45 protein-coding genes are annotated in these 48,353 nt (G+C 47.9%); 27 read left to right on the forward strand and 18 right to left on the reverse strand.

From position 1 onward, the window contains the following. From Q0438_RS01475 to Q0438_RS01570, 20 genes are all read left to right on the forward strand, one after another. Nucleotides 1-1,121: acyl-CoA dehydratase activase (locus tag Q0438_RS01475; protein WP_299186517.1), on the forward strand; the 1,121-nt coding region annotated here is incomplete at its 5' end. Continuing rightward, on the forward strand, nucleotides 1,118-2,146 hold the full coding sequence (locus Q0438_RS01480) for a c-type cytochrome (RefSeq protein ID WP_299186521.1): 1,029 nt from the start codon (nucleotides 1,118-1,120) through the stop codon (nucleotides 2,144-2,146). The genes Q0438_RS01475 and Q0438_RS01480, both read left to right, overlap by 4 nt. A gap of 467 nt (nucleotides 2,147-2,613) precedes the next feature. Continuing rightward, nucleotides 2,614-4,083 (forward strand): hypothetical protein, encoded by a 1,470-nt coding sequence (locus Q0438_RS01485; protein WP_299186524.1) that lies wholly within the window; start codon nucleotides 2,614-2,616, stop codon nucleotides 4,081-4,083. A gap of 93 nt (nucleotides 4,084-4,176) precedes the next feature. Beyond that, complete coding sequence (locus tag Q0438_RS01490; RefSeq protein WP_299186526.1) at nucleotides 4,177-5,667, forward strand: hypothetical protein; 1,491 nt, start codon at nucleotides 4,177-4,179, stop codon at nucleotides 5,665-5,667. 432 nt (nucleotides 5,668-6,099) lie between these two features. Continuing rightward, the gene (locus Q0438_RS01495; RefSeq protein WP_299186528.1) at nucleotides 6,100-6,876 is read left to right on the forward strand and encodes an acyl-CoA dehydratase activase; all 777 of its coding nucleotides are present in this window, start codon (nucleotides 6,100-6,102) and stop codon (nucleotides 6,874-6,876) included. After that, nucleotides 6,873-7,982 (forward strand): double-cubane-cluster-containing anaerobic reductase, encoded by a 1,110-nt coding sequence (locus tag Q0438_RS01500; protein ID WP_299186530.1) that lies wholly within the window; start codon nucleotides 6,873-6,875, stop codon nucleotides 7,980-7,982. The genes Q0438_RS01495 and Q0438_RS01500 overlap by 4 nt, the downstream gene beginning before the upstream one ends. Before the next feature lie 69 nt (nucleotides 7,983-8,051). Then, nucleotides 8,052-8,909, forward strand: coding sequence for a substrate-binding domain-containing protein (locus Q0438_RS01505; RefSeq protein WP_299186531.1), 858 nt, complete (start codon nucleotides 8,052-8,054; stop codon nucleotides 8,907-8,909). After that, nucleotides 8,902-9,678: a 4Fe-4S binding protein gene (locus Q0438_RS01510; RefSeq protein ID WP_299186532.1), complete on the forward strand. Its 777-nt coding sequence runs from the start codon at nucleotides 8,902-8,904 to the stop codon at nucleotides 9,676-9,678. Before Q0438_RS01505 ends, Q0438_RS01510 begins: the two co-directional genes overlap by 8 nt. Continuing rightward, entirely contained in the window at nucleotides 9,678-10,505 is an 828-nt protein-coding gene (locus tag Q0438_RS01515; RefSeq protein WP_299186603.1) for a radical SAM protein, read from the forward strand. The genes Q0438_RS01510 and Q0438_RS01515 overlap by 1 nt, the downstream gene beginning before the upstream one ends. Before the next feature lie 264 nt (nucleotides 10,506-10,769). Beyond that, complete coding sequence (locus tag Q0438_RS01520) at nucleotides 10,770-12,320, forward strand: flavocytochrome c (RefSeq protein WP_299186534.1); 1,551 nt, start codon at nucleotides 10,770-10,772, stop codon at nucleotides 12,318-12,320. A gap of 244 nt (nucleotides 12,321-12,564) precedes the next feature. Then, nucleotides 12,565-13,005 carry a cytochrome c3 family protein gene (locus Q0438_RS01525; RefSeq protein WP_002947156.1) on the forward strand — a complete coding sequence of 147 codons (441 nt, stop codon included), beginning with the start codon at nucleotides 12,565-12,567 and terminating at the stop codon, nucleotides 13,003-13,005. Continuing rightward, nucleotides 13,002-13,673, forward strand: coding sequence for a NapC/NirT family cytochrome c (locus Q0438_RS01530; protein ID WP_299186606.1), 672 nt, complete (start codon nucleotides 13,002-13,004; stop codon nucleotides 13,671-13,673). The genes Q0438_RS01525 and Q0438_RS01530 overlap by 4 nt, the downstream gene beginning before the upstream one ends. 349 nt (nucleotides 13,674-14,022) lie before the next feature. Continuing rightward, nucleotides 14,023-15,144 (forward strand): glutamate 5-kinase, encoded by a 1,122-nt coding sequence (gene proB, locus Q0438_RS01535; RefSeq protein ID WP_299186538.1) that lies wholly within the window; start codon nucleotides 14,023-14,025, stop codon nucleotides 15,142-15,144. A 47-nt stretch (nucleotides 15,145-15,191) separates the two neighbouring features. Next, nucleotides 15,192-15,524 carry a hypothetical protein gene (locus Q0438_RS01540; protein ID WP_299186541.1) on the forward strand — a complete coding sequence of 111 codons (333 nt, stop codon included), beginning with the start codon at nucleotides 15,192-15,194 and terminating at the stop codon, nucleotides 15,522-15,524. A gap of 294 nt (nucleotides 15,525-15,818) precedes the next feature. Next, nucleotides 15,819-16,574: a CAAX protease gene (locus Q0438_RS01545; protein ID WP_299186544.1), complete on the forward strand. Its 756-nt coding sequence runs from the start codon at nucleotides 15,819-15,821 to the stop codon at nucleotides 16,572-16,574. A gap of 9 nt (nucleotides 16,575-16,583) precedes the next feature. Then, a complete protein-coding gene (locus tag Q0438_RS01550) occupies nucleotides 16,584-17,843 on the forward strand; it encodes a glutamate-5-semialdehyde dehydrogenase (RefSeq protein WP_299186546.1) in 1,260 nt (419 codons plus the stop codon). A gap of 367 nt (nucleotides 17,844-18,210) precedes the next feature. Beyond that, nucleotides 18,211-18,810, forward strand: a complete 600-nt coding sequence (locus tag Q0438_RS01555) for a hypothetical protein (RefSeq protein WP_299186547.1) — start codon at nucleotides 18,211-18,213, stop codon at nucleotides 18,808-18,810. Between the two features lie 48 nt (nucleotides 18,811-18,858). Then, complete coding sequence (locus Q0438_RS01560) at nucleotides 18,859-19,467, forward strand: DNA-3-methyladenine glycosylase I (RefSeq protein ID WP_299186550.1); 609 nt, start codon at nucleotides 18,859-18,861, stop codon at nucleotides 19,465-19,467. Then, entirely contained in the window at nucleotides 19,464-19,823 is a 360-nt protein-coding gene (locus Q0438_RS01565; RefSeq protein WP_299186553.1) for an MmcQ/YjbR family DNA-binding protein, read from the forward strand. Before Q0438_RS01560 ends, Q0438_RS01565 begins: the two co-directional genes overlap by 4 nt. Before the next feature lie 306 nt (nucleotides 19,824-20,129). Continuing rightward, the gene (locus Q0438_RS01570; RefSeq protein ID WP_298783251.1) at nucleotides 20,130-21,266 is read left to right on the forward strand and encodes a PLP-dependent aspartate aminotransferase family protein; all 1,137 of its coding nucleotides are present in this window, start codon (nucleotides 20,130-20,132) and stop codon (nucleotides 21,264-21,266) included. A gap of 428 nt (nucleotides 21,267-21,694) precedes the next feature. Here the strand turns inward: Q0438_RS01570 and polA are convergent, their stop codons facing one another. Beyond that, nucleotides 21,695-24,511, reverse strand: a complete 2,817-nt coding sequence (gene polA / locus Q0438_RS01575) for a DNA polymerase I (RefSeq protein ID WP_299186556.1) — start codon at nucleotides 24,509-24,511, stop codon at nucleotides 21,695-21,697. A 144-nt stretch (nucleotides 24,512-24,655) separates the two neighbouring features. On the opposite strand from polA, the gene Q0438_RS01580 reads away from it, so the two are divergent. From Q0438_RS01580 to Q0438_RS01590, 3 genes are read left to right on the forward strand one after another with little or no spacing between them, the layout of a single operon-like run. Further along, the gene (locus Q0438_RS01580; RefSeq protein ID WP_297904777.1) at nucleotides 24,656-25,000 is read left to right on the forward strand and encodes a hypothetical protein; all 345 of its coding nucleotides are present in this window, start codon (nucleotides 24,656-24,658) and stop codon (nucleotides 24,998-25,000) included. A gap of 17 nt (nucleotides 25,001-25,017) precedes the next feature. Then, a complete protein-coding gene (locus Q0438_RS01585; RefSeq protein WP_299186562.1) occupies nucleotides 25,018-26,193 on the forward strand; it encodes a peptidase M50 in 1,176 nt (391 codons plus the stop codon). Beyond that, nucleotides 26,190-26,495: a metal-sulfur cluster assembly factor gene (locus tag Q0438_RS01590; RefSeq protein ID WP_299186565.1), complete on the forward strand. Its 306-nt coding sequence runs from the start codon at nucleotides 26,190-26,192 to the stop codon at nucleotides 26,493-26,495. The genes Q0438_RS01585 and Q0438_RS01590 overlap by 4 nt, the downstream gene beginning before the upstream one ends. Before the next feature lie 730 nt (nucleotides 26,496-27,225). On the opposite strand, the gene Q0438_RS01595 is transcribed toward Q0438_RS01590, so the two are convergent. From Q0438_RS01595 to Q0438_RS01625, 7 genes are all read right to left on the reverse strand, one after another. Next, nucleotides 27,226-28,668, reverse strand: a complete 1,443-nt coding sequence (locus Q0438_RS01595) for a Ppx/GppA phosphatase family protein (RefSeq protein ID WP_299186567.1) — start codon at nucleotides 28,666-28,668, stop codon at nucleotides 27,226-27,228. Beyond that, entirely contained in the window at nucleotides 28,669-28,914 is a 246-nt protein-coding gene (locus Q0438_RS01600) for a YfhL family 4Fe-4S dicluster ferredoxin (RefSeq protein WP_299186569.1), read from the reverse strand. A 51-nt stretch (nucleotides 28,915-28,965) separates the two neighbouring features. Next, entirely contained in the window at nucleotides 28,966-30,213 is a 1,248-nt protein-coding gene (locus tag Q0438_RS01605; protein ID WP_299186609.1) for a HAMP domain-containing sensor histidine kinase, read from the reverse strand. A gap of 38 nt (nucleotides 30,214-30,251) precedes the next feature. Beyond that, entirely contained in the window at nucleotides 30,252-30,923 is a 672-nt protein-coding gene (hsrA, locus tag Q0438_RS01610) for a homeostatic response regulator transcription factor HsrA (RefSeq protein ID WP_299186572.1), read from the reverse strand. Between the two features lie 76 nt (nucleotides 30,924-30,999). Next, a complete protein-coding gene (locus Q0438_RS01615; RefSeq protein WP_299186574.1) occupies nucleotides 31,000-31,317 on the reverse strand; it encodes a dihydroneopterin aldolase in 318 nt (105 codons plus the stop codon). Continuing rightward, nucleotides 31,314-31,970 (reverse strand): glycerol-3-phosphate 1-O-acyltransferase PlsY, encoded by a 657-nt coding sequence (gene plsY, locus Q0438_RS01620; RefSeq protein ID WP_299186576.1) that lies wholly within the window; start codon nucleotides 31,968-31,970, stop codon nucleotides 31,314-31,316. Before plsY ends, Q0438_RS01615 begins: the two co-directional genes overlap by 4 nt. Before the next feature lie 9 nt (nucleotides 31,971-31,979). Further along, nucleotides 31,980-34,271, reverse strand: a complete 2,292-nt coding sequence (locus Q0438_RS01625; RefSeq protein ID WP_299186578.1) for a DUF87 domain-containing protein — start codon at nucleotides 34,269-34,271, stop codon at nucleotides 31,980-31,982. Nucleotides 34,272-34,366: 95 nt separating this feature from the next. On the opposite strand from Q0438_RS01625, the gene Q0438_RS01630 reads away from it, so the two are divergent. Continuing rightward, nucleotides 34,367-35,272 (forward strand): methylenetetrahydrofolate reductase, encoded by a 906-nt coding sequence (locus Q0438_RS01630; RefSeq protein WP_299186580.1) that lies wholly within the window; start codon nucleotides 34,367-34,369, stop codon nucleotides 35,270-35,272. 788 nt (nucleotides 35,273-36,060) lie between these two features. On the opposite strand, the gene Q0438_RS01635 is transcribed toward Q0438_RS01630, so the two are convergent. The 6 genes from Q0438_RS01635 to Q0438_RS01660 form a co-directional block, all read right to left on the reverse strand. Then, entirely contained in the window at nucleotides 36,061-37,059 is a 999-nt protein-coding gene (locus tag Q0438_RS01635) for a beta-ketoacyl-ACP synthase III (protein WP_299186583.1), read from the reverse strand. Continuing rightward, nucleotides 37,056-38,054, reverse strand: a complete 999-nt coding sequence (plsX, locus tag Q0438_RS01640) for a phosphate acyltransferase PlsX (protein ID WP_299186585.1) — start codon at nucleotides 38,052-38,054, stop codon at nucleotides 37,056-37,058. Before plsX ends, Q0438_RS01635 begins: the two co-directional genes overlap by 4 nt. Before the next feature lie 4 nt (nucleotides 38,055-38,058). Continuing rightward, nucleotides 38,059-38,205 carry a 50S ribosomal protein L32 gene (gene rpmF / locus Q0438_RS01645; RefSeq protein ID WP_005871250.1) on the reverse strand — a complete coding sequence of 49 codons (147 nt, stop codon included), beginning with the start codon at nucleotides 38,203-38,205 and terminating at the stop codon, nucleotides 38,059-38,061. A gap of 18 nt (nucleotides 38,206-38,223) precedes the next feature. After that, nucleotides 38,224-38,577: a hypothetical protein gene (locus Q0438_RS01650; protein WP_299186587.1), complete on the reverse strand. Its 354-nt coding sequence runs from the start codon at nucleotides 38,575-38,577 to the stop codon at nucleotides 38,224-38,226. A gap of 9 nt (nucleotides 38,578-38,586) precedes the next feature. Further along, nucleotides 38,587-39,000 carry a nucleoside-diphosphate kinase gene (gene ndk, locus Q0438_RS01655; protein ID WP_177388469.1) on the reverse strand — a complete coding sequence of 138 codons (414 nt, stop codon included), beginning with the start codon at nucleotides 38,998-39,000 and terminating at the stop codon, nucleotides 38,587-38,589. A 107-nt stretch (nucleotides 39,001-39,107) separates the two neighbouring features. Continuing rightward, a complete protein-coding gene (locus tag Q0438_RS01660) occupies nucleotides 39,108-39,392 on the reverse strand; it encodes a DUF362 domain-containing protein (RefSeq protein ID WP_005871245.1) in 285 nt (94 codons plus the stop codon). Nucleotides 39,393-39,573: 181 nt separating this feature from the next. Here Q0438_RS01660 and Q0438_RS01665 point away from each other — a divergent pair, with 181 nt between their 5' ends. The 3 genes from Q0438_RS01665 (at nucleotide 39,574) to Q0438_RS01675 (ending at nucleotide 44,118) form a co-directional block, all read left to right on the forward strand. Beyond that, on the forward strand, nucleotides 39,574-40,170 hold the full coding sequence (locus Q0438_RS01665; RefSeq protein WP_299186589.1) for a peroxiredoxin: 597 nt from the start codon (nucleotides 39,574-39,576) through the stop codon (nucleotides 40,168-40,170). Between the two features lie 241 nt (nucleotides 40,171-40,411). After that, nucleotides 40,412-43,150: a pitrilysin family protein gene (locus Q0438_RS01670; RefSeq protein ID WP_299186592.1), complete on the forward strand. Its 2,739-nt coding sequence runs from the start codon at nucleotides 40,412-40,414 to the stop codon at nucleotides 43,148-43,150. Next, nucleotides 43,150-44,118 carry a putative transporter gene (locus tag Q0438_RS01675; RefSeq protein WP_299186594.1) on the forward strand — a complete coding sequence of 323 codons (969 nt, stop codon included), beginning with the start codon at nucleotides 43,150-43,152 and terminating at the stop codon, nucleotides 44,116-44,118. Before Q0438_RS01670 ends, Q0438_RS01675 begins: the two co-directional genes overlap by 1 nt. Before the next feature lie 346 nt (nucleotides 44,119-44,464). Here the strand turns inward: Q0438_RS01675 and Q0438_RS01680 are convergent, their stop codons facing one another. The 4 genes from Q0438_RS01680 to Q0438_RS01695 all read right to left on the reverse strand — a co-directional run. Beyond that, nucleotides 44,465-45,571, reverse strand: coding sequence for a cytochrome d ubiquinol oxidase subunit II (locus Q0438_RS01680; RefSeq protein WP_299186597.1), 1,107 nt, complete (start codon nucleotides 45,569-45,571; stop codon nucleotides 44,465-44,467). A 1-nt stretch (nucleotide 45,572) separates the two neighbouring features. Continuing rightward, nucleotides 45,573-47,096, reverse strand: a complete 1,524-nt coding sequence (locus Q0438_RS01685; RefSeq protein ID WP_299186599.1) for a cytochrome ubiquinol oxidase subunit I — start codon at nucleotides 47,094-47,096, stop codon at nucleotides 45,573-45,575. A gap of 2 nt (nucleotides 47,097-47,098) precedes the next feature. Then, nucleotides 47,099-47,305, reverse strand: coding sequence for a DUF4492 domain-containing protein (locus Q0438_RS01690; protein ID WP_005871229.1), 207 nt, complete (start codon nucleotides 47,303-47,305; stop codon nucleotides 47,099-47,101). A 323-nt stretch (nucleotides 47,306-47,628) separates the two neighbouring features. After that, nucleotides 47,629-48,353, reverse strand: a 725-nt coding sequence (locus tag Q0438_RS01695; RefSeq protein ID WP_299186601.1) for a shikimate dehydrogenase, incomplete at its 5' end; no start/stop codon positions are given.

Raw genomic sequence — 48,353 nt, forward strand, 5'->3', positions numbered from 1 at the left:
TTATCGGTATCGACATCGGCGGGGCGTCGTCAAAGGTCGCCGTTATGGACGAGCACGGCAAATTTTGCGAGCTGTTTTTGCTGTCAAGCGGCTTTAGCGCAGTTAGAGTCGCTTGGCAGATCAAGCAAAATTTGGAGCAAAAAGGCTACGCGGGGGGCTTCGTGACGGCTACAGGCTACGGGCGCGTCAGCGTGGACTACGCGCGGCTTAGCATGAGCGAAATTTTATGCCACGGGCTTGGGGCACACTTTTTATTTGAGCAAGACTGCACCGTCATCGATGTGGGCGGGCAAGACACCAAAGCGATCAAAATAGAAAACGGCAAACCAGCGGATTTTATCATGAACGACAAATGCTCGGCCGGCACGGGTAAATTTTTAGAGATCAGCGCGGGCCGCTTGGGGCTTGAGCTTAGCGAAATTTACAAAACCGCCCGCAAAAATCCCGCGATTAAAATTAGCTCAACGTGCACTGTTTTTGCAGAAAGCGAGATCGTCTCGCTAAGCGCAAATGGCGTAGAAACGGGCGAAGAGATAGACTTTGATATCGAGGCTGAAAAATACCTAAGCGGCGATAAGAAAAATGCTAAAGTTATTCCGTTTTGGCCGGGATTTTTGGCAAAAGACTTTATGTACATCGGCTTTTTTATGATTTTCTTTTTCTATTTAGTCTGTTTCCATTTCAACTTTGCGATGGATCCGATAAATTTCGAGCCGGGCAACGCTCTAAAAACCCCTCCACACATCTATCCTGAGTGGTATTTCTTGTGGCAGTATGAGATTTTACGCGGATTTTTCTTCGACATTTTCGGCTTTAAAGCTTACAATATCTGCCTTATCGCGTTTGCGATCGCGGGCGTAGCTCTATTTTTCATGCCGCTTTACGACAGAAGCGACGTCGTGGCTCCGGCTCACGAGAGAAAGGGCTTTTTTGTATGGTTCTGGCTGCTAGTGGTCGATATGATCGTGCTTACGATCTTCGGTAAGCTACCTGCCGACGGCGTGACGCTTGGTATTTCAAACTCATGGATAGGATTTTACTCGACCATTACGTTTTTCGTTCTGCTTTTTGTCGTTTTACCTATCATAACGACTCTTGAGAAAAAAGGAGCGGTAAAATGAGAGAGTTAAAAATTTTCATAATCGTAGTTATTTTAACCGGCGTAACATACTGGGGTATCGAGCCTTACGCGCATAACGTCATGCATCCGCACGTCGGCGCGGCCGATTACGACTTTGGCGCCGAGGATATAAATCAAGCCAAATCCGTGGTAGAAGCTAGACAAAAAGCCCTTGATGCGACAAAAGCTCTGAATGACGAGAAAAAAGTCGCCAGAGCACAAAAAGATCTCGAAGAGGCACAAAAATCTCTCGAAGACTACACCGCGTTTTGGAACGATATAAAGGCTATAAATTTAGCCAAAGGCGACGCGACTAAAGGCGCAGAAACCTTTGCAAATGCTGGCTGCGCAGGCTGTCACGGCGTCGAGGCTGCGGGTATGCCGACAGCTATGAGCGCTGCTGAACTTAGCGAAGCGTACGGCGTAGTGCCGCCCGATCTTAGCAGCGCGGGAGCGATATACGACGAGCATTTCTTGGCAGCCCTTATCAAAGATCCGACCAAGGCGCTAAAACTAACGCATAAATTTAACGACGAAACTCCATATCCGATGCCTGCCTTTTTCGGGGCCGGCGGAGAGGATCCAAACGCCGAGATAGCTGATATGGTCGCATATCTAAAGTCTATTGCGCCTAAAGAAATCAGCGACGAGAAGGTATTTCTCGATGCGTGTCAGAGATGCCATGATATGAAATACGAAAACAAATACGTTCTAACTAACCGCGTAAATTTGGCTGCCTACATGGGCTCAAACCCTCCTGATTTATCGATGATGATCCGCTCAAAAGGCGATGATTATCTGCATAAATTTATAAACGACACGCAAAAAATGCTACCGGGCACCTCGATGCCTCGCGTAGGTCTAAATAAAGCTAGCGAGGACAAAGTCGTAGCCTATATGGCAAAAGCGGGCGACGCTAAAAAAGCCGAGCGCGAAAGCCTAGGCATAAACGCGATGATCTACTTCTTGATTTTCGGTATATTCGGATGGCTTTGGAAACGCAAAGTCTGGTCTGACCTACACTAAAATTTGAGCCCGACTCCGGGCTCAAATTTCTCTTTAAATTTACTCCTTAATTTCTAAAATTTATCTACCGATTTAGAAACCGTCGTAAAATTTATTCAGCACTCGCGATGCCTTGTCTAGGCTCAAATTTAACCGCAAACAAATACTAATTTCATGTGCCTATAGTTTAAATTTGGATACGTTTTGAGCGTAATAAAAACTATAAATATACATTTTACAGTATTTTTAAGAACGTGTTACTAACCCTGCTTTTTACGCCATGGACGAAGCAATACGGCAAGATCATTTGGATTTTCTTGGCGGCGGTGAGCTAAGTAGCGTGATTTATAGACGCATTTTTAAGTTAGAGCTCAGCTTGTTTTAGTTTTTTCATAATTTTTCTTGATTTAGGTCATCTTTAAATTTATTTCCCGATGTTAAAATCGGCTATCAATTTTGATTTACAAATTTTCAAAAAAAGGGTAAATATGAACGGTCTCAAATTTACAGTCAAGCTTTTTGCGACCATCGCGGCGCTTTGCCTCGGGTTAAATTTAAGCGCTAGCGAGCTGGAGGGTAGGTGGAGCATCGTCTCGGCAAACATAGACGGGCAGGAGGTGCAAACGGCGGGGCAGAAGTGCTTTGAGGATTCGTTTTTCGAGGTTAACGGCCGCGAGGCAAAGCTGGGCCTTAGCTCCGTAGGCGAGGACGGCGCGTGCAAAAGCGGCGCGGCAAGCTACGCCTTTAAAAGCATAGGTGCTGGCAAATACGCGCTGGGTCCTATCGGCGAGTTTTGGCTAGATAAAGATGCGCTAAAGGTAAAACAGTCCTTAGACGGCGGCAAATTTATCGTTTTTTCATTCAAAAAAGACGCGGCCGCAAACAAAGCCGCGGCAACGGCAACCGGCTCAAATTTGAGCACAGACGAGCTAGAGGGCAGATGGGAGATCGACTCGGTCGCAGCACAAGGGCAGACGTTTAAAACGGCGGGCCAAAAGTGCTTTGAGGATTCGTTTTTCCAGATCACAGGCGGCAAAGCGACTGTTAGCATCGTAGCGGCAAATCCGGACGGTTCGTGCAAGACGGGCGCAGGAGAAAGCGGCTACAAAAGCCTTGGCGCAGGCAGATACGCGCTAGATAACGATGCGGGCGAATTTAGGCTGAAAAACGGCTCGCTCGAATACGAACAAAGCGCGGGCGGCATCTTGTTTACCTTTAAAAAAAGCCGCGCGGCGCAGGCTAGCTCAAATCAGGCGCAAGCCAAATCAAGCTCAAATTTAGAGCCCGAAAAAGACCCTAGCGTCAAGCATAGCGACGCGGGAGCGAGCAAAAAAGGCACGGGCGTGTTTGCAGGCAAGTGGTTCTTCATAAACACCAATACCGACATATCCTTTTATCTGCGCGACGACGGCACTTACGCGAGCCGTTTAGAAAAGCCCGACTGGCGCACGCGCATCGACGGCACGTATAAAAAAGACGGCAAAAAAATCGTACGAACCGCCAACGACGGCGAGCAAAGCACATATAGCTGCGAGAATGCGGACTGCACGTTTTTGTGGAGCGACGGCGGATACCATCTCTTTAACGCTCAAATCTTAAATGAGGTGCCAAAGGGCAGCTACTCATTCACCGCCGTTGGCTCCATGTCCGTCTATAACGCCTCGGGCGGCACAGATATCGTGGGCGGCGGCGTGAGCGGGTACTATGACTTCGACGGCAAAGGCCGCTTCAAGGACGGCAGTTGGGCCTACTCCTCCGCCGCCATGAGCAATGTGGGCGGCGGCGGAACAAGATCTAGCAGTAGCGCGGGCTCATATACGCTAGACGCGGGCGAGCTCACGCTCAGATACGACGACGGACGGACGCAGCGTCATAGCTTTTTTTATATCCCACCTACTAGCGAAGGCAAGGCAGGTGGAGCGGTCATCGACGGCGTGATACATTTTTTGGACGAATAGCAACCCATCGGCGTAAAACCAGGGCAAATTTGAGAACAAAAAGCCGAAGGCAAAACCGCCGCAGATGGCTTAAAAATTTACGAAAGGAAAAATATGGCTAAATTTAAATTTTTTGCAATCCTCGCGGCGCTTTGCCTCGGATTAAATTTAAGCGCTAGCGAGATAGAGGGCAGATGGAGCATCGTTTCGGTTACGGCGCAGGGGCAAACGTTTAAAACGGCCGGACAAAAGTGCCTTGAAGACTCTTTTATCGAGGCTAGCGGCGATAACGCGCGCCTAAGCCTAAGTAGCGCGGACGGTAAATACTGCGAAAAAGCCGAACAAAACTTCGCTCTAAAAAACCTAGGCGGTGGTAGATACTCGCTTGGCGGCGCAGAGCTACGGCTAAATAACGGCTCGCTCGAATACAAACAAGGCACGGGCGGCAATGAAATCGTATTTACCTTTAAAAAAGACGAGGTAAATTTAGCTGGCATCGTAAACGGCGCCGTAAATCAAGCAAGCCCCGGCGGGTCAAATTTAAGCGAGATCGAGGGCAGATGGGAACTAGTCTCGCTAAAGGCGCAGGGGCAGAGCTTTAAAGTCGCGGGGCAAAAGTGCTTCGGCGACTCGTTTTTTGAGATCGGCGGCGATGAAGTGACGGTAGGCATCGTGGGCGCAAATCCGGACGGTTCGTGCAACAATAGTGCGGGTAAAAGCGGCTACGAAAGTCTAGGCGGCGGCAAATACGCGCTTAGCGCTAAAGGGCTGGGCGAGTTTTGGCTAAAAGACGGCATGCTCGAATACAAACAAGTCGCAGACGGGCAAGAGGCCTTGTTTATCTTTAAAAAAAGCGCAATTAGCGCGCAGGCAAAAGCAAACAAATCAAGCTCAAATTCAGCCGAGTCCGCAAAACCCGCAAAGGACTCTAGCGTCAAACATAGTAGCGCCGGGGCGAGCAAAAAAGGCTCGGGAGTATTTGGCGGTACGAAATTTAACATGCTTTTAAACACGAGCGAGGATTATTCCTTTTACCTACGCGACGACGGCACCTACGCGAGCCGCCTAGAAAAGCCCGACTGGCGCACGCGCATCGACGGCACGTATAAGGTCAAAGATGGCATCCTAACGATAACCAGCAACGACGGCTACGATACGAGCTACTACTGCGAGAACGACGACTGCACCTTTTTGTGGAACTCAATCGGCACGGGGTACTATATGTTTCAGGCACAAATCCCAAGCCAAATGCCAAAAGAGTGCTTCTCGTTTCGCAAGGACAGCTCGTCGTCCCTGTACGGCTGGTCGGGCGGCAGCGATACCGTAAGCGTAGGCGTGAGCGGATACTACTGCTTTGACGGCAAAGGGCGCTTTAGCTCGGGCGGATCGTCGTATGCTATGGCAACCTCGGGTACCCCAGGCGGCAGCATAGACGGGGGTAGCTCAAAATCGCGCAGCGACGAGGGCTCATACACGCTCGATCAAGGCGAACTAACGCTCAAATACGACGACGGCACGGTTGTTCGTCACAGCTTTTTCTACACTCCGCCGCGCAGTAAAGACAACAAAGCCATGGCGATAATCGACGGCGAGGTTTATCGGTAGGCTGGCTCTTTTTGGTTAGTAGGATTTAGCATTTTAGCCCATTTTTGATCGGGCTAAATTTACATACTGCGCCAGCCAAATTTGATAGTCTGCTCTCGCCCTCTCACGACCATCAAATTTGCTTACCGCCCGGTTCAAAACCTACCTTAAATTTGACGCCGTACGTTAAAATTCCGTCGTCAAATTTACCCTCATTCGCCGCATCGAAAATCTCAAATTTAATGCGCTAAATAATATTTTTTCAAATTTCCCTCGCTTTTTACGCCTGATTTTGGCTATAATTTCAACCAAAGCAGATCGCGGTCGCGATTTACGTTTGCATAAATTTATCTTCATTTGTAGTTTCTGCAAATTTACACGAACCTGAGCACAAATTTGCGCTCAAATTTGACGAAGTTCCGCGTGTCGGAAAGATTTTTTACGGATCAGAGTATGCATTTTATCGGTATCGACATCGGCGGGGCGTCGTCAAAGGTCGCCGTTATGGACGAGCAAGGCAAATTTTGCGAGCTGTTTTTGCTACCAAGCGGCTTTAGCGCGGTCAAAGTCGCGCGGCAGATCAAGCAAAATTTAGAGCAAAAAGGCTACGCAGGGGGCTTCGTAACGGCTACGGGCTACGGACGCGTCAGCGTAGAGTACGCGCAGCTTAGCATGAGCGAAATTTTATGCCATGGCCTTGGGGCGCACTTTTTGTTCGAGAAAGACTGCACCGTCATCGACGTGGGCGGGCAGGACACCAAGGCTATCAAAATAGAAGGTGGCAAGCCTACGGACTTCATCATGAACGACAAATGCTCGGCCGGCACGGGCAAATTTTTAGAGATCAGCGCGGGCCGCCTGGGGCTAGAGCTAAGCGAAATTTACAAAACCGCCCGCAAAAATCCCGCGATCAAACTAAGCTCGACCTGCACTGTTTTTGCCGAGAGCGAGATCGTCTCGCTAAGCGCAAACGGCGTAGAAACGAGCGAGATTGCCTACGCCATCGTGGACTCCTCGGCGCACAAGGTCGCCTCTCTCATCAAACGGCTGGAAAATCAAATTTATTTTTTAAGCGGCGGACTTAGCAACGTGCCGCTCTTTAAACGGCTTCTAGGCGAGCATCTGGGGGCTGAAATTTTTACTCACGAAAACGCAATCTACTGCGGCGCGATGGGCGCTTCGCTTATCGGCGCACGCAAAACAAACGAAATTTCAAAGGAGACGAGATGAAGATGGATTTTGACGCGCTTAAAAAGCGCAACGCAATGGCTCTGCACGATCTAAAAGAGCAAGGCAAACACGTAGTGGGAATGTTTTGCACCTATTCGCCAAAGGAGCTCATTTACGCCGCGGGCGCCGTGCCGGTTGGGCTTTGTGCCTATGACGAGAGCCCGATAGACGCCGCTCACGCGGAGCTTCCGCGTAATCTTTGCCCGCTAATTAAAGCAAGCTACGGCTACGCAGTTACTAAAAAATGCCCCTATATGAACGCCAGCGATCTCGTCATAGGCGAAACGACCTGCGACGGCAAGAAAAAGATGTATGAGCTGCTGGCAAAGCACAAGGACGTCCACGTGTTGCAACTGCCAAATATGACCGGTGGCAAGAGCTTGGAGCTTTTTACCGACGAGCTTAGGGAATTTCGCAAAGTTTTAGAGCAAAAATTTGATACGAAAATCACCGATGAAGCGCTGCTCGATGCGGTGCAAATTTACAACGAAGAGCGCAAGGTGATGTTGGAGCTTTTAGAGCTTGGCAAACTAAATCCGATGCCGGTAGCGGGCAGCGAAATTCATCAAATTTCATTTGCGAGCGACTTCATATACGACAAGCAGGAGAAGCTTAAAATGATACGCGCCTACATAGCCGCCGCAAAGGAGATGACGCCGCCGAAAACTCGCAAAAAGCGGATCATTATCACCGGCTGTCCAAGCGGAGGCGTGTATGAAAAGGTTATCAAGCAGATCGAAGATCTTGGCGCGGACGTGGTGGCCTTTGAAAACTGCTCCGGCACCAAAGGCTATCAAAACCAAGTAGAAACAAGCGGCGATCTAGTCGCAAATATCGCCGAGCGCTACCTTAAAATTCCATGTTCGGTGATGTATCAAAACGACGCCAGAGGCGATATTATCAAGGAATTTATCCGCGAGTATCAAGCCCACGGCGTCGTTGATGTCGTGCTAAGTGGCTGTCACACCTACGCGATCGAGACAAATAAAATAAAGAAGGCAAGCAAAGAAGCGGGAGCAAACTATATGAGCTTGGAGACGGATTATTCCAAACAAGACGTGGGGCAAATTCGCACGCGTTTAGAGGCGTTTATAGAGCTGCTTTAAGCGAGGTCGCTCTAAATTTTAAACTAAAGAGCTTTGTAAATTTAACAATCCAAAGAAAGGAGAGATTGCATGAAATTTAAAGAGATAGACGAATCTCGTCGCGGCTTTTTAAAAGGAGCTTTGGCAGCGGCAGCCATCGCCGGACCCGAATCGATGCTCGCCGGCTTCACGCCGTTTAAGCCTGATTCGCTGCAGGTTTGGTCGTGCGGAGGTTTATCTGAGGCTTTTGCGCAGATAAATCAGGCGTACGAGTCTAAAACGGGGCATAATATCCAGTACACCGGAGCCTTTGCGGGGGCGCTCGGAAAGTCGCTACTGGCCTTGCAGGGCAAGACGGAGGTTTTCGGCGCTCGCGTTTTGGAGCTCTCTCAAAAACTACGCAAGGCTGGCCTTAGCCTTCGCTTTAGACCGCTGTGTTTTACCGACTACGTCTTAGTGGTGCCGAAAGGAAATCCCGCGGGCATTCGCGATCTGAAGGATCTAGCAGAACCCGGCGTGCGGGTGATGTTGCCGCTAAGGGCTTCGCCTCCGGGTAGCGGACCGGTAAAGGGAATTTTGAAAAATTCAGGTCTCACAGGGCCCGTTATGAAAAATATGATCGCCAACGGTTCATGCGTCATCCAGATGATGTGCGATCTGGTAGAGGGCAAGGGTGATGCGTCCATCATCGAAAAGCGCCTAACGACGCACGATAGATTTAAAGACAAAATCGAATACATGCCTATCGACGAGAAACTCATCCCGCCGGGGCCGCTTACCTTTACGCTAAATATCATGAAATACGTAAAAGACGAGAAGCTTGCCGATGACTTTGCGGACTTCGTCTGCTCGGACGGGCAGGAAATTTTCGAGCGACACGGCTTTACCTCCATCCATTCGGCGCGCGGGCTTGAACTCATAGAAAGGTTTGGTGTAAAAGATGTTTAGTATCGTAAATATGGCAAAGATGAAAAAAGTCTCTAGGCTAACTAAAATTCGTCGCTTGGTGCAGCTGATTTTTATCGGCGTGATCGGGCAATGGGCGTATTACGGGATTTTTAGATGCCCTTTTATTGTGCCTTTTGTAAACTGCCAATCCTGTCCGATCGTTACGTGCTGGGGGCGGATCGCGACCGTGTTTTTCGGCTTTTGGCTGTTTATCCCCGTGCTGGTTATTTTCCTCGGGCGCGCCTTTTGCGGCTGGCTTTGCCCGGGCGGATTCGTCAATCAAATGCTGGGCAAATTTGCCGCCTTTAAGCTCAAACTAAAAAACAATAAGAAGTTACGATATGCGCAAATAGGCATGGTTCTAGCCGTTTTGCTTAGCGCGGGCGTATATTTTATCTACGGCAACCCTCGCGTTATGATCCCTATCCGCACCAGCGACGAGTATCTCAACGCCGTTATCATGTCCTTTAAATTTTCCGACTGGTACTGGGCGGTTCGCACTGCCGTCGTCGTGGCCCTCATCGCCGCATCCTTGATCGTCGCAAATTTATGGTGCCGCTTCGCCTGTCCTAGCGGCGGTATAATGGAGCTGCTGCGTAAAATTTCAATATTTCGCGTTTATAAAACGGATGCCTGCGATAACTGCAACGCCTGTTTGCGCAAATGCGAAATGGGCACGAGACCGGACGAGATGAACTGCACGAACTGCGGCGATTGTATGGATGTTTGCCACGTGGACGCCATCAAATTCGGAAGGAAAAAAGATTGATGAATTTTTTCGCCAAACCCTCCTTCGACAACCATCCGTGCTTTAGCAAAAAAGCGTCCGCCGCCTACGGGCGCGTGCACCTTCCCGTAGCGCCGCATTGCAATATCCAATGCAATTTTTGCAACCGCATCTACGACTGCGCCAACGAAAATCGTCCCGGCGTAACGGGGAGGGTGCAAAGCCCGGACGAGGCCGCGCTATACGTGGAAAATCTATTTAAATTTAGACAGGATATCTCTGTCATCGGTATCGCAGGGCCCGGAGATCCTATGTGCGATGCCGACAAGACCCTAGCGACTTTTGAAAAATGCAAAGCCCGCTTCCCTCACGCCCTACTTTGCCTATCCACAAACGGCCTGTCCCTGCCCGAGCACGTGGATGATATCGTGCGAATCGGCGTGAGCCACGTGACGGTGACCGTTAATGCCGTAACGCCGGGCGTAGGCGGCAAAATTTATGCGTGGGTGCGCCACAAAAATAAAATTTATCAAGGTGAGGATGGCGCTAAAATTCTTGCGGAGCGCCAAGAGGAAGGGATTCGCAAACTAAAAGAAGCCCGCATGATCGTTAAGATCAATACGGTCGTAATCCCCGGCATCAATATGGATCACGTCCCACGTATCGCGAAAAAGGCGAAAGAGTGGCAGGCCGATATCATGAACTGCATGGCGATGATCCCCGTGCAGGGCACCCCTTTTGCAAATATCAAATCGCCCTCAAACGAAGAAATTCGCAGCATGCGAAAGCTCATCGGCGGCTCCATTCATCAAATGACTCACTGCAGCAGATGCCGCGCCGACGCATGCGGCAAGCTTTGCGAGAAATAAAGACCTGCTTTTGCGGGTCTTTTATCCGGCGCAGGATACACGCTCTCATAGCGCACAAAATTTTATGTAGAGATTTAAATTTAAAATTTGTCTAAATTTAGAGCTAGTAGCCAGCCGATAAGCGGCTTTTTAGCGGCGGCAGTTTTTTAAAATTTAAAAACAATTTTTAAATAATATTATTTTGCTTTTATTTAACTTTTGGTACAATAACTCCAAAATTAGGCATCTAAAAAAACCGTATAACGGTAAAATAAAGGAGACATCATGGAAAACGTTTCAAGACGTGATCTGCTCAAAATGAGCCTAGTTGGCGCGGGTGCTTTAGCGCTCGGCTCCGTAAACGCAAATGCTGCGGTAAACGCTAAAGACGTCAAATTTGACGAAGAGTGGGACGTAGTTATCGTCGGTTCCGGTTTTGCAGGACTTGCAGCTGGTATCACCGCAGCCGAAAAGGGCAATAAAGTCCTAATCCTAGAAAAAATGGGACGCGTCGGCGGTAACTCCGTAATTAACGGCGGAATTTTTGCCGTTCCAAACAGCGACAAACAAAAAGCCGAAGGCATCAAAGATAGCAACGAGCTATTTATCAAAGACTGCCTAAAAGCCGGCCGCGGACTAAATCACGTAGATCTCATCGACACCATCGCTACTCGCGCGCAAGACGCATATAAACTAACTCTAAAATGCGGCGCTAAATACATAGATAAAGTTACTCACGCAGGCGGACACAGCGTACCTAGATCGCTTCAAACAGCTAACGGCTCGGGCTCAGGTATCGTTCAGCCGATGGTAGAATACTTTAAAAACCTACAAGGCTGCGAGCTAAGACAAAGAGCTAAATTTGACGAATTCGTCCTAGGCGAAGACGGCGGCGTAGACGGCGTGATCATCAGAGAGGATTATAAATTTGATCCAAAGAGCCAAAAAGACGACGCCGAAAATACTACCGGAACTAAAAAGACTATAAAAGCTAAAAAAGGCGTAGTACTAGCTGCGGGCGGATTCTGCCGCGACGTATTCTTTAGACAGGTCCAAGATCCATCTATCCTACCTAGCACAGATAGCACCAACCACCCTGGCGCAACCGCAGGCGCTATGAAAGAGGCATTTAGGATCGGCGCAACTCCAGTACAACTAAGCTGGATACAGTTTGGTCCATGGGCGTGCCCTGATGAAAAAGGCTTTGGCGTTGGCTCTATGTTTAACGTAAACGGAAGCTTCCGCTACGGAATTTCAGTCGATCCAAGAACTGGCAAACGCTATATGAACGAGCTAGCAGACCGCCGCACTCGCTCTCAAGCTATGTTTAAAGTAATCGACGCAAAAGCCGATATCTATCCGATCAACTTCTGCGACTCTGAAGGCGTAAAAAATATGGTCATACCTGAGCACTACACTAAACCGCTAGAATCAGGCGTACTAAAGAAATTTGAAACCCTAGACGAACTAGCTGCATTTTATAAAATCCCTGCTGCAGAGCTAAAAAAGACAGTCGAGAGATATAATAGCTTCGTTAAATCGGGTAAAGACGAGGACTTTGGCAAACCGATGGATAAAACCACTACAAACGGCGTAGATATCTCTAAACCGCCATTCTACGCTATGCGCGGTACGCCAAAACTCCACCACACTATGGGCGGTATCGACATCAATACCAAAGCTCAGGTTATCTCGCTACAAACAGAGATGCCTATTCCAAGATTATTTGCCGCAGGCGAGATCACGGGCGGCGTACACGGAGCTAGCCGCTTAGGTAGCGTGGCGATCGCGGACTGCCTCACATTCGGTATGATTGCGGGAGAGAATATAGGCTAATTAGTGGCGTCTTTCAGACGCTTTTTGCGGAGCTTGCTAAAATTTTGCTTGACAGACTATTTTGTCTAGCCTGCGCAAAATTTTAGCCGCGCAACCCCAAAAATCGCCTCGAAATACTTGCAAATTTTATTTTAATCGCAGGCTGAATTTAAAGTTAAATTTGAAAATTCAGCTTGCGGTACTTTTAAATTTAAAGCCGAATTTGCAGTTAAATTTGTAAATTTGACATCCGAAAGGAATTCGCATGAAACATAAAGCGTTTCTCGCCTTGTGCGCATCTATGCTACTATGCTCTTTTGCATTTAGCGCAGGCGCCCCAAGCGCAAAGATAACGTCTTTAGTAGATCTTAACGTCACCGACGAGCTGCGAGCCAAACACCCTTTAAAGCCTCATCACGAAAAGCTAAGCTTCACCTGTCTTGATTGTCACGAAGGACAAGGAAACGACGCTAGTAAATTTAAATCCATAGGCGATAAAGGCTGTTTGTCCTGTCACGGCGACAAGAAAAAGATAGCTAAAAGACTAGAATACATGGATCTGCTAAAAGCAAATCCCCACAACTCGGTTCACGACGGCCCTACGCTATACTGCGACGAGTGCCACAACGAGCATAAAAAATCAACCAATATGTGCACGGAGTGCCACGAACACGAAGTTCCGCAATGGATGGGGGTAACGCCATGAAAATTTCAAAGAAAGTACTAGCGCTTATTATATTAGTAAGCGGCATTATAGGGTTTTTAGTGGTACTTCCCGTGCATTACGCCCTAGAAGAAACTAGCGGAGAGAAGTTTTGCGTAGTATGCCACGAGATGGATCCTATGGTTATAGCTTATAGTAACGACGTACATAGCGGCAAAGGCAAAAGCGGAGTAAGGGCTAAATGCGTAGACTGCCACATACCTCATGACAACCTAGCCAAATACGTCCTAGTTAAAGCCAAAAATGGATTGATGGAGGGATATATTCATTTCTTTAAAGATCCGGAGGCTATAGACTGGCATAAAAATAGAGAGAAAAGAGAGCACTTCGTATTTGACAACGGTTGCGTTAGCTGTCATACAAATTTGGTAGATAATAAACTAACAAGCCAACAAGCTCAAAAGATGCACGCTCACTATAAGAGTCTGCTAAATACCGATAAGCAACTAACCTGCGCTAGCTGTCACGCCGAGGTAGGTCACAGCGGGCTAAACAACATGCTAAACTACTGGAAACCTGAATACAAAATCTACGAAAAGAAAGCCGCAATCAAAAAAGAAGAGATAAAGAAGGCATATTTCGGGGAGGATTATGTAGCACCTAAAGAGGTGAAGACTGAAGATAAAGAAGGCAATGCCACCAAAAAGTAGGCTAAAATGAAGAAAATTTTGCTCGTTAGCGACGACGTCGAGATGCAACTAAACCTCAACGCCGCGCTTTAGCAAGGATCCGGTAAATTTTAAGTCAGTAAATTTCGCGCGATAACGGGAGCTAAACTCCCGTTACGATCTTCGTAAACAGACTATCTCTACGCTTTATAAAAAAATTTTATACTAACAATCGAGCTTTTTATCTGAAGAATTTTATTTCTCGTATTTAGAAGCCGCGGAATTTTACTCAGGAATAAATTTGAACCAAAAGCTCGCATCTACTTAGCTCAAAACATAAAATTTAAATAAGCCGTTTTCGATATAATTTTCAAAAATTTCGGAGCGGAAAATGGATAGAAAAGAGCTTCTGGGCGGCGCAAAACGTATCATCGTAAAAATCGGTACCTCAACGCTTACCAATGCGGACGGTTCGCTAAATGAGCGGCTCATCAAAAGTCTAGTCGCGCAAATTTGCAAGCTAAAAGATGCGGGCTTTTGCGTGGCTTTGGTAAGCTCGGGCGCCGTGGGCGCGGGCATGGGGCTGCTAGGCATCGCGCAAAGACCTAAAATTTTAAGCCGCAAGCAGGCTCTAGCGGCGGTCGGACAGGTCGCGCTGATGCATCTTTACGAGCGGCTGTTTTGGGCGCATGACCGCATTATCGCGCAGCTGCTGTTAAGCCGAGGCGATTTTAGCGACAGGTCGCGCTATCTTAGCGTGCGAAATGTCTGTGCGGAGCTGCTCTCGCGCGGCATCGTGCCGATCATAAACGAAAACGACCCCGTCGTAGCAGATGAACTTAAAGTGGGCGATAACGATACGCTAAGCGCGCTCGTTGCGGGGCTAATTGATGCTGATCTGCTCGTGATTTTAAGCGACATTGACGGGCTGTACGACAAAAATCCGAGCGAGCACGCAGACGCAAAACTTTTAAGCTTTATTGAAAAAATCGACGAACGTATCGTCAAAATGGCAGGCGGCGAGGGCGGTAAATTCGGCACGGGCGGCATGGCGACCAAGATCACGGCGGCGCAAATGGCAAATCAGATCGGCACGAGCCTGATCATCGCAAACGGGCGTACGGACGGAATTTTGCTTAAAATAGCGGCGGGCGACGAGGTCGGCACCCTCTTTAGCGCGGGCGCGGCGCGGCTTAGCTCGCGTAAATACTGGCTCGCATACGGCGCGATCAGCAAAGGTGCGGTGATTATCGACGCGGGCGCGGCAAAAGCGATAAAATCGGGCAAAAGCCTGCTTGCGGTCGGGATTACCGAGGTGCGCGGCGAGTTTGAGCGCGGCGAGATCGTAAGCCTCTGCGCGACCGACGGCAAGCTGCTGGCGCACGGCATTAGCAACTATTCAAGCTGCGAGCTTGCGCGCATAGCGGGCGCAAAAAGCGATGAGATAGAGCAGGCTTTAGGCTACAAAAGCGACGATGACGCGATACATGCGGATAATATCGCGCTACAATGAAATTTTAGCCGTGTTCGCGCGTTTAAAATTTCAAACGGAGGGCGTAGATGAAAAAGATTATATTTTTTGCGCTACTTTTGACGGGCGCGGCGTGGGCGTGCAAAGAGGCAAATCCCGCTAGAATTTTTATAGCGGCTAACGACGAGGATCAAGGCGGCACGCTAAACCGCGCCGAGTGGGAGAAAGCGGTAGCCCCAAAGAATATCAAGCTAAAATTTACGGCGCAAGACGCGGCGTGGACGGCGAAATTTGACGAACCGGACGCCGATAAAAACGGCGAGCTAGATGTTCTTGAGCTGCGCGGATATGAGCTGGTGGATTACGTAAAAGCGCCATGCGCAAATTGGAATGATAAAGTTGGATATAATGCCGAGAAATAGCTAAAGAAGGGATTTATGGCATGAGTTTGGCTGATAGTGAATTTACAGCATAGGGAGAAATCTTTGAGAAAATGAATAAAAGCATACTTTACAACACTGCCGCAAGTACGGCAGTGGCGATATTCTTTGCTAGACTAGCCCGCGTAGCTTGCGATTTTTTATAAGTCAAGGAAACAAAATGAGTGAAATTTTGAATGAAAATATAGAATTTGGAGTGTCTTTCCTTTCGGATACTCGCTTAATTCATAGCGATGAGACCTCCAAATTGGTACTATTATAACAAAAGATGATTAAATGTATCTTGAAAGTGTAATCTGTAAAAAACTATGTGAAAACTTAGACTGTGACGCAACGAAAATGCCGGGCTTCGGTAAACTTAAAAATTCTATTGCACTGCTTCACAATAAATATTTGTTGGGTGCTTGCAAAGAAGCTGCCGTCATTATTAAAAAATATGCCAAAAATAATGTTGACATCTTTGATTTAGTCATTTCAATCTATAATAAACGCATAAAATCGCACCACGAAATGTTTTTAATCATCCATATTTTTGAAACGGCATTGCGTTCTAAAGTTGCACTAGTACTATCTAAAATTTATAGTTCAAATTCTAAGGCCGACGACTGGTTTTTATACGGAAAAAATGCGAAGCTAATAAAACAAGCTGCCCACATAGCGCAGACCAAAAAGGTTAATCTAACAGAGCAAATGAATAGCTTTGAGGTGCTTGATTTATTTACGCTAGGTGATTTGCAAAACGTCATAGGCTCGAATTGGAGCGATTTCAGAGATATTTTTGCAAGCGTGTGCGAATACAAGGGGCAAAAGTTGCCAGAATACGGCACAAAAAATAGTCTTTTTAATGTATTTTCTATGATTCGTAAGGCACGCAATGATATCTTTCACAATAATCCGCCAAAAACCAAAGCAAAATCAATAACTGTAAATATTGAAATTTTGCTATTACGACTGGGGTTTAACCTAAATGATGCATTTAAAAATATATCAAATTTAAACCATATGGTAAACTTAAAATATAAATATGATTAAGGAGCAAAAATGAACGAAATTTTAGAGATCTGTAAGCGCGCAAAAGCCGCTTGCGGCGAGCTTTTGAGACTTGGTAGCAAGGCTAAATTTGAAATTTTAAACGCCGTGGCGGACGAGCTACTCGCGCAAAAGGATGCGATAAAAGCGGCAAACGCCAAAGATCTTGCAAACGGCGAGAGATCGGGGCTTAGTGCGGCATTGCTCGACCGTCTAAGACTAACCGACGCCCGTATCGAGGCTATGGCGCAGGGCGTGCGCGAGGTGGCGGGCTTCGCCGAGGTCGTGGGCGAAAATCTAGGCGGCTGGAGCCATCCAAACGGCATGCAAATCAGCCGCGTGCGCGTGCCGCTGGGGGTGCTGGGTATCATCTACGAGAGTCGCCCAAACGTCAGCATCGACGCGGCGGCTTTGGCGCTAAAAAGCGGTAACGCAGCGATCCTGCGAGGAAGCGCTAGCGCGCTAAATTCGAACATTTTTTTAGTAAATTTATTTAACAAAGCGGGAGCGAAATTTGGCTTACCAGCAGGCGCGGTGCAGCTCGTGGAGAGCGCCGAACGCGAAGTAGTGGCGCAAATGGCGAAAATGAGCGAGTATATCGACGTTTTGATACCACGCGGCGGCAAGAGCTTAAAAGATTTTATCGCGCAAAACGCGACCGTGCCGATCATCATGACCGGTGCTGGGGTGTGTCATATCTTCGTCGATGAGAGCGCAAATTTAAAGCAGGCCGCGAAGATAATCAAAAATGCCAAAACCCAGCGCCCAAGCGTCTGTAACGCCGTAGAGTGCGTGCTTTTACATGAGCGCGTGGCGGGCGAAATTTTGCCTGAGCTGCTGCGCGAGATGCCCGAAGTCGAGTTTCGCGTGAGCGAGCAGCTGATAGGCGAGTGCGAGGCGGAGCTGCGAGGCGCAAAAAACATCAAAACGGCTAGCGAAAGCGACTTTGGCGCCGAGTTTTTGGATCTCGTGCTAGCCGTGCGCGCGGTGCGAGATACGAACGAGGCGATCAGCTTTATAAACGCGCATTCTAGCGGGCATTCGGACGCGATTTTAAGCACTGATTACGCAAACATCGAGCGGTTTTTAAACGAAGTCGGCAGCGCGGTCGTCTACGCCAACGCCTCGACGCGTTTTAGCGACGGTAGCGAGTTTGGATTTGGCGGCGAGATCGGCATCAGCACGCAAAAGCTGCACGCCAGAGGGCCGATGGGGGTGAGGGAGCTTACGACCTATAAATATATCGTCCGCGGAGGCGGGCAAATTCGCTAGCGGCTCGTCTTTTTCAAAAGGCTTGCCTCGCGAGCGCTTTTGAGAGAAATTTTGCTTCTCTTGCGCTCGCAACTGCAAGCAGAAGAGAAATTTCGCCGAGGCTCGGTTGCGTATTATTTATACGCGCCGTCGCTCGGCTAATTTTCGCTTTGCCTAAATCTCACGATAATTTGCCTTAAATTTGCATTACGGCTTAAATTTAGACTTAATTTTAAAATTTTAATTCGCGATGTTTTGTTTTAAATTTCGCAGCCCGCTCATAAATACGCCGCCGTTTAAAGCTCGATTCCGCCACGTTTTCAATCAAAATTTAACTACGTTTTTATATAATTTCCCCAAAAAATAAAAACTTTTTTAAGGCTCAAAAATGCAAGAAAATATAACCGATCAGGGCAGAAAGCAGATCATCGAAAAGGCGAAAGCCGAAGGAATGAGTGCGGCGGCATTTATGCTCTTTACGATGCTACTACCTTATGCCTCGGACTTTTTTCCGCAGTTACAAAATAAAAGCAGCGGCCCGACGACGGCGCTAGTCGTAATTACGCTGATGTATTTTTACAGAGCGCTTAAAAAGCTTCAGCCCCTGTGCAGAGCACGTCTCATACTGTTTTTTACGCTCTATTGGACGAGCAGCATTGTGGTCGCGATATTTTTCGTGCTAGCTACAGTTTACGAAGCGGAACAATACATGTTTATTTTGTTTGTTATCGGCTTATTCGTTTCGTTGGTCTTTTGTATGGTCTGCTGGATGATTTTAAATTTTAAGCTTGCTAAAATCACGCAAAAACCGCTTTTTAAAATTTACGCTCTGTGTTTCGTCGCCTCTGTAATTTCTAGCATAGCAATAGTGGCATTGGGGGCTACAAAACACGACGCGATCTACTATGTCGATACCGCATTCAGCGTGATAACGGGAGCGCTTCTGATCGTCGCGTGGCATAGCATAGATAAAATAGAGGAGATGTAAATTTACATATCTTCTACAATTTTTAAAATTTAGCGCAAGGAGCGAAATTTGAAAAATTCTACTGCAAGCGCGCAAAAAATCCGCTGCGACTGGGCGGAGAAAAGCGAGCTAGAGCGCGTATATCACGACGAAGAGTGGGGCAAGCTCATAAAGGACGATGCGAAATTTTTCGAGCTCATCGTGCTGGAGGGCTTTCAGGCGGGCATCTCTTGGCATGCGGTGTTGCTTAAGCGCGAGGCGATGCGAGCGGCGTTTGACGGATTTGACGCGCACAAAATTTCGCTCTACGGCGAGGAGCAGACGGCGAAATTTATGCAAAACCCCGCGCTTATCAGAAACCGCCTAAAGCTAAACTCTCTCGCCGCAAACGCCCGCGCATTCCTCGCCGTCGTGGGCGAGTTTGGTAGCTTTTACGACTATCTTTGGGGTTATCTGCTACCTAAATTTGATCCCAAATTTGACGGCAAGCCCATCATAAATCACTACGAAAATCTAAAGCAGATCCCCGCTACCACGCCTCTTTCGGAGTTTATCTCAAAGGATATGAAAAAGCGCGGATTTAAATTTCTAGGACCCACGAGCGTATATGCGTTTTTGCAAAGCGCGGGCGTAGTGGACGATCATCTGGACGCCTGCTTTTGCAAAGGAGGCAGATGATGCTCGCACGGAAGCGGATTTTTAGCTACATTGAGGAGAAATTCGGCGCGCAGGGCGAGCGAGTATTTGACAAGCACCCCGAGTTTGCCGTGTTTCGCCACGCGAAAAACCGAAAATGGTTCGCCGTTTTTATGCGCGTGGACGGCGACAAACTGGGGCTTAAAAGCGTAGAGGAGCTAGAGATACTAAATCTAAAATGCAAGCCCGATCTGGCGGCGATTTTACGCGACGGAGATCAAATTTTGCCCGCCTATCATATGAATAAAAAACACTGGATCAGCGTAAATTTAAGCTCTAAAATCGCGCCCGAACAGGTGGAGGATCTGATCGATCTTAGCTTTGAGCTGACTTTATAGAAGCTGCGCAGCTTCGCTCACGTGATTACTCTTGAAAATAAAGCGCCGCTAAATGGCTAAATTTAAAGCTCTCGGCGCACAAGGCTAAATTTCACCGCATTGGGTTTTGCAAAACACAGCCTACGTAAATTTTAAAATCCGATAGACGCTCAAAAATAATAAAAGCCGCAAGGACGGATAGAATTTTTCGGCTCATGAGATCACTGCATCCGGCAAATTTTAACGAGCAAATCGACAATAAACAAATTGATAAACGTGATAAATTTTTAAAATTTTGGATATACTACCGATTTTTAAGGAGAAAAGATGAAAATAGATACCCTAATCGTAAAGGGCATAGAGGCCAAGTCCAACCCCCACAACGCAGTGATTCCGCCGATATATCTAGCCAGCACCTTCGTGCAAGAAAGCCTGGATGATTTCGGCAAATACGCCTATTCGCGCGGCGCAAATCCTACGCGCAACGCCTTTGAAGAGCTTTTTGCAAAATTTGAAGGTAGCAAATACGCCTTCGCGCTAGCCTCGGGTATGGCGGCTACGAGCGCAGCGTTTGCGCTGCTTAAAAGCGGCGATCGCGTGCTGCTAAATAACAACGTCTACGGCGGCACCTATCGATACGTAAGCGGGATTTTTAAAAATCAAGGGATCAATTACGACTTGGTGGATGATCTAAATTTGATCACCGAAATTCCAAGCGACGTCAAAATGGTCTTCATCGAGACGCCATCAAATCCGCTTTTGCGCGTAACAGACATTGAGCGCATCAGCGAGCTCGCGCACAAAAACGGCGCGCTTGTGGTTATGGATAATACCTTTTTGACCCCATATTATCAGCGCCCGCTAGAGCACGGCGCAGATGTCGTGGTTTATAGCGCGACCAAATACATAGGCGGGCATGCCGATCTGATCGCCGGCATCGTTACGACGAATGACGACGAGCTTGCCGCAAGAATTCAGTTTATGAAAAACACTCTGGGCGCGACGCTATCGCCTACCGACGCGTATTCGCTCATACGCGGGCTTAAAACGCTAAGCGTGCGCTTCGACCGTCAGAGCGAAAATACGCTAAAGATAATAGAATTTTTACGCGGCAATCCTGCGGTAGAGGCGGTCAATTTTGCAGGCTCGCATTCTGAGAGCGAGAAAAAGATACAAGATCGCCAAGCTAGTGGCATCGGAGCGGTTATCTCACTGGTGCTTAAGCCACAATACGACTATAAAACCTTTGCGCGCAGCCTTGAGCTATTTGATCTAGCCGTGAGCTTGGGCGGCGTAGAGAGCCTGATCTGCCATCCTGCATCGATGACGCACGAGAGCTATCCACGCGAGCTGCAAGAGCGCATCGGCATCAGTCAAAATTTGCTACGCCTAGCCATAGGCATCGAAAACGCGGACGATCTCATAGCAGACCTTGCCGCCGCGCTAGAAAAATCTAAAAAATAGGCGGCACGGAATTTGCGCAAGCTCGCGGAATTTCTATGTAGGCTTGTAAAATTTACGCGCGCAGAATTCATGCCAAAATTTAGTCCGAAATCCTTATAGCTTCGCTTGTGAGGCTATAAGGGCGCCGGTTTTTACGGACCGGCACGCAGGCGGGCTTAATAAAAAGACCTCCTACCGATCATTTCATCTTGCAAAAATCACTTTTCGCAAAATCTATGTCTATTTCCTCGCGAGCTAAATTTTGTATGAATTTTCACTCGTTAAATTTCACACGGCGCGCGTATAATTCGCTAGCCACTCAGTATAAATTTGACGCGATCAAATTTATCAAACGAGCAAATTTAAGCCCCGTCCTGCTCAAAATTTAAAATTCTGCACACCATTTAAATTCCACTTAAAATTTTAGCCGCGCTTTAAATTTAGCGGAGCTACTTCAGCTCGCCCCAGCGCTTGGCGATGTTTAGGCTCGTCTTTAAAGGCACGTTTAGGCTCGCCGCACTTTGCATTATCTCCTGCGCGCGCTCGCCGAAGCTCTGCGCTAAATCGTCCCGCACCTCAAAAATCAGCTCATCGTGGATCTGTAATATCAGCCGTGCCTCATCATTTAACAGCGGCGAAATCTCAACCATCGCCTTTTTGATAATGTCGGCGGCGGAGCCTTGAAATTTCGTATTCACCGCCTCGCGCTCGTAGCTCGCATAGACCATGTTGTTGCGCGCGTTTGCGAAGTCGAAGTAGCGCCTGCGCCCAAAAAGCGTGCTTACGTAGCCGTCCGCTTTCGCGTCCGATTTTATGCTCTGCAAAAACTCCTTGATCGTAGAAAATGCCGCGAAATAGCGCTCGATATAGCCCTTCGCCTCGGCGCGCGCGATGCCTAGGCTATCGCTTAGCTTGCCCGCGCCCATGCCGTAGATGAGGCCGAAGTTTATACTCTTTGCGATCGTGCGGTGCGCGGGCTGCGCGTCGCCGAAAATGCTAATCGCCGTGCGCGCGTGAATGTCCTCATCCGCTCTAAACGCCGCCAAAAGCGCAGGATCGCGCGAAAAGTGCGCGAGCAGGCGCAGCTCGATCTGCGAGTAATCAAGCGAGATCAGCGAGTAGCCCCCCTCTGCTAGGAAGCAGTCTCGCACGTCCTTCGCAAACGTGCCGCGTGCAGGGATATTTTGCAGGTTCGGATTTTTACTCGCTAGCCGCCCGGTAGCCGTGCCGGTCTGCAAGAAATTCGATCTGACGCGATTTTGCGGATCGGCCAGAGCAAGCTGCAGCAGCGGCTCGCAATAGGTGCTTTGCAGCTTAAACAGCTCGCGATAGTCTAAAATTTTACCCACCGCTGGATGCAGCGCGGTAAGATCCTTCAGCACGCTTTCATCGGTGCTATAGCCCGTCTTCGTGCGCTTTGCGGCAGGAAGCCCTAGCCGCTCGAAAAGCACGGCGCCGAGCTGAGCGGGAGAGTTTATATTAAACTGCTCGCCGCAAAGCTCGTAAATTTCATCCGTGAGCGCCCGCAGGAACTTTTCGTTGCGCCCGATTAGGCTCTTTATCATCTCTGCGTCGATCTTGATGCCGCATCTTTGCATCTGCCAAAGTACCCGCACGAATGGAAACTCAAGCTCCTGCGCGAGCTTAAAAAGCGCAGGCTCAAGTAGCTGCTTGAGCTTAAAATACAGCCTCAGCGTCACCCACGCATCCTCGCTCGCATAGATCGTAGCGGCGTCTAGCTCCACGGAGGCGAAGGTCTCGCCCTTTTTGACGACGTCGCCGAAATGCACAGTCTCATACCCTAGATACCGCGGCGAGATAGAGTCCATCCCCACGGCGTTTGCAGGATCAAGCAGCCACGCTAGCACCATCGTATCGGCAAAGCGCGCCGCAGGCTCGATATTAAAATTATTTTTTACGATCTCAAAATCGTATTTTAAATTTTGCCCCACGACATATCCGCGAAATAGCGAACCGATCGCAGCTTTTGCGGCGTCCGAAGAAACTTGAGCCGGAGCGCCCAAATAGCTATGCGCAAGCGGGACATAATAGGCGCGCTCCTCGTTAAACGCAAACGAAAAGCCCACTATTTTGGCGCTTTTGCTGTCGATGCTAGTGGTTTCCGTATCGAAGCTCACCAAGGTCTCTGCGTCGATACTTTCGCACAGCCTCGCAAGCTCCGCTGCATCGGTGATACAAACAGGCTCAAATAGCGTTTTAAAAGCGCTCTCGCAGCTTTGCCCACCGCAAGCGGAGCCGCCTGGGATAGAATTTTGCCCGTCTAGCCCCCCTACGGCAGCGCCCAAGATAGAGCCGCCGCAAGACGGCTCTGCGCCGGAGCCTTTGCCGCCCGCGCCCAAAACGGAGCTTTTTGCGCCCGCGCTTTTGCCCTCGCTCCAAAGATCAAGCCCGTTCTGCTCTTGCAGACTTAACGCCGAAAGAAGCCTATTTAGCGCGTAATCTTTTAAAATTTCGCGGATTTTAAAAAGCGGATTTTGCTGCGGAAATTTCGCGTCCTCCAAAGGTGGGATTTCCAGCTCGTCGTAAAGCGTAGCCAGGCGCTTGCTTATGTAGGCGCTCTGTCTCCCTTCTATCAGATACTCGCGCTGTTTGTTTTGCGGCAGGCGGTCTAAATTTAAATAGATCTCATCGAGCGAGCCCCACTCGTCTAAAAGCTTCTTCGCCCCCTTGTCGCCGATGCCTCGCACGCCCGGGATATTATCGGCACTGTCGCCGCAGATCGCCAAAAAATCCACGATCTGCTCGGGATAGACGCCGTAGCGCTGCAAGCACTCCTCTCTTCCGTAAAGCATCTTTTTGCCGTGGCTGTAAATTTTAACGTTTTCGCCGATGAGCTGATAGAGGTCCTTGTCGGAGGTAACGATGTTGATTTTATGCGTGGCACCGTACTTTTTAACGACGCTTGCGATGAGATCGTCCGCCTCGTAGCCCTCGCGTCCGAGCGAGTAAAGTCCCATCTTTTCGATCATCTCGATGCAGACCGGCAGCTGTTGCAAAAGCGCGGGCGGCGGGGCTTGGCGGTTGGTTTTGTAGTTGGGATCGATATCTGAGCGGAAGGTCTTGCCCTTGCTATCCAGAGCGAAAATTATATAATCGCTCTTAAATTCCTTCGAAAGATTTGCGATGAAGCTCGCAAATCCGCTCACCATGCCGCTGGGTTTGCCGTCTTTGGTCTTAAGCCCGCTCATAGCGTAGTAGAGCCTGAAAAAAAAGCCGAACGTATCGATGATCGTGATGGTCTGCATAATGGTCCTCGGATTTAAAATTTTAACGCGTAGTGTATTAAAATTCGGCTAAATTTACAAATTCCGAATAGGACTTGACCTGCCTCATTTCAAAATTTTAAAATTTGCTATATAATCGCGCGAAATTTTAAAAAAGGATCAAGTATGGATTTTTTCACAGACTGGCAGGAGTTCGACGCGGCGGGCGCTACGTTGAAATTTTATAAAAAATCGCAGGGCGGCGTAGAGTACATCGGCTTTGATTCGCGCAAATGCATCCCGCCCGAGCCGATGGTAAATGCGCTAGTGGCGCTAAATTTCGTAAAAGACGAAACCAAAAAGGTCGTCATGGTAAATCATAAATTTCCGATGGGGCTGATCCCAAAAATCGAGTCTAAATTTGACATTGCCCGCGAGGATCTGGACGGCGACGCGGTCAAGCTCACCATCAGCCTAAAGCCCGGTGCGGTCAATGAGGGCTTCGATACCGACGCGAAGTGCCACGGCTAAAGGGCTTTAAAATTTAGATGAATATCACGACCTTTTCGCCGCCGTTTCGCATCGTAGGCGGCTATTTCATCTGCGGCTTTATCTTTTTGCTTCTAAGCGCGGCGAGCTTTTTAAAGGCCGATTTCGGCGCGATCCAGGCGCCGCAGACGGCGAGCTTTTTTCACGTATTTTTGCTGGGCTTCGTAATCAGCATAATCATTGGAGCGCTCTATCAGCTTACTTCGGTCATTATCCAAAAGGAATTTTTCACCGTCAAATTTGCGTTTTTAAATCTCCTCGCCTACGGCGCGGGCGTGGCTCTGCTAAGCGCGGGATTGCTGCTTTCAAGCATCCCTTTGATGCACGCAGGCGGCGCTGTTTTACTGCTTAGTCTATTTTATTTTACAATCTGCTACGCGCTAAGCTTCATCGGCACGCCCAAATGGAGCTTCCCCGCCGTTGCGCTTGCGATTTCGGCTGTGTTTTTAGCGGTAGGGATCAGCCTTGGCTTCGCGCTCGTGCTAGCGCTTAGCGGCGTGGAGATTTTCGGAGTATATTTTTCAGAAATTTTATCCTATCACATATACTTCGTGCTGGGCTTCGTGTTTTTCGTCATCGTAGGCGCTGCATGCGTGCTGCTGCCGATGTTTAGCCTGGCGCACGATCTAAGCTTCGCACTGGCAAAAGCTTCGCTGGCGTTGTATCTGCTCGCGGGGCCGTTTTTACTAAAAGATTTTGGAATTTTCATCGCCTTTGCCGCGCTTGCGAGCTTTGCGGCTCAGGCGATCTATATCCTAGCCAGGCGCGTGCGAAAAGCGATAGATTATTGGAATTTAAACGTCTATATCTCGCTGGCGGCCTTGGGATTTAGCGGCGCATTTTGGATTGCAGATCGCGCGGATTTGGCGGTGTTTTGGCTGCTATACGGCTTTTTGTTCGCCTTCATCGTCGCGCACCTTTATAAAATCGCGCCCTTTCTCATCTGGTACCACTACGTCTCGCCCTTCGTCGGCAAGCGCAAAATCCCTATGCTAGATGATATGATAATCAAAAAGATCGCCTACGCAGCCTGCGTGCCGAACGTCTTAGCGCTTGTATGCGCGAGCTTCGGAGCGCTAACGCCCGCGGTTATCTTGCAAGCGGCAAGCATAATTTTGGTGCTAATCAACACCGTAAATATCTTTAACTACATAAAATTCGGAGAGGAAAAATGAAAGTAACGAAAGAGCAAGTTTACGACGCGCTTCGCGCCGTGGTGGACCCTGAGGTGGGTTTTGACGTCGTGTCGCTGGGGCTCATCTACGATGTCGCCGTGGACGACGAAAACAACGCCAAAGTCACTATGACGCTATCGACTCAGTCGTGCCCGCTGCATGAGATGATGGTGGAATGGGTGCGCGCGGGTGCCGAGAGCGTGGAAGGTATCGGCGAGGTGGAGATTGATCTCGTATTTGAGCCGATGTGGAATATCGATATGGCGGAGGATCACGTCAAAGAGGCTCTGGGGCGATTTTAGGGCTCGCGCGAAGGATATTTGCGGATTGCTCAGGACGCCGCACTCGTCGTCGGGCACTTCTACATATCGCCTCGGTCGTTGCGCGGATTGTCGGGGTGCTTTTCTGCGAATCGCCCGAAGCGCTGCGCAAAAAGCCAAAGTGCTGTGTGGATCGCCCAGTGCTACACTAAATTCTGAAGCGATGCGTGATCACTGGGATATTGCACGAAATTCCGGAGCGCTGCGCAGATAGCTGGACATTCTTGCTCTGGCGCGATTCTCGCAGCCGTTTTAAATTTGAGCGATCTAAAATTTAACTCAATTAAATTTTGCACCCGTTTGATTATCGCTTAGTTACAAATTTGCACAATCTAAAATTTGACCGCATAACCGCGATTTGGCGAGCGTCATCAGACGATTTGTGTTTGCAAAATACCGCGCGGCGCAATATTTTAAATTTAATCGCGCCGCCTGTGCCTCTGCCTGCATCTAGTTAGCTCGCCTGCTCTTCCGTCTGTGCGTCTGCGCACTAGCCCGCTCACCCATCTGCTCTCCTTTTTTCCAAACCGCAAAACACCGCCGCGTAAGGCGCGAATTGCAGTTTAAATTTAGCCGCAAGAGTCGCGGATAGCGCCGCAAAATCTTACAAACCGCACAACTAAATTTTAAAAAACCATGGAATTTAAATCACTTTGTATATAAGCCCATAGCCAGAAAATCTCGCGGCAAGCGGTTAAATTTAAAGCTAAATTTAGACGAAATTTACGGCGAAAATCGCGGGTTTTGCGAGCTTTTTGAGGCTTCCTTTAAGCATTATCAAATTATCCGCGCCGGAGATTTTAAGAGTGGAATTTTCAAAGCTAAATTCTAAATTTTTCAGCGCGTTTTCGCTTAGAAGGCGCGCAAGCTCCAGAATGTAGCTGAGCCACGCGAGCTTGGCGGCATCGGGCAAAATCGCGCTCAAAGGCGCGAACGTAGCGCCCAGCTCGCGCTTGCCGTGCATCGAGATGATCGCGGCTATGAGCGCCTTTTCTTTGTGCGTCGTGCGGTAGTTCAGCCCGCCGAGCACCATATCCGCGCTGGTTTCATGCTTGGCGTAAAAGCCGATCGCCCGCCCGATCTCGCAAAGCGATGCCGCGGTCTGAAGAATTTTAATATATTTTTCATTCAAGCCGTGCAGCGCCGATAGTGCGCAAAACAGCGCCTTTGCAAACTTCGGAGCCTCGCTAGGCTCGGAAGCGAAGCGATCTTTGAGGCTTCTTAGGCTCGGATTAAAGCTTCTAGGTAGGTTTGCGCCGCGCAGAATTGAGCTTAAAAACGCCCCCTCTCGCACCCCTACGCCGCTGGTGATGATCTTTTTCGCCCCCAGGCGCCTTACGATCTTATCAAAGATGATGGCGCCCTCTCTGATCGTATCGTAGCGGTCCTTTTTGATCGGGAATTTCGCCAAATCAAGCGTCTTTGCGCTCATCAATTTGGCAAAAAACGGCGCGTATTTTTCATAATCGTAGCTGAAATTATGCACGATTTTTAGCGGGTGGTTTTGCAGGCTCATCACGGCGCCGGAAAGCGCTCGCGCGGAGCCGCCCATTACGATTAAATTTTGCGTGCGAAACTCGGCGCCGAGCTGCGAGATCGCGCTGTTTATGTATTTCTCCAGCCCCTTCGCGTCGCCGCGGTCGAAAAACAGCTCCTTTAGCCGCACCGTGCCTAAATTTAGAGAAATTTTATTTTCTATCCTGCCGTTTTTGATGTAAGCAAGCTCAGTCGAACCGCCGCCGATGTCCAGCGTAACGCCCTCGGAAAAGTCGCTAAGCAAATTCTGCGCCGCATAAGCGCCCAGATACGCCTCCATCTGCCCGTCTATCTTACGGATCGTGATGCCCGTTTGCTTGCGGACGAGATTTATAAACTCGGCACCGTTTGGCGCATCGCGAAGAGCGGAGGTGCCGATGCAAAGCACGCGCTTGGCCTTGTAATTGCATACGAGGGTTTTAAATTTTTTAAACGCCAGCAGGCATTTTTGCATCGCTTCGGGAGTTAAAATTCCGCCGTTTTCGTAGGCGCCCTCGCCTAGGCGGATCTTGATCTTGTACTCGGCCAAAATGAAAAACCCGAGCCTGCTCGTGCGCTCGAAAATCACGACTCTGGCGGAATTTGAGCCCAGATCTATGACGGCGACGCGCTTGGGCATTTAAATTTCCATATGGACGTGTTTGTATTTCAATTCGTCCGCCGTCTCGATATTATCGGGGTCGGTGATGATACACTCGACGGGACAAACCACGATGCAAGCGGGCTCAGAGTAATCCTCGACGCATTCGCAGCATCGATCGGCATCTATAATGTAAACCGGCTCATCCTCAAAAATAGCTTCATTAGGGCACTCCTCGCGACACGCGTCGCAGCAGATGCATTCTTTTGTAATCAATAATGACATATAACCATAACCTTTGAAAAAAATTATGGCGTTTTTATACCATAAAAAGCTTCATTTTGTTTTAAAATAGCGAAATTTCGGATTGTTTTTTAAATTTTTCAGCGGAAGTTTGAAGCTCGCGACAATTAGATGGCGGGATCGGTCGTTTTTAAGATCCACCTGCGCGCCCATCGCTTGTGCTGCGTTTTTGGCTAAAAATAGCCCAAGCCCCGCCCCCGGCTTACCGCCGTAGCGCTTAAAAGGGGCGAAATAATCGATCTCTTCGTTAAGCGGCTCGCCTTTGTTTGCGACCCGCACGATGAAATTTCCGTCCGAAATTTCGCTCTCGATTAGTACCTTTTCGCCGTCGGGTGAAAATTTTATGGCGTTTTGGACGAAATTTTGAATCACGTGCATAAAAAGGCTCTTCTGTACCGAAATATCGAGCTTTTCTGGGCTTAAGCTTAGCTCGACATCCTTTGAAACGGTGCGCGCCAAGATCGTGAAATTTACGCAGAGCTCCTTAAGATAAGCGATCATATCGGTCTGCTCGGGCGCCTCAAACTGCGCCCCCTCCTGCCGCCCGATCTCCAGGATCGAGCTGATCATCTTATTCATATTATCGATCGAGTCGTTATTATTTTTAAGCGCCTCGATATATTTCTCACTCTCGCGCGGCTTAATTAGCGTAACTTCGTTTTTGGTTTTCATCACCGCCAGCGGAGTCTTAAGCTCGTGCGCGATGCCGATGAAAAGCTCTTTTTGATATAAAATGAAGGTTTCAATGCGCTCAAGTAGGCGGTTTATGCTGTTTGAAAGCGGGCTAAATTCGCTTGGAATTTCGGCTCCGTCGATAGGTTTTAAAAATTTTTCATCCACCGAAGCGAGCCTCTGGCTAATCGTTTTAATCGGCATCAGCAGCGTGCGAGAAAGAAGCATCGCGTAAAACACCACCAAAAATATCATCACTAAATTTACCAAAATAATATCTGCGAGTATCTGATTTACGATATCAGTGTATAGGCTTACATCGGTTTTAATGCTTAAAATTTTATCCTTGCCGTAGGGGTAGTGCAGCTGCAAATAGCTCCTGCCGCCCTCGGAGCTTTCGATAAATTTAGGCTTATTCAGCCCGCCGTTTTCGATGATTTTACTCTCATATTCGCCCGCGGTATCTTGCAGAAAAGACGAAATTTTATCTATCGGCACGGAGGCTTCCGAAATTTTTTGCGCTCTTACGAGAAGGTTTTGTACGGGGGTTTCGAAGATGGTAATTCTCATATAATTATAGAGCATTACCGAAAAAACGACAATTAGCATCAATGAAGCGGATGCTAATTGTATTACAAAGCGGACTCTTAGGCTTTTTGTGGAAAGCAAAATCTATATCCGCGTCTGCGAACGGTCTCGATCGTAGAGATATTTAGAGGCTTATCCATTTTCTGGCGAATTTGATTGATCGCGACTTCGATCACGTTTGGCGTAACGAGCTCAGGCTCCTCCCAGATAGCGTCTAATAGCTGCTCTTTGCTTACGATCTGATCGCTGTGGCGTGCCAGGTGAGTTAGCACCTCAAACGGCTTGCCCTTCAGCTCGATCTCTTGACCTAGATAGGTGATCTTCTCTTCGTCCGGATCGATGATGAGATCGTCGATTTTGATGATATTTGAGCCGCCGAAGCGAAGTCTAGCCTCAAGGCGCGCTACCAAAACGTCAAAATCGAAAGGCTTTTTGATAAAATCATCCGCACCCGCGCGAAGTGCTTTGATCTCGCTTTCTTTATCGTCTTTTGCAGATAGCACGACGACCGAGGTTCGCGCAGATTTTTGCTTAACAAGAGCGATGAGATCGATACCGTTGCCGTCAGGAAGCATCCAATCGGTCAGCACTAAATCGTAATTTCGAATACCCACGTAATACTCGGCGTCTTTGAAACTTTCCGAGCTGTCTGTCTGATACCCAAACTCCGCTAGCCCCTCCGCTATCGTCTTGTTTAAAGTTACCTCATCCTCGACTATTAAAATTCTCATTTAATTTCCTTACCTTAAAATTTTGCGGCGATTCTAACATATTTTAAGCAAAATTTCAAGTTTTTTTAAAGAAATTTTAAAATTTTATCTCGATTTCTGCGCCGACGTTTGCGTCTTGTAAAATTTCGGGTTTTAAAATTTTCATATAAAAATAATTCATAGAGCGAAATTTTGAGTGAAACTCCTGCGCGAAGTATCTTAGCGCGTCCTCTACGAGGCGAAATTTTTTCTCGCGAAGCTCCGCTTTGATATATTCGCAAACCCGCGCGTAGTCGATAAATTCCTTCGCTCCGAACTTCGCCCATACCCACACGCGCTGTTCGCGCTTGCGCTCAAAATCTAACGTCCCAATTATCGCGCCGAATTCCAGCTTTTCGATTAAAATTTTAATCATACTACGCGCTTTTCCTCGCCCTTAAGCAATCTTGCGATATTCGGCGCGTGTTTGTAAAATACGATGAAAACTATCAGAAAGATCGGCGCGTGGGTATTGATGCCCGGCATCTGTGGATGGATCACGTAACTTGCGATAACTAGAGCGAGCGCTGCTGCAAGCGATGCTACGGATGAAATTTTAACCGTCTTGCCGACTATAAACCAAACTGCAAGCGCGATAATGAGCTCGATAGGGATAAAGCAGGCAAGCACGCCGGCTCCCGTCGCAATGCCCTTGCCGCCGTTAAATTTCAGATACGGGCTGAAGCAATGCCCTACCACCGCAAAGACCGCCATACCCCACAGCACGTTTTGATCAAAGCCCAAGGCTCGCGCGATCAGTATCGGCAGGACGCCCTTTAGCGCGTCGCAAGCGACGGTGAGGATCGCGAGCTTTTTTGCTTTTTGCGGATCGCGAGTTTTTAAGACGCGAAGGACGTTGGTAGCGCCTATGGAGCCGCTGCCCTCGCTTTTGATATCCACGCCGCCGAGGTATTTGCCGATCAGCAGCCCAAAGGGGATCGCAGCGATCAGATACGCCGCGACGTAGCACCAAAAATTTGGCGCTGTAACGATGCTAAGTAAAAATTCTAAAATTCCCGATTTTTTCATAAAATCCCTTTAACTCTTCCAAAGCAGTGAAATTTTCTCGTCGTAAATGTCCGTTTTCTTAGGCGCGATTTCCTTCGTTTCAAGCTTGATATTTTTTAGATCCAGGCTCTGTTTTAGCGCGTCCACTTCGCCCTCAAATTTTTGCGTAAGCACTTCCAGCTCCTCTTGCAGCGCGCTTAGGCTGTTTTGTGCATTTTTGGCTTCACTTCGTTCATTTAAAATTTTATGCGCGCTCTTTGCGCCGCTGATCGCTTTGGAGATGTTGCCGGCGCTGCGCGAGCGGCCTAAAAACGCTCCCAATATCGCTCCGCCTATGCTTAGCGCGGTATCTACGCCGCGGCTTAGCACGTCGCTTTTTTCCTTCTCATATTTTTCGCTAGCGCGCGAAATTTTATCCTCAAGGCGCGCCTTTTCCTTTTCAAATTTAGCCGCGATCTCGTCGGTTTTTGCCTCTAAAATTTCATTCGCCTTATCGCTTAGGCGCACAAAAAACTCCTCCCTACTCTCGCCCGGTTTTGAGAGCAGATCAAGCGCGCTAAAAAGTTCTAACTTTTCGTTGCGGTAGATCCACTCCTTAAAGCCTTTAAGCTGAGCGTTTAAATTTTTCGCTCCCGCGATAAAGCTAGGAAGCGCGCCGTAGCTGGAGCCCGTCTGCTCCTGTGCGCTTAAATTTGCGACCTCTCGCGTGCTCACCTCGCTCCAATCTATTTCGCCCCCGTCTGAAAGCGAAAGCAAAAAGGAGCGCTGCTGCGTAAAATCAACCCCCTTGTCGCAAAATCGCATCTTCGCGCTTGCATATAGATACGGGCTTAGCTCAAGGCTCGCGCCGTAGCTATAAAGCTGCGAAATTTCAGCAGAAACTACGGGTTTGGCGGAGCCGGCGGATTTGACGCCTTGCGCGGCGCCCGGCACGGATGAAATTTCAGCCTTTTTGTCTTTCATTAAATTTGAAATTTGCTCGTTGCTTAAAGGGCCCTTTAAATAGCTTAGCGCAAAGCGCGTCTCGATCACTCGCAGCACGTCCTCATTGATGTTTTTTACCAAAAAATTTCGCTTTTTGAGATTTGAAATTTTCTCCATCAGCACGCTTTTGTCGATCGGATTTGAGCCGATGCCGCTTAGACCGCTGATGACGCGCTCCTTATCCTGCGCGGTCTGCAAGCGCCCGATAAACCACGTACCGATATTACTAAGTCCCTTATAATCGAGATCGACCGGGTTTTGCGTTGATAATACGCAGCCAAGTCCGAATGCGCGAGCCTGCTTTAGCAGCGTAAGCATCGGAGTTTTGCTCGGCGGATTGCCGTTTGGCGGGAAGAAGCCGTAAATTTCATCCATATAAAGCACGGCGCGCAAGGAACTCGTACCGCTGGTGGTGCGCATCCATTTGATCATCTCGCCCAAAAGCAGCGTGACGAAAAACATCCTCTCATCGTCGTTTAGATGCGCGATGGAAAATATATTCGCCCTCGCCCTGCCGTTTTCATCAAAGAGCATCTTGGCGATATTTAGCCGCTCACCCTCGCACCAAAGCTTAAAGCTCGGACTTGCGATGAGCGCGTTAATCTTCATCGCAAGCGCCATTCGCTTATCGCTCGGAAAAAAAGTATTAACGTCGAAAACGCCGATTTTATCGAATGGCGGGTTGCCGATCTGCGCGATGAGATCCACCACGCTCACCCCCTCGCCTTTGTTAAAATGGTAGGACAGAATTTGGCTGATCAGTAAAAATTCCGGCGAGCTGAGATTATCACTGCTAATCCCTGCGAGGCTTAGCACGCTAGTGGCGATACCGCCGATGTAATTATTCAGATCCTCTTCGTTTAAGCCTTTCGGCGCTTCAAAGTCGCTTAGTAGGCTGATGCCAAGCCCTGCGCTTGATTTGGGCGTATAAATTCTAAAATCGGCGCTGTTTTTCAAAAGCTCCACCCGCGCCAGATCTTGATACGAGCCCTCGATCCCCTCGCGCCAGGTATTTGCGGTCTGCTCGGCGAACTCGCGCACGCTAAGGCCTTTGTTTTGCGCCTCGGCCTCGTCGATATAGGGCTCAAAATCCTCGGCCCTCATCTGCGGGAAAGTAAGAGCTAAATTCGTTAAATCGCCCTTTGGATCGATGATGATGGATGGGATATTATCGATCGCGGCTTCCTCTAATAGCGTGATGCCAAGTCCCGTCTTGCCGCTACCGGTCATTCCTATGATAAGCGCATGAGTCGTCAGATCCTTGTTTTTATACAAAAACGGCTCGCTGTTTTCGAGCCCCAGATAAAAAAGCTTTAAATTTTCTTGTAAGCTCTTCACGTAAATTCCTTAAATTTTAGATCGGGCGCCATTATATCATTTAAATTTTTAAATTTAAATTTGCTACAATGCGTGCCAAATCAGGAGAAATACAGGTGTTAAAAGAAAAAATCAAAAACAAAAAGAGCGGAATTTTGCTCTACGGCATAGTTCCGCCCAAAATCAGCTCCACCCCGGAGGATCTCGCGCGTCTTAGCGAGCTACGCTCGCAGCGCATCAACGGCTGCGAATGCGACGGCATCATCATCTACGATCTACAAGACGAAAGCGCCCGCACACAGCAAAAGCGCACGTTTGAATTCTCCCACACGATCGATCCGGCACTTTATTACGAGCAGTATCTGCGCACCGATAAAGAGGCGATCATCTACCGCGCCGTAGGAAAATACGACGAGGAGGAATTTCGCAAAATTTTAAAACACAAGGCGAGCGAGCTCGGCGTTTTCGTGGGAGCAAGCTCAAAAGACGAAGAGTGCAAGCTACACTTAAGCCGTGCCTATGAGATAAAAAACGAAGCGGCGCCGCATCTTTGCGTAGGCGGTATCTGCATACCCGAGCGCCACGAAAAAAACCGCGACGAACACCTCAAAGTCGCGGAGAAAACGGCGAGCGGTTGCGAGTTTTTTATCACTCAGGCGGTTTACAACGTGCAAAACGCTAAAAATTTCATCGACGATTACGCTGCTTTGGAGTGTGAGAAAGTGCCTATAATCTTTACTTTCACGCCGTGCGGCAGCCTCAAGACGCTTGAGTTTATGAAGTGGCTAGGCATCTCGATACCGGAGTTTTTGCAGCAGCGGCTGATAAACAGCGTCGATATCTTGCAAAGCTCGGTGGCGCTGTGCGTGGAGATGTTTGAGTTCATCTACCGATACGCCCTGGAAAAAGGGGTGAGCGTGGGCGCGAACGTGGAGAGCGTAAGCACCCGCCGCGTCGAGATAGAGGCGGCGCTCGCCATGCTAAAAGAGATCAAAGGCATCATCGAAAAGTACGAAATTTAAAATTTTGTCTCTTTGAAATTTTAAAATTTCATCGCCGGGCGGCAAATTTTAAATGATTTTAGATCAAATTTTAAAAACTAAATCAAAATTTGATCCATATAAAATTTGGATTTAAAATTTATACAAAATCGCCGCGAAACACACTCTCGCGTTCGCCGTCCGCGATCTGCGAGTACGATAAATTCGTGCAAAAATCTTCGAGTACTAGCAGCGGCGATGAGCTTCTCCGCGCCGTTAAATCCAAAAATATCCGCAGCTCGCACAAAGTGCGCCGACTTTTGTTAGGGCTTGTAGCTTGACGCAATTGCGCCGCTCCGCTCACCGCCATCCATGCCAAAATAGCAATCGCTTTTATTTTTAAAAACATATCGTAGCTAGGGGCGAGGATAAGCAAAAGTTGTAACTAAATCGGCATAAATAGGACACCCCCCTTACTTCTATAGCCATTACCTCTTTTATCGCCACGCGCGCAGATATTCGCCCAAATCCGCCGTAGTTAAATTTATAGGGCATGGGTAGCACCTGGATGCTGCTTTTGGGTTTATAAAACCTACCTCTAAAAGCAGCTCCAGCGCCCAGGCTAACGCCGTTTTATTATCTTGCGCAGAAACTAACGCACAAAGCGGCAATATGATTTTTCATCTTAATACGTATTTTAAAATTTTGAAATTTATGTGGGAACGGATATAAATTTGAAGTTAGTTTTGTAAGTCGGTTTAGAATTTTAACTCTTAAGTCTCGCGAAATTTAATAGCGAGTAAATTTAGCAGGCTTCATTTTGCAAAGCGCTAATTAACGCTCTTGCCGCCGAATTTCAAAAGCGCACTGCCCCAGGTAAAGCCGCCGCCGAACGCATCAAGCAATATGAGCGAGCCATTTTTGAGCCTGCCGCTTTCGTAAGCGTCATTTATCGCCATCGGGATCGACGCTGAGCTTGTGTTGCCGTATTTGCCGATCGTAAGCACGCACTGCTCGTCGCTAAACTCCAGTCTCGCCTTGACCGCCTCGATAATGCGTAAATTTGCCTGGTGCGGGATAAAAAGATCGACCTGCTCGGGCGAAATTTTATTTTTCTCCAAAATCTCTACGACGTCGTTGCTGAGCGTCGGCACCGCGATTTTAAAGACCTCGCGCCCCGCCATCTGCATAAAGCCCAGCTTTTCGTCGATGATCTTCCTGCTAAGCGGATTGACGCTGCCAGGAGCCGGGGTAATGAGAAGATCGCCCTTACTGCCGTCGCTGGCGGTATGAATGTCGATGATTTCATTATCGTCGCGCGCCGCGATAACTGCAGCACCTGCGCCGTCGCCGAAGAGTATGCACGTAGCGCGGTCGCTCCAATCGACTATTGAGCTGAGTTTTTCCGTGCCGATTATCAGCACGTGTTTTTTGGCGCCGCTCTCGATGAGGGATTTTGCAAGCTCTAAAAGATAAATGAAGCCCGTACAGGCGGCATTTATATCAAATGCCGTAATACCGAAATTTAAGCCCAGTTTATCCGCGATGACGCACGCAGTCGAGGGCATGCAGAAATAATCGGGCGAGATCGTGGCGCAGATTATCGCATCGATCTCATTTTTTTGCAAGCCGCTACGCTCGATCGCAAGCGCTGCGGCCTTCATACCCAAATCGCTAGTGGTCTCGCCCTTTGCGATGCGGCGCTCGCGAATTCCCGTACGCTTTACAATCCACTCGTCGTCGGTTTCGACCATTTTTTCAAGATCGAAATTGGTTAGAATTTGACTCGGTACATATGCTGCGATCGAGATCATCGAGGCTTTTTTCATTTTTGCTCGTTTGAAGAAATTTCGCTTTCTATCGCGGAGTTGATTTTGGAGTCTGCAAATTTAAGCGCTTGAAAGATCGCGTTTTTAACGGCTTTCGGAGTGCTTTTGCCGTGGCTTATAATGACGCATTCTTTGACGCCTAAAAGCGGCGCGCCGCCGTATTCGTCGTAGTCAGTGCTTTTTTTGATTATTTTAAAAACGCGCTTCATCAAGAGGGAGCCCGCAATAGCGATAGGGGATTTTTTCGTCTCGTTTTTGATGAGCTTGCCTATGGTGCTTGCGACGCCTTCGCTGGATTTTAGCATAATGTTGCCGATGAATCCGTCGCATACGACCACATCTACCGAGCCGTCAAAAATTTGATTGCCTTCGACGTTGCCGATAAAATTTTTCATATTCTTAAGCATCTGAAAGGTTTCTTTCGTTACCTCGTTGCCTTTACTATCCTCCTCGCCGTTGGATAGTAAACCTATGCGAGGCGCGCGCAATCCCATTATCTCTTTGGCGTATGCTTCGCCCATAATCGCGAATTGAAACAAATTCTCGGGCTTACAATCCACATAAGCGCCTACATCCAGCACGAGCGTGCGTCCGCCTATGGAATTTGGCATCAGCGTAGCGATTGCGGGGCGCAAAATGCCCTTTAGTCTGCCTATGCGAAGCGTAGCAAGACTCATCGTAGCGCCGCTGTGTCCTGCGGATACCACGGCTTTGCAAGTGCCGCTTTTTACCAGATCGACCGCCTTAAAGATGCTGCTTTCTTTGCGCTTAAGCGCGTCCGTAGCACCCTCTTTCATCTCAAAGACTTCGCTTGCAGCTACGTAAGTGATATACTTCTCAAACCCATAACCTTGCGGGATAAAAGGCTTAATGCTAGCTTCATCGCCTACCAAAAATGCATTAAATTTACGCTCTCGCAGCGCATCTACGACTCCGTTTATTATCGGCTCGCAGCCGAAATCACCGCCCATCGCGTCTATAGCAACGGAAATCATCGGATTAATATTCGCCCGTAGTTTTGTTTATTCTATGCGGAATTTTCCAGCTTCCGTCTTTATCTTTGACGGGAATCGGAAGGGTCACTTTGTAGTGAGTGCGTCTTTTCGCCGCACGAGTTTTACTAACTCTTCGCTTTGGAACTGCCATTTTTTCTCCTTTATAAATTTAATTCTTGCATTCTTCGCAATAAAAATAGTCGCTTTTAAAAGCTTCCGTTTCGCTTCTTAAAATTTCATCCACATCAACTTCGGCGCCGAAAAACTCCATAACGTCCAAGCTCTCGTGTCTTTCGTCGTTAAAAACACCTTCGCTTAAAAGCAAATTTACGCTCTCGCTCACATCAAGATCAAATTCTTTGCCGCAGCGATCGCAAATGTATGGAATTTTACCCTTAATTTCGCCTCTGCACTCGATAAACTTAGAGTCTTTTCGTTTTAAATTTCCGCTAAACTTAAGTCCGTCTCGGAAAATTTCAAACGGCACGGGCGCGGCGGAAATTTTAGCAAAAGCGATTTTCACGCGACACTCTTAGCAAATTTCTCTTTTCGCAAAGAAAAATGCGATTTCAGTTTTTGCGTTTTCTAGGCTATCACTGCCGTGAACGGCGTTAGCGTCGATGCTGTCCGCAAAGTCCGCTCTGATAGTGCCTTTATCCGCTTTTTTCGGATCGGTAGCGCCCATTAGAGCGCGATTTTTAGCTACCGCATCATCGCCTTCAAGCACCATTACGACCACCGGGCCGCTAGTCATAAACTCAATCAGATCCTTATAAAAAGGGCGGTCTTTGTGAATTTCATAAAATTTACCTGCATCTTCGGCGCTTAGGCATAATTTTTTAGCCGCCGCGATTCTTAGTCCGTGGCTTTCAAAACGATCGATAATTTTGCCGATAACGCCCTTTTTAACGGCATCAGGCTTAATAATAGAAAGCGTTTGCTGCATATAATCTCCTTAAAGTGAAAGGCGGATTGTATCGAAAAATAGGTTAAAATTTATTTAAGGATTGAATGAATTAAAATTCCGCGCATTTGATCGCGGAATTTTATCTGCTAAGCAAATACCGGGGTATCTCCGCTGCGTAGATCCGCACCTATGGAATCTCTGCTAGGTTGGCCAGCTACGATATCGCTCCAGACGATACAACCGTCGGTCGGACAGGCGCTAGCGCAAGCCGGCTCGTCGTTATAGCCCACGCACTCGACGCATTTATCCGCGTATACGTAGTAGCTATCCTCGCCGCTTGGGTTATCGCTATCGTCCACGATCGCATTTACCGGGCACTCGTCAATGCATGAGCCACAGCTTATGCAAATATCGGTAATTTTTACAGCCATTATTTCTCCTTTATCAAAAAATGCGGAGTAATGATAACATACTAAATTTAAAAAATGATAAAATTTAATATTATCGAACAAATAAATTTTATTATATAGAAATTTTCATCAAATTTCAGCAAATATAAAGTTTTAAAATGTATAATCGCCATCATAAATTTTATTAACAAGGAGAAATAACATGGTAGTAACCAATAAAGCCGTTGATTTTACGGCAAGCGCTGTTTTAGGCAGCAACGAGATAGTCGAGGATTTCAACCTCTATAAAAATATCGGCGAAAAAGGCGCGGTAGTATTCTTTTATCCAAAAGACTTTACCTTCGTCTGCCCAAGCGAGATCATTGCATTCGATCACAGATATCAAGATTTCAAATCTAAAGGCATCGAAGTTATCGGCGTTAGCTGCGATAGCGAGTTTACCCACCTTGCGTGGAAAAACACTCCGGTAAACGCAGGCGGTATCGGCAAAGTGCAGTTCCCGCTAGTTTCGGATATCACAAAAGATATCGCGCGCAGCTTCGATGTGCTGTTCGGCAACGCCGTAGCGCTTCGCGGCAGCTTCCTACTTGACAAAGACGGCACCGTCCGCCACGCAGTCATCAACGACCTACCGCTCGGCCGCAATATCGACGAGATGCTAAGAATGGTCGATACGATGCTATTTACAAACGAGCACGGCGAGGTCTGCCCTGCAGGCTGGCAAAAAGGCGATGCAGGCATGAAAGCAAGCCCTAAAGGCGTCGCAGAGTATCTAGATAAAAACGCGAATAATCTATAAATCTCGCATTAGTTTCATTTCAAAAAAATCCTGAAATTCCGCCGCCAAATTTAAAAGGTGGCGGAATTTTTAAAATTTCCAAATTTACTAAATTTTAAAATTCCATCCGCCATCGCCTCTTTAAATTTCAAAATTTAAATCCTAAAATTTATCGCTAAATTTAAACGATAAAATTTAGCAAGCAAATTATAATTTAAACTACCTTTGGGTAGAATTCCGAGCTTTAATATCAAGGAGAATTATGAAAAAATTTATACTCTTTATCTCGGCAGCTCTTTGCTTCCTAAGCTCCGCTAACGCCGCTCTAGATCCCGCCGCTCCGCTTAAATTTGACGAAAACGTCGTGCGCGGCGAGCTGGCAAACGGCGTGAAATTTTATATCCTCAAAAATGACGTACCGAAAAAAAGCGCGCTTTTTTACCTCGACGTAGCTGCGGGCAGCGTAGATGAAAATGACGACGAGCAGGGTCTTGCGCACTTCGTCGAGCACATGGCGTTCAACGGCAGCGAGCACTTCGATAAAAACGAGCTAGTTCATACCTTGCAGCGCCTGGGAGTAAAATTCGGCGCCGATCTAAACGCGCAAACGGGCTTTGAAAACACCACCTACAATATCCAAGCCCAGGTTAATGACGAGACGCTAAAGGACGTATTTTTGGTGCTGCAAGATTACGCGGGCGGCGTTAAATTTGACGAAAACGAGACGCAAAAGGAAAAGGGCGTCATCCTAGAGGAAGCCAAAAAAGACTTCGAGAGGCGCTTTTACGAAAAGCGCGCCGCTTATCTGTATCCCGATTCTATCTTTGCAAGGCGCTTTCCGATCGGCAAAAACGAGATAATCTCGGGCGCTACGAGCGAGCAGCTGAAAAAATTCTACGCGCGCAACTACCTTCCAAGCTCCATTAGCGTGATCGTCGTGGGCGACGTGGACGTGGATAAGATAAAGGCGCTGATAGAGGGGCATTTCGGCTCTCTTAAGCCGAAAGGCGAGCGCATACCGCGCGATCTACACCTGCGTCCCTTTAAAGCGGGCTTTTCAAACATCTACGAAACCGAGCTTGGCACCAACGTCGCTAGCGTGCTCTACGCGGGCGAATACGAGCCGCTTTCCACCGTGGGCACGTTTAAAAACGCTTGGCTGCAAGTCTATGTCGCAAGCCTGATGAGTCTAGGCTACGACGCGATGAACGTAAACTCCAAAACGCCGCTTAAAGCCTATTTCGGCTCGGACGATCTGTTTAAAAGCCGCAGACTCTACAGTCTAAGCGCCAATATCTTCGACTTCGATACCAACGCGACGCTTAGCAGCCTTTTTAGCGCGATCAAAGGGGTTCGCGAGCACGGATTTTCCGCCGAGGATTTTGAAAGCGTAAAGGAGAGGCTTAAAAATAGTGTCGAAGCGGACCTGCTCAAAAACGACACGCAGGGCTCGCAAGTAGACGCGATCCTAGACTACGTGCAAAACGGAAATTTCAAGCTCAGCAAAAAGGACGAGCACGATCTAAGTCTTAAAATTTTAGACGAGATTACGCTTAAGGACGTGAATGAATTTTTCTTGCGGATCACGGACGGCGCGCACTTTACCGAGCTTATTTCTACTAAAAATTTGGGTCTTAGCGAGGCCGATGTAAACAAACTCTACGCAGACGCCGTGCCGTTTGATTTTAGCGGCGCGTCGCTCGGCAAAAAGGAACTTGCGGGCGCAAATTTAAACCCTGCGAAATTTAGCGCGAAAAAGGGCGGCAGCGGCACTGAAATTTTAGAATTTTCTAACGGCGCGAAGGTGATTTTAAAGCCACTTAAAAGCGAAAAAAATCGAGTCAAAATAGTAGCGGTTAGGCGCGGAGGCTACGCAAATCTCGGCAGGGCAAGGGGCGAAATTTTAACCTCGCTGTTAAACTCCGGCACGATCGGCAGCCTCAACGAATATGAAGCCAAGCGCCTGACAGCGAAGTTCGATTATGCGCTTAAATTTAGAATGGACGATTCCACCAGCGGTTTTAGAGGGAGCAGCGCGAGCAAGGATCTGCAGGCTATGGCGCGCGAGCTATACGCGAGATTTAGCGAGCCGCTAATCCACGAGTCCGCGTTTGTGAAATACCAAACCGACGCACTCTCGGCGATCGCGCTGCGCGACGAGACGGCGCAGTTTAAATTTAGCGAGCAAATTTTAAAATCGCTCTACGTGGAAGGGCTTTCTCAAAAGCTGCCCCTAAGCGCCAGCGACGTAAAAAACGCAAATTTAAGCGAGTTTCAAAAGGATGCAGATGAAATTCTATCGGGTGCGGGGGATTTCATCTTCATACTTAGCGGCGATTTTGATCCGAAAGCCGCGAAAGAAATTTTGGCAAAATACGTGGGAAATTTAAAGCCTTCCAAAGGGAGCGCCGCGCCGAAAATCCCTGCGCTTAAAACCGCAAACGGCACGCTTGAGCAAAACTACGGCGATAGCGATAAAAGCGAAGTGCAGATGATCTTTTTAAACTACGAACTCGGGAATTTCGACTTTGCAAACACATATAAATTTCAAGCTCTAAGAAGCGTAGTCGATACGCGCATCGTCGAGCAGATTAGAGAGGCGCGCGGGCAAATTTACTCGGCTCTGGTAAGAAGCTCGTACGTGCAGTTCCCACATATCGCTGCGAGCCTGAACGTCTCCTTTTCGTGCGAGCCGAAAAATACAGCCGCGGTCGTCGCGGAGGTGCGCGAAATTTTAAAACAGATCGAAAATTCGGGCGCAAAAGATAACGAACTGCAAAATTTCAAAAAAGCGCAAATTTTATCGACCAAAAGAGCTGCGCAGACGAATGATTTTTGGCTTGGCAACATCGCCGCAAACGCGCTTTACGGCTATCCGCTCTATGACGAAAAAAGCTACGCGGCAAGCATAAATGCGGTAAAAAGCGCAGACGTGCAGGAAGCTGCAAGGATACTTCGCGAGCATCTATTTACGGCAATCTTAAATCCAAAGGAGCATTGATGTTTGCTTCGTTTTTTAAAAGCAAAAAATGGGCATTTTGGGCATATTCCGGAATATTTTTTCTAATTGCGATCAATTGGTATCAAACTACTTTAAATGTGCGAATAAACGAATGGTATCGCGCGTTTTACGATCTGTGCCAAAACGTAGATCGCCATACGCTAGGTGATTTCTACGCGCAGATGAAGATTTTTTTATGGATAGCGATGCCCTACGTAGTCTCTGCAATTTCGGAGCGATACGCAGCGCGGGTTTGGGCATTTAAATGGCGAGAAGCGATGACGTTTTCCTATTTTTCATACTGGAAAAAGGTAAGCAAGGATATCGAAGGAAGCTCGCAACGTATCCAAGAGGATATCTTTCGTTTCTCAAAAACTATCGAAGAGATGGGTACGAGAGTGCTTTCGGCGGCTATGACGCTGTTTGCGTTCATACCGGTGCTGTGGGAACTTAGTAGCAATGTCCCTTTTGAATTTCTAAAAAAAATCCCCGGCTCGCTCGTCTGGATCGCGCTTTTAGTTAGCATTGGTGGATTAATAATTTCTTGGCTAGTGGGTTGGTATCTGCCGAGACTGGAATACAATAACCAAAAGGTCGAGGCGGCGTTTAGAAAAGAGCTTGTTTTTGCAGAAGAGGATAAGATAAATTACGCGGATGAGGAAAAAATTCTTTCGCTATTCGATAAGATCAAATATAACTATTTCAAACTATACCTGCACTACTGCTATTTTGATATGTGGTTCAACTCATTCTCGCAGTTCCTAATGATCGTACCTTACTTAATAATGGGTCCTGGATTATTTACCAAGGTAATTACGCTTGGGGTTATGGTTCAAGTCAGCAACGCCTTTAATCAAGTGCGCGGAAGTTTTAGTATTTTTATGAATAACTGGACGACGATCACGGAGCTGCGCTCAATCCATATGCGACTTAAAGAGTTTGAAAAAAATATCGACTACAAGGGCTAGATAAAATTTCGCCCGCACCTTGCGGCCCTAGATTTCGCTTTCTAAATTTAAAGCGAAATTCCGGGACGTAAACTTTTAAAATTTCTACGCTTTTACTGCTCTCTTTTTTCTTGATAAGTAATGTTTAGCTTTATAAATTTATAGCTCGCGATTAGCAAGATTATCCAAATCGCGATGAAAACTAAAGATTTGACCATTTTTAATCCTTAAAATTTTTTATAAATGCGGCGCGCAAAAAGCGCCGCCGATATGAAATTTAACCAAGCGCAAAAGCACGCAGTGCCACGCACGCGAGCAGCCTCGCCGCCACACGACTCGCAAAAGCCGCGCATGAGAGCGGGCGCGCCTAATAATGCTCGTTTGAAAACCCCTCTTTATCGAGCTTCTTAGCGTCCATCAACCACCAAACGTAGCTTATATAACCCAGCACGAAAGGCACTAGAAACGATACGTAAAACATCGTCTTAAGCGTATAGAGGCTCGAGCTTGCGTTGCTTATCGAAAGCGAGCTTTGCAGGTCGAAATTTGACGGATAAAACGCCGTGTTGTTTAGACCCAGGATCAAGAATACGCTCGTTACCGCGCATACGACGCCCACGCCGTAGAAAAATACTCCGCGCACGCTGCTTGTAAATGCGCCTTTGAATATCCCCACTAGCACCAGCACTACGCCTAGCAGTAGCAAGATTAGCGCAGCAGGTAGGCTTAGGTAGTTATGCAGATACTTAAAACTCTCGAGACTTACGACTCCGCCCGCGCCGACTGCGTAGCCCTGCTTTAGCAAGACCCACGCCAAAAACGCGATGAAAAATACCAAAAAAGCGCTAGCGTTAAATTTAAGCGAAGCTTTGAGCTTAGCGATCATTTCGGGCTCGGCGATATTATTCATCAAGTATAAGCTCGCTCCCGTCCTAGCGCAGAAAAATAGCGCGGCTCCCAAGATGTAATTAAACGGATTTACTAGCGCCTCAAGCCCGCGAGCGGGGTTTTTCCACTGCACGAAATTATTATCGCCCAGCGCAAACTCGCTGCCGCTAAAAAGCGTCGAGACGATGATGCCAAGCAGGATCGTACCCAGCGAGCCGTTTATGAAAAGAAAAATTTCATAAGTTTTAGCGCCCAAGAAATTATCGGGCTTTTTTCTGTATTCGTAAGCGACGGCTTGGATTATAAAGCAAAAAAGCAGAGCCATCCACGCCCAATACGCACCGCCGAAGCTGGTCGCATAAAATAGCGGAAACGCCGCAAAGCACGCCCCGCCGAACATAACGAGCGTAGTAAACGTAAGCTCCCATTTCTTGCCGATGGAATTTATTATAAAATCCTTCTCGGTCTCATTTTTCGCCAGCGTAAAAAGCAGCGTCTGACCGCCCTGCACGAAGAGCATAAAAACCAAAATTCCGCCCAGAAGCGAAACCACGCACCACCAATAAATTTGAAAAATTTCGTGCATCTTAAAATCCTATCTTTATCTGTTTTAGCATGATCTTTATCTCGGCTATGAATAAAACCGTAAATAAAACCGCAAAGAGCGCGAACGAGATCATTATGTTCGTTCCCGCTAGGCTCGTAGCCGCGACACCCACCGGCATAAGATCTTGTATCGCCCACGGCTGGCGCCCTACTTCGGCCACGATCCAGCCCGCCTCGCACGCGACGTATCCCAGAGGAATGCTAAAGACGCAAAGCCATAGAATTTTTTTGTATTCGGCGAGATTCTTTCGCATCGCCAAAAATAGCGTCACGAAAAATAGCAAGATAAAATAGCTTCCCAAAGCCACCATCACGTGGAAGCTGTAAAAGGTAAGCGCCACGGGAGGGACGATCTGCTTCGCGTCGTCAAAGTAGCCGTAGCCTAAATTTTGCATATTTTGGTTGCCGAATAAAATTTCGCGCGCTTGCTGCATCGCCGCGGTGTCATTCGCGTCTTTGGCGGCCTTGTAATCCTTTAGCGCTTGCAGGGCGATTTTGCCTTTTTCGATCTTTTTATCAGCACCTTCGATGCCGAATTTTTCGTTTCCAAATACCAAATCATCAATGCCCGGAGTGAAATTATCAAGCCCTCTCGTAGCCATCAGCCCCAGCGCGTAAGGCGCCTTGATCTCAAATAAAAACGGCTCCTTATCGTCTCCGGGAAGTTTGCTCGGATTTAAAACTCCCGCCGCGACGATGCCTGCATTTACTTCGCCCTTATACAGACCCTCCATCGCCGCAAGCTTCATCGGCTGCTTTTGCGCGACCTGATAGGCGCTCTCGTCGCCGCTAAATAGCACGAAAAGCGAGCTTAGCATACCGAAGCTTGCCGCTACGATGAAGCTTTTTTTAGCAAGCGCGAAGTCTTTGTTTTTTAGCATATAAAACGCCGAAATTCCGAGCACGAAAAGCGCCGCGGTAATGTAGCCGCCGCCTACGGTATGTAAAAATTTAGCCACTCCGAAGTGAGATAGCGCGATATCTAAAAAATTACTCATCTCGTTGCGCATCGTATCGGGATTAAAACTCGTGCCTACCGGGTTTTGCATCCAGGCGTTCGCGATTAGGATCCAATATGCGCTTAAATTTGATCCGATCGCCACGAGCCAGGTAGAGAGAAGGTGAAATTTTTTACTTACGCGGTCCCAGCCGAAGAACATTACGGCAAAGAAGGTAGCCTCCAAGAAAAACGCCAGCAAGCCCTCGATCGCAAGCGGAGCACCGAAGATATCGCCCACGAACCAGCTGTAATTCGCCCAGTTGGTGCCGAACTCAAACTCCATTATAATGCCGGTCGCGACGCCGATGGCGAAATTTATACCGAAAAGGCGCAGCCAAAATTTAGTGATCTTGAGCCACTCCTGTTTGCCGGTCGCGACATATAGGCTCTCCATAAACGCTACAATAAAGCTAAGCCCCAGCGTTAGGGGCACGAAAAGAAAGTGATAAAGCGCCGTGAGCGCAAACTGCGCCCTCGACCAATCCACGCTAGCAAGCTCTTGCATTCCTACTCCTTAGTCAAATTTTTATAGATGAAATCGATTTTTTCTTGATCGGTTTTAAATTTAGAATCTAAATTTTCGTCGAAAATGAAAAATTTAAGTAGCACAAAAATTATAAATAGCTTGATCAAAATCACCGCCCATAGCGTTTTGCCAAGCTTCATCGAAGCAAATCCGTGCGCGTAAAATTTTAAAATTTTGCCGAAAAACATCAAATTTTAACCTTTAGCAATTATTAGTTTATATTTTTTATTATATAGTAATTAATTAAAATCTAACTTTAAATTTTAAAAATTTCGCGCTGATTTTATCCTATTTCGAAAAAAATTCCAAACTCTGCCGCGACGCGCCGTAGCGCGCGTTTTCAAAAAAGTCGAGCGACCTCGTCGCTTTTTAGATTAAAATTTTGCTTCGTTCCAGACAGCGTGAAAGATAAAGCTAGCGGCGTCGTATCGTTTAACGCAGCGAATTTAAAGCAAGATAAAATTTTATCGTTTGAGCGATATAAAATTTAGCGCCGCATCCGGCTCTAAATTTAGCGAAGATTTGCGGCGTAACTCATAAGCTTAATTATCTCTTGGAGATCAAATTTGCCGCCGAAAAAGAGATTGAAAGCAAGCGCGCCTTGATTTATAAGCATCTCTTTGCCGTCCTTTGCGGGCAGATTTTTTGCGCGCGCGGCTTGTAAAAACGGAGTCTGTTTGCCGTAGATCGCATCAAAGGCGAATTTTGCGCGGGATAAAATTTCATCTATTACCCCCTCGGGCGCTGGTAGCGCGTCATCTTTGAGACCTGCGCCGGTGGCATTGACGATCAGATCGTAATCTTTAAATTTGAAATTTTCATAGGTAAAAAATTCCTCGCAGCCGAAGTCAAAATCCTTTGCACTGCGGTTTAGAATGTCGAATTTCACTCCGTTTTTGCTTAGCGCGTAGCCGATTGCCCGCGTCGTGCCGCCCGCACCTAAAATAAGCGCATTGCGAATCTCGCCAAAGCCCAAGATTGCGCAGAAAAAGCCTTGCGCGTCGGTATTAAAACCGTGCAGCGCGCTGCCTTTTAGCACCAGCGTATTTACCGAGCCGATCTTCTGCGCCGCCTCGCTTAGGACGTCGCATGCTTTAAATGCGTCGAGCTTAAAAGGCACGGTCACGTTCGCGCCTGCAAGCCCCAGAGCTTCAAATTTAGCTCGCAGCTCCTCTCCGCGCTGCAGCAAAACCCGCCCGTAGTAGGCGTCCAGCTCCAAAAATTTTATAGCGTAAT

The sequence above is a fragment of the uncultured Campylobacter sp. genome (genome assembly GCF_938030785.1).
In the GTDB taxonomy this organism is placed as follows: domain Bacteria; phylum Campylobacterota; class Campylobacteria; order Campylobacterales; family Campylobacteraceae; genus Campylobacter_B.

Excerpts from the sequence above, each read along its gene's own strand:
- Q0438_RS01690 (WP_005871229.1), bottom strand. The coding sequence starts at position 47,305 with ATGTTTTTCGGCAAAATTTTAAAATTTTACGCGCACGGATTTGCTTCG.
- Q0438_RS01685 (WP_299186599.1), bottom strand. The coding sequence starts at position 47,096 with ATGCAAGAGCTTGCTAGCGTGGATTGGTCGAGGGCGCAGTTTGCGCTC.
- Q0438_RS01485 (WP_299186524.1), top strand. The coding sequence starts at position 2,614 with ATGAACGGTCTCAAATTTACAGTCAAGCTTTTTGCGACCATCGCGGCG.
- Q0438_RS01580 (WP_297904777.1), top strand. The coding sequence starts at position 24,656 with ATGGATTTTTTCACAGACTGGCAGGAGTTCGACGCGGCGGGCGCTACG.
- plsX (WP_299186585.1), bottom strand. The coding sequence starts at position 38,054 with ATGATTTCCGTTGCTATAGACGCGATGGGCGGTGATTTCGGCTGCGAG.
- plsY (WP_299186576.1), bottom strand. The coding sequence starts at position 31,970 with ATGAAAAAATCGGGAATTTTAGAATTTTTACTTAGCATCGTTACAGCG.
- Q0438_RS01590 (WP_299186565.1), top strand. The coding sequence starts at position 26,190 with ATGAAAGTAACGAAAGAGCAAGTTTACGACGCGCTTCGCGCCGTGGTG.
- Q0438_RS01565 (WP_299186553.1), top strand. The coding sequence starts at position 19,464 with ATGATGCTCGCACGGAAGCGGATTTTTAGCTACATTGAGGAGAAATTC.
- Q0438_RS01555 (WP_299186547.1), top strand. The coding sequence starts at position 18,211 with ATGCAAGAAAATATAACCGATCAGGGCAGAAAGCAGATCATCGAAAAG.
- Q0438_RS01635 (WP_299186583.1), bottom strand. The coding sequence starts at position 37,059 with ATGAAAAAAGCCTCGATGATCTCGATCGCAGCATATGTACCGAGTCAA.
- Q0438_RS01680 (WP_299186597.1), bottom strand. The coding sequence starts at position 45,571 with ATGCACGAAATTTTTCAAATTTATTGGTGGTGCGTGGTTTCGCTTCTG.
- Q0438_RS01490 (WP_299186526.1), top strand. The coding sequence starts at position 4,177 with ATGGCTAAATTTAAATTTTTTGCAATCCTCGCGGCGCTTTGCCTCGGA.
- Q0438_RS01510 (WP_299186532.1), top strand. The coding sequence starts at position 8,902 with ATGTTTAGTATCGTAAATATGGCAAAGATGAAAAAAGTCTCTAGGCTA.
- Q0438_RS01550 (WP_299186546.1), top strand. The coding sequence starts at position 16,584 with ATGAACGAAATTTTAGAGATCTGTAAGCGCGCAAAAGCCGCTTGCGGC.
- Q0438_RS01675 (WP_299186594.1), top strand. The coding sequence starts at position 43,150 with ATGTTTGCTTCGTTTTTTAAAAGCAAAAAATGGGCATTTTGGGCATAT.
- proB (WP_299186538.1), top strand. The coding sequence starts at position 14,023 with ATGGATAGAAAAGAGCTTCTGGGCGGCGCAAAACGTATCATCGTAAAA.
- Q0438_RS01605 (WP_299186609.1), bottom strand. The coding sequence starts at position 30,213 with ATGCTAATTGTCGTTTTTTCGGTAATGCTCTATAATTATATGAGAATT.
- Q0438_RS01520 (WP_299186534.1), top strand. The coding sequence starts at position 10,770 with ATGGAAAACGTTTCAAGACGTGATCTGCTCAAAATGAGCCTAGTTGGC.
- Q0438_RS01500 (WP_299186530.1), top strand. The coding sequence starts at position 6,873 with ATGAAGATGGATTTTGACGCGCTTAAAAAGCGCAACGCAATGGCTCTG.
- Q0438_RS01530 (WP_299186606.1), top strand. The coding sequence starts at position 13,002 with ATGAAAATTTCAAAGAAAGTACTAGCGCTTATTATATTAGTAAGCGGC.
- Q0438_RS01525 (WP_002947156.1), top strand. The coding sequence starts at position 12,565 with ATGAAACATAAAGCGTTTCTCGCCTTGTGCGCATCTATGCTACTATGC.
- Q0438_RS01495 (WP_299186528.1), top strand. The coding sequence starts at position 6,100 with ATGCATTTTATCGGTATCGACATCGGCGGGGCGTCGTCAAAGGTCGCC.
- Q0438_RS01545 (WP_299186544.1), top strand. The coding sequence starts at position 15,819 with ATGTATCTTGAAAGTGTAATCTGTAAAAAACTATGTGAAAACTTAGAC.
- Q0438_RS01600 (WP_299186569.1), bottom strand. The coding sequence starts at position 28,914 with ATGTCATTATTGATTACAAAAGAATGCATCTGCTGCGACGCGTGTCGC.
- ndk (WP_177388469.1), bottom strand. The coding sequence starts at position 39,000 with ATGCAGCAAACGCTTTCTATTATTAAGCCTGATGCCGTTAAAAAGGGC.
- Q0438_RS01585 (WP_299186562.1), top strand. The coding sequence starts at position 25,018 with ATGAATATCACGACCTTTTCGCCGCCGTTTCGCATCGTAGGCGGCTAT.
- polA (WP_299186556.1), bottom strand. The coding sequence starts at position 24,511 with ATGCAGACCATCACGATCATCGATACGTTCGGCTTTTTTTTCAGGCTC.
- Q0438_RS01665 (WP_299186589.1), top strand. The coding sequence starts at position 39,574 with ATGGTAGTAACCAATAAAGCCGTTGATTTTACGGCAAGCGCTGTTTTA.
- Q0438_RS01595 (WP_299186567.1), bottom strand. The coding sequence starts at position 28,668 with ATGCCCAAGCGCGTCGCCGTCATAGATCTGGGCTCAAATTCCGCCAGA.
- Q0438_RS01660 (WP_005871245.1), bottom strand. The coding sequence starts at position 39,392 with ATGGCTGTAAAAATTACCGATATTTGCATAAGCTGTGGCTCATGCATT.
- Q0438_RS01480 (WP_299186521.1), top strand. The coding sequence starts at position 1,118 with ATGAGAGAGTTAAAAATTTTCATAATCGTAGTTATTTTAACCGGCGTA.
- Q0438_RS01570 (WP_298783251.1), top strand. The coding sequence starts at position 20,130 with ATGAAAATAGATACCCTAATCGTAAAGGGCATAGAGGCCAAGTCCAAC.
- Q0438_RS01505 (WP_299186531.1), top strand. The coding sequence starts at position 8,052 with ATGAAATTTAAAGAGATAGACGAATCTCGTCGCGGCTTTTTAAAAGGA.
- Q0438_RS01615 (WP_299186574.1), bottom strand. The coding sequence starts at position 31,317 with ATGATTAAAATTTTAATCGAAAAGCTGGAATTCGGCGCGATAATTGGG.
- hsrA (WP_299186572.1), bottom strand. The coding sequence starts at position 30,923 with ATGAGAATTTTAATAGTCGAGGATGAGGTAACTTTAAACAAGACGATA.
- rpmF (WP_005871250.1), bottom strand. The coding sequence starts at position 38,205 with ATGGCAGTTCCAAAGCGAAGAGTTAGTAAAACTCGTGCGGCGAAAAGA.
- Q0438_RS01515 (WP_299186603.1), top strand. The coding sequence starts at position 9,678 with ATGAATTTTTTCGCCAAACCCTCCTTCGACAACCATCCGTGCTTTAGC.
- Q0438_RS01540 (WP_299186541.1), top strand. The coding sequence starts at position 15,192 with ATGAAAAAGATTATATTTTTTGCGCTACTTTTGACGGGCGCGGCGTGG.
- Q0438_RS01670 (WP_299186592.1), top strand. The coding sequence starts at position 40,412 with ATGAAAAAATTTATACTCTTTATCTCGGCAGCTCTTTGCTTCCTAAGC.